We start from the raw sequence: 57,671 nt of genomic DNA, 5'->3' as shown, positions 1-57,671 counted from the left end.
ACTAAGGCTGCAAAACCCATCTGAAGCAGCAATGCACGAGACACGGTTTTCCAATTGATTGAAGAACGGCTCTCTGACAGCAGGAACGCACAACCTAACAGTGCAACAATACCAAATAGACTAAATAGAACACTCATGAATCGGACCTACTGAACGTTGAAAAAGAAAGGAACGCCAAAAGCATTGGCAGAAGAAAGGGACAACGCATCGAGTGACCATGCACTCGCAGATCCAGATTGGAGGAAGAACGGATAGTTCGACATCTTATTTTTACCTTATACAAGCAATTGAACGTAGCTGGTCCGGTCCGTGGGGTCATTCACTGCTAGAGAGTTCGTAACTCATCTCGCTCCATGTGACGGCTTGTATGGGTAAGGGTCCTGAACAACGAACCCTAATTCCCGCTTAAACGGGTCGCAAGTATAGCCATAAAAACGAGAGTTTCATCACATTTATTTACGCAAACGTTCAAGCGTTCATAATTTAAGCAAAGATGCCTTTTTATGGTCATACTTGTAGGGAAAATAGGGGTATTAGGAGGGAAAGATAGGATGAAATGGCTAAAAATGAACAATAAATGTTCAGTTGAACACCAAAGACCAAAAATGAGCAATTTTGCTCTCGCCAATCTATGGATTTTGGATATACAATTTGGAACGCTTCATTCAGAAGCCTCTGTGTATTCAGAGCATCATGATGCCGAGATGGTGAAATTGGTAGACACGCTAGCATGAGGTGCTAGTGCCTTAGGTGTGAGGGTTCGAGTCCCTCTCTCGGCACCATTCCTTTCTTTCAAAGAATTTAGAGTGTAATGCAAAGTTCTAAACAGGCAAAACAATCCGCTGACGCTAACCAACTACTTAGCGAACTCGCGGTGCACGCCTTATTACACCTGCACTTCAAAATCCACGCATCATCGCGAATGCTTCCCCTTAAAGAACGTAACGATCTATTGCAAAAGTGGCTTAAGCCTAAGCTCAAAAGCAATCGCTACAAACTGATTAAAAAGCCATTAAAGTCTCTGACTCAACAGGCAAAAGGGGAAAATGGCAATTTAGAAGCCTTACTCGAACGTTGTGTAGGTGCCGATAAACCAGGAAACCCACAGCCTCACCTCGACAGTTACCTACTGTTGATCAATGAAGTTGAGAAAAAACTGGGTACGACTGTACTACTTTCTCGTCCGGAAGATGTGGATCTATCCCATGACCAACATGGCTGCTTGCTGTGTGTGTTGTCAGAGAATTTAAACCAACATTTCGACGATAATAACGCCCTAATCGCACCTATTTCGATGCTTTTCCGTGGCCCTATGAGTCAACGCTCTCTGTTCCTGGGTAGTATATACGCGAGCAACACCTTCAATTACGAAGTGCTGTACCAAGACGAGCAGTTTGTGCGAATCACGTTGGATTTGGCGTAATACGACACTCAGATAAATCAAAAAAAGCCGCGAAGTTCGCGGCTTTTTGCTTAATTAACGTTTATCAATGTCAGTAGCGACCCATAGAGTTATTAATCCAGTTCGCGGAAACGAGCTGTGAAGTGACGAAGTACTGGTGGTTCGTATTCAAACGTCAATCCTTTTAGTTCATGAGCACGATTCTTCAACTCGATGATCGCATCAGCGATGTAATCCATGTGATCGTTGGTGTACACACGACGTGGAATGGTCAAACGCATCAACTCAAGTTCTGAAGCTTTTTGTTTACCCGTTTCCGGATCTCGACCAAGCAACAGTGAGCCAATCTCTACCGCACGAATGCCTGCCTCTAAATACAAGGCATTACACAGCACCTGCGCAGGGAATTGATCCGCGGGGATATGCGGTAAGATCTTCGCCGCATCAACGAAGACAGCATGACCACCTGTTGGGTATTGAATTGGAATACCCCCTTCGCGTAGACGTTCACCTAAATATTGTACTTGGCTAATGCGGTAGTGAAGATAGTCTTCATCCGCACCTTCATACAACCCGCGAGCCAAGGCTTCCATATCACGACCCGCCATACCACCGTAAGTGACAAAGCCTTCCATCGGTACACATCGTGTTTGAACCGCTTGGAAAAGCTCTTGATGATCGCGAATACAACACATACCACCAATGTTCACCATCGGGTCTTTCTTCGCAGACATAGTGAGCATGTCGCCGTATTGGTACATCTCGCGAATGATTTCCAGAATCGATTTGTTCTCATAACCCGCTTCACGCTGCTTGATAAAGTAAGCGTTCTCACAGTAACGAGCCGAATCAATCACCACAGGGATGTCATACTTGGTTGCGATTTCGTACACGCTGCGCATATTTTCCATCGACACAGGTTGACCACCTGAACTGTTACACGTGACCGTTGTGATGATCGCACAGATATTGTGAGAACCATGTTCTTCAATCGTTGCCACCAGCTTATTGAGGTCAAAGTTACCCTTCCAGTCATATGGCGTTGTCGTATCGAACGCTTCTTCCGTCACTACGTTAATCGCTTTACCGCCATTGAGTTCAATGTGGCCCGCCGTCGTATCGAAGTGGTAGTTAGAGATGAACACTGGAGTCTCACCTCCACGAACCTGACGCATGCGCTCGATCAGAGCTGGGAATAAGATTTGCTCTGCACCACGGCCTTGGTGCGCCGGCACAGTAAGCTTGTAACCAAAGAAGTGCTCTACCGCATCACACAAGTTGTAATAGTTGCGACTCCCCGCGTAGGACTCATCACCCATCATGATGCCTGCCCATTGATTGTCACTCATAGCACCAGTGCCAGAGTCGGTCAGCAGGTCGATGTAAACATCATCACTACGAAGAAGAAATGGGTTAAAACCCGCTTGTTTAAGGGCAATCTCTCTGTCAGCCAATGTCGTCATTTTGATTGGCTCAACCATTTTAATGCGGAACGGTTCTGGGATACGTTTCATTATTAATTTCCTTATACGCATTGCTTTGCGCGAATAAGCGCAATCTGCTTCAATTTCTTGATTTTTATTAGAAAACTAGAAAAGCTCAATGCGGGCGCATTGAGGAAATTAACGCGCAGAAATTTTACTAAGAAGAGACAAGCAGTAGTCTAGGTTGTACCAGAACGACAGCACCAAACGGCTATCGAGAATATCCTTAATTCTCATCGTCTTCGTCCTCCTGATAAAAAGAAAAGCCAGAAACCCCATGTCTCTGACCTTTTCAATATAGTGCAGTTTTCAACCAAATTTCAGTGAACCTTACCTCATTTCACGAAGGTCTCACCCTTTTCATTCTGCGTTTAACGTTGTTCTCTTTCACCATGTAGTCGAACAGCGGTGCGAATAAGTTGGCAAACAAAATCGCTAACATAATGCCTTCCGGATAGGCTGGATTGAGTACGCGAATAAATATCGTCATCACACCAATCAAGATCCCGTAAGCCCACTTGCCACCGTTGGTGAATGCAGCGGATACTGGGTCTGTCGCCATAAAGAAAGTACCAAACGCAACACCACCAATCACAAAGTGCCAATAGAAAGGCATAGAGAACATAGGATTGGTATTCGAACCAATAGCATTAAGCAATAACGACGTCACGGCTAAGCCAACAAAGACACCCGCAACAATCCGCCACGACGCGATCTTCATAAAGATCAGCACCAGACCTGTAAGCGCGATCAGCAGGGTCGAGACTTCTCCCATAGAGCCCGGCAAATTACCGACGAAAGCGTCCATCCAAGAGATTGGCTGGCCTGTCATGTTGTTGGCCAAAGCGCTCTGACCACCTTCGTACCATTGGCTAAGAGGGGTTGCACCAGAGTAACCATCTGCCGCAACCCAAACGGCACCGCCAGACATATTGGCTGGATAAGCGAAGTACAAGAACGCGCGCCCTGCCAACGCGGGGTTTAAGAAGTTACGCCCCGTACCACCGAAGATTTCTTTCGCCACCACGATGCCAAAAGTGATGCCTAATGCGGCTTGCCACAACGGAATGGTGGGCGGGAGAATTAACGCAAACAGAATGGAGCTAACAAAGAAGCCTTCATTTACCTCGTGCTTACGGACGATAGCAAACAGCACTTCCCAAAAGCCGCCAACTACAAAAACAGTCACGTAGACAGGCAAAAAGTAGGTTGCACCGACCAGCATTTTACTCGCCCAACCCGCTTGGCTCGCCGCCTCTACTGAACCCCAAACCCAACTCAGCCCCCAAGAGGCATCAATGGCTTGTTGAGCGGCAGCTTGGTCAAGGCCGTACAGCAAAGCATCGCTGGATTGCTGACCGATGTTATACATCCCCCAAAACATCGCGGGGAATACGGCTAACCACACCATGATCATGATGCGCTTCAAATCGATGCTGTCTCGAACATGGGTTACGCCGTGATTCACTTTACCCGGCGTATAAAAAAGGGTTTCAACAGCCTCGAAGAGTGGGTAGAACTTGTGGTATTGGCCTCCCGGTTCAAACTTTGGTGAGACCTTTTCAAAATAATGCTTCAGACTCATAACGTCTCCTCCTCTAAAGAATGTTACGAGCCGCTATCAAAAGCGATCGTTTTTAGCCTGTTTAACTCCCCCATTACGTATTTATCTGTTGGCACCGAAGACCTTGCTATTATGTAAACCGTGAAAGGCGTGCTTATACTCAATCAATAACAAAACAATGGAGTGGATTATGAAGTTAAGGATGATGTGGACCGCGATGATGTCGTTGGCCACTTTTTCATTTGCAGGTAACGCATTGGCCGTGGACAAGCAAATGTCTCCTGGTCTGAAGAAGAAAATGCAAGCCATCTGCGGCTCGAAAGGTGGTGTCCCTGGAGGTTGGCAAGTGGCGAAAGTGACACCGGATGCCGAGCGCTCGCTAAGCATGATTCTGCATCAAATGAATGCGACAAATAAGTTAAAGCAAATCAATGATGTCAGAACTCAAATCGTCGGCGGTATACACTATGCGATGGAGTTTGAACTCAAAGACGGGCAAGTTTGGAATGCGATTGTTTTGCACAGTGCCCGAGGCGATTACATGATTGAAAGACACGCCAAGAAAGGCGAACTTTGCCCTAAAGGTGGAGAGTCCTAACTGCTCTTCCAAATACAGCAAAGGCGACCGTTTAGTCGCCTTTGTTTTATGTCGAGATGACTTTCTTTACGAACTCGGCTTTAGCATCCGTATATTTTTCGATGGTTATTTCAGCTTGCTCCACCAAAGAAAACTTCAGAGTTAGATACTCGCTTCTAAGCTCAGCATTTCCATTTAGTCTATCTCGAAATTGAATCCAGTCTCGCCACAACTGTCCTTGATACTGAGTGAGGTGCAGATAGTGTGTTTTGACTTGATAAGAATCATCGGTGAACTTCGCAAAGACAATCTCATCTTGCTTTTCCACTTTCAAGCGCAGAAATCCAACACTTTTCAGTGCATCAATCAGTTTTGGAGAAACATGAGGAAAGTGCTCAATACCTAGCACAACATCGATAATAGGTTTGGCAGGCATATTCATAATAGCAGTACTGCCAATATGCTCGATTTGAGTTGGCGGAATCTCCGTCACTAACGCCAGTTCAGATCGGCTGCGTGCAAACTCCTGTCGCCATGCTGGGTCATGTTTAACGACGTCTACTTTGTGATTGGCTAAACCTAGTTTCATCCATCCCTCTCCTGATAAACCCAAGTATCATAAGAAGGAAGTTATCCAACCACCAAAGTAAAAGCCAAACTTCCGGCACACTCGATATTAATAATCCAACAAATAGGGTTCTGGAGTACTTTTAGTTTGGCTTTCTACGGTTAAACCGCCTTGGTTTTCGCCTCTATCTTCTCATTCACCTTATCGCAAATGTATTCCCCAATTGGCATTGCAGATGTCGCTGCAGGAGAGGGGGCATTGCAAACGTGCAGGCTTCTTGCGCTCTCGGCAAACAAGAAGTCATGAACCAAGGTTCCATCGGATAACACTGCTTGTGCGCGAATCCCCGCAGGATATGGTTTGAGATCATCGACCTTGATGCTTGGGCAATATTTGTTGACCAACTTGAGATAGCCCGGCTTCCACCACGAGTTCTTAAACTCATCCAATCCGGTTTTTAGATGCTTTTGTGTCACCTTCCAGAAACCGGAGAAACTGAGCATTTGCATGGTATCTTGCAAGCTGAAATTAACCTTGTCGTACCCTTCTCGCTTCCAGCCTTGCACCGCATTTGGACCAACGGTCACACTGCCATCAATCATGCGAGTTAGGTGGACACCTAAGAATGGCAAATCAGGGTCTGGAATTGGATAAATAAGATGGTTCACCAATTGGTCGTGTTTGCTATCTAAACGGTAGTATTCACCACGATAAGGGATGATTTGGAAATCGGTCGGAATAGACATCATCTTAGTCATGCGATCCGCCATCAAGCCGCTGCAAGTGACCAAGAACTTGGCATTGAGCTGCATAGTTTGACCGTCTGAAATGCAGGTCAGTTGGACTTCTTCATCCTTCTCTTCGGCAGCCACCACTTTGGTTCTCAGGCTAATTTGACCGCCGAGCTTTTGGAACTCTTCCGCCATCTGCTCAGTGACCAAACGATAATCGACAATACTGGTGGTTTTGACATAAATCGCACCCAAGCCAGTGATGTTTGGCTCAGCCAGTTTGAGTTGAACTTCATCGAGTAGCTTTACGTCGATGCCGTTGACATGGCAGCGCTCATAGAGGGCATTCATGCGTTCGACTTCTTGCTCATTGGTCGCAACCAGTAACTTGCCACAGTTCTCCACTGGAATATCGTGCTCAGCACAGAACGAAATGGTTCGCTCTACCCCACGCTTACAAAAATCGGCTTTTAAGCTACCTGGTGCGTAGTACACCCCAGCATGAATCACGCCACTATTGTGTCCGGTTTGATGCTTGGCAAAGCCGGACTCTTTCTCAACCAATAAAATGGATTTTTCTGGATGACGTTGCTGCAGTTGCCATGCCGTCGACACACCAACGATACCGCCACCAACAATGATGTAGTCATAGACTGATTTCATACGACCTCTTATAAAACCGATAGTTGAGATTGTTGCAATTTGAACTTGCGACCACTGTAAATGAACACCGCGACAAATACCGCGCAGCTTGCCACACGAATCAACATTGGAATGTCGTGCCAAACCAGCAATGTACCCACCACTACCAACAAGAGACGCGTCAGAATGTTTAGAGGACCTTCCAAGTAGCCTTCAATCGCACCAATCAATGCATAGGTACCTATGATGGCAAAGAAGCCTACAGTAATCACCGACGTCACATCCCAACTGACCAAGCCTGTGTAGGCAATAAGTAGCGGCACAAGATACAAACCTTTAGCGATTTTCCACGCCATCAAACCGGTACGCATTGGCGGTGTTTTCGCGATGGTTGCTGCCGCAAATGCGGTCAAACACACTGGAGGCGTAACGTTGCTGTCTTGCGATAACCAGAAGATAATGAGGTGAGCAGCCAGCAGTGCTAAGCCTACCGCTTCCATACCCAGACTTTGCTCTAGTAGGGTTTCCATAAAGTCCGCAGGTACTAGCGCTACCATTTCTTTCGCGGTTTCCAGCGCCATTGGTGCATTAAGCAGTTCCAGCTTTTCTGGCGCTGCCAACATAAAGATCGCTTTTGCTTGCTCTGGCAATTGACCCGACACCATCAATTCAAGCAATTGGTTTTCCGCAATCAACTTGTAAAGCGCAGGGGCAGACAGTGTACCCAATACAATATACGCCGCTGTCACAGGTAAACCCATACCCAAAACCAGAGAGGCGAGCGCAATAAGAACGATCATGATGAACAAGTCGCCATTCGCCCAACCGTCGATCATCAATGAGAAGGTGTTGCCGATGCCCGTTGTGCTGATCACGTTGATCACCAAACCAATACCCACCAGCAATACGGCGGTTGTCGCCATGTTTTTCGCACCTTGTGAAAGTGCTTCGATGATCGCTTTTGGTCCCATCTTGTGATCTTTTGAGAACCAAGAAGCCACCACCACAGAAATGATCGACAAGCCAGCAGCGTAAGTTGGCGTAAAGCCTTGAACCAACAAAGTAACCAATACCGCCAGCGGGATAAGGTTGTGCCAACCGCTGATCAGCACTTTCAGTAGAGACTCATCACTGGTCGTGATTTTTTGAACGCCGCTGCGTTTGGCTTCGATACGCACAAAGAACGCCACAGACAAGAAATAGATAAGAGCAGGAATAAAAGACACCGCGATGATATCAACATACGGAATTTGCGTGTAAGACGCCATGATGAAAGCACCCGCCCCCATCACTGGTGGCATCAACTGACCACCTGTCGACGCCGCAGCTTCAACCCCCGCCGCGAAGCGCGAAGGGAAACCTGCTTTTTGCATCAAAGGAATACTGATAACACCGGTTGAAACCGTATTTGCCACACTTGAGCCGGATACTGAGCCCATCAAACCAGAGCCAATCACTGCGATAAAACCGGGACCACCAATGATTTTGCCAGCCGCAGCACGTGCCACATTGATAATGTAATCACCGACACCAGAGCGAACGAGAAACGCCCCAAACAGAATGAACATAAATACGAAAGTCCAACTGATGCGCGAGATAGAGCCAAACATGCCCTCAGAAGAATAGAAGCTGCGGTAGAGCAAGGTTTCCATGCTCAAACCCGGGAAGTGGAAAATACCTGTCGCCCACTTACCCCAAAGCACAACGTAGCTTAAACACACCACAATCAGCACAGGAATAAACCAACCCATGGTGCGTCGGATCAGCTCAATAACAATCAGGATTGCCATGATGGCGAAGACCCAATCGCTGGTCACGAACTTAACACCGCGTTCATATAGCGCATCTTCGGCATAGGGAATGTAGAGCAAACACGCGACAGCGCCCATGGCAATCAACACATCGATGCCGAGTGCAACCTTACTCTGCTTGAGAGAGATATGAGCCGGATACCAAAGCGCACAAATCACCGCAAAGCCAGCAAAGTGGGTCGCGGAAATCCATAACTCTGGTAACGTCGATAAGGTATTAAACCAAATGTGCAAAGCAGACAACACCACGCCAAACACTGTAATTGTGGTGGTTACCCACGGAAAATCAGTGCGCGTGGGCAGCTCAAACTTCTGCAATTCCTTTTCTATTGAGTCGCTCATCTCATACTCCAAGCTCTAGCGGCTTTTTCCATCTTAGAAATCGGTAGGGATAAAATGCCCCGAGCCGAAACTCGGGGCGAAGTAGGCGTTATTTCGCCATTAGGTCTGATGGGATTTCGATGCCCATTTCTTTGTAGTAACGCGCCGCGCCTGGGTGAAGAGGCACTGGCAAGCCAGCGATCGCTTTCTCAATCGCCATTGCTTTTGTTGCTTTGTGGATGCCTTGTAGGAAAGGCAGGTTCTCGTAGATCGCTTTAGTTAGCTGGTAAACGTCTTCTTCCGAGATATCTTCACGAACTGCCAAGAAGTTTGGCTGTGCAATGGTGGTGATCGGCTTATCTAGACCCGGATAAGTGTTCGCTGGGATCTCGTACTTCGTCCATAGGTTATAACTGCCATTCGCCTCTTTAATCTGCTCATCGGTAAACGAAAGAATCGAAATATCTTTGCCTAGCGCAGCAAAAGCTTGAGTTACTGCACCAACTGGCACACCCGCAGGCGTGTTCATGCCGTCAATGGTGCCGTTTTGAAGTGCGCTCGCACTGCCGCCGTAGCCCATGTACGCAAGGTTGAATTTATCAGGGTCGACCTTCAGACCTTTCATGATTTGGCGACCAGAGTTCTCAGTGCCAGAGTTCTTCTTACCGATAGAGAACTTCTTGCCATCTAGGTTGTTCAGATCTGTCATCGTGCCAGTTTTTGCTAAGTCAGAGCGAACAATAAAGTGCTCAACGTTTTGCCACAGCATAGAGACTGAGCGCAGTTGTTCTTGGCGACCGCTCTTCTCATAAGGACCTTCGCCAGACCAAGCCCACGCACCGTAAAGACCTTGTAAAATCGCGAACTGTGCTTCGTTTTCGTTCAGCAGTTTAACGTTTTCACCAGAGCCCGCAGAGCTGATTGCAGAAAGGGAGAAGTGGTGCTTTGGTGCCAATTTCACTTTGCTTAACGTCGCCAACGCTACGCCCACAGGGTAGTAGGTACCACCTGTCGATGCCGTTGCAAGAATGTAACTACGATCTTCTGCCGCAGCGTTAGCAGCAATACCAAAAGAAGTCACAGCGACAGCCAAAGCTTTTACCAGCTTATTCATTTTCATTATTACTCTCCGTGTAGTCGTTTCACGATTGGGGATTTACATCATGTTAAATCTTTATTAACAACACATTCCCTAGAGCAATTGAAATGCCAACTTTTAACCCTTTGTATTTATTGAACTAAGTGCTGAAAGACATCAAAAATGAGCAAAATTCTGCTGATTTGATAGCAAAGTAATGAGCAAAATCTTGCTCATTGAAGAGAAGAAGGTTGCACGCCTAGATCGCAAAAGGTTAATAAAATGTGATCAACACAAAACAAATGCCCGATTGGCTAATAAGCAATATTTTGCCGATGCAATTTTGGATTGAACTGCAACTAATGAGCGTCTTAACAATAAGAAGAAAAAGCGCATCATTCTAAACTGCTCACTTTATCAGCGGAGGTTTATAGCCTAAACGACTACAAATAGCACAAAAATATAGCAAAACAAGCCATGTTACAGAAATGAAAAGTCATTTATTCTAATTTTGGATTTAAAAACCAGTTCGATCCACCAGTTCAGAAACAAACATTGACCGTATCAACTTATTTTCTACTTCGGGGTTGTGCCAATAGCCCTATGTTCGTTAGGGTAACAACACGCCAAGGCAAACGTATTCCTTGGTATTTTTTCGTCATTAAGGATCACCCATGTCAGCAACTGCGCATTTACAATTCGCTTTAAAACGCCCATCTGGCGTTGCTGCTGCGATCCTCCTGCTCTCTCTGAAACTGATCCAGAGCTGACAGGCTATATCTAAACTTTCTGTCAGCTTGAGAAGAAGCTGACGGGAACACCACATACTCCTCCCATTCCTTTCAGTTTCTTCCAAGCGAAACATAAGAGGAATAACAATGTTAAGCGCACGCAATATCGCCGCTTTGGGCTTCATGACTTTCGCCATGTACTTAGGCGCAGGTAACCTGATCTTCCCTCCATTTTTGGGTTATCAAGCAGGTGAAAACTTTCTGAGCGGGATGTCTGGCTTCCTCTTAACGGGCGTAGGTCTGCCTGCAATGGCACTGGTGATGGTCGCTATCGTAAACGGTTCAGACAAATTAACCGCCGCCCTACCTAAACCTTTGGCGACCAGTTTTTGGGTAATGGTATTTATCGTGATTGGTCCTGCATTCGTAATACCACGTGCGATTACCGTGGCTTACCAATTTAGCTTTGCACCAATGTTTGGTGATGCCGCTTTGGTACCTTTCACAATTGCTTTCTGTGTTATCACCATTTTGTTTGCGCTATACCCGGGCAAATTAGTCGACAACCTAGGCAAGATCTTAACCCCGGCATTGATGGCTATTTTAGTGATCATGTCTGTAACCGCTCTGGTTTATCCAGCCGGCGAGCTTACTACTGCAACGGGACCATATGTATCTGGCGCATTTGCTGAAGGCTTAACCCAAGGCTACATGACCATGGACGCGCTAGGTTCTATCGGTTTTGGTTGGATCATCTTCCGAGCGATTCGCAGCATGGGTGTGGATTGTCCGAAAGCCACCGCAAAATACACGCTAATTGCCGCTTTGATGTACGCGGTTGCCATGGCATTTGTTTACATCTCATTGGCTTACATTGGCTCGACAAGCTCGTACTTGGGTTCTGAGTTCAGCAACGGTGGCGACATCTTAACGGCATTCACCTTCAGCCACTTCGGCGCATTTGGTTCACTATTACTTGGTGCCGTGATGGTATTGGCGTGTTTGACTACTGCTATCGGCGTAACCACTGCAGGCAGTGAGTTTTACGACAACACTTTCAGCAAAGTGAACTACAAAGGCTGCGTGATCACGACCATGGTATTGGCTGGTTTGATCGCCAACGTAGGTCTGGAGCAACTATTGGCAATCACATTGCCAGCGGTTGTGGCGCTTCACCCAGTAGCGATTGCATTGATGATCATGGCACCAGTGCGCAACAAGATGCCGCAAATCATGGTCGTCGCGACGGCGTTCACTGCTCTAACGTTTGGTTGTGTTGATGCGTTGCACATCCTAGGTTACATGCCAGAAGCCGCAAACCAATGGTTAGACAGCAACATGCCGCTGTACCACTATTTTGCAAGCTGGATTGTTCCGACCATTGCTATGGTGATTGTGGGTGTAGTGGCGACCAAACCGAAAGCGCAGTTGACGGTTGCAAAATCTACAAATTAAGACATATTTCAGACCGAAGCCCACCAAGTGTGGGCTTGTTCCATTAATCACCAAAAGTATCAGCTATCCAAGACATCTGGCATCAATTGCTCTAGTATAAGTCGTGCCTATATTTAATAAGCGTATGATTTATAAAATGTAAGATGAGCGGCTAGGATGGCGACATGGACAACTTCTCTTTAGATATAAGAACTCTCAACTTCATCATTATTCTTTTCTCTTGTATCTACTCAGTCGGGCTGCTTTTTACCCAATACCAACAGCGCAAAATTCCTGGGTTAACCTGTTTTGCTATCTCATTGTTATTCATTGGGGGTGGGCCTTTACTCCTGAGCTTTCGGGACAGCGCTTCCGACTGGCTCACCGTTGTCGCTTCTAATACTACGTTGCTCATTGGCTTTCTGCTGACACTTTATGGTGTTTGTATCTTCCGCGCTTTTACACTTAGGATCGCTTACGGCTTTACTGCTGTGCTACCCATTGTTGTCGCTCTCATTTACTACTTCACTTTCCATATGCCCTCTATCCGTATCCGTATTCTGGTGATCAGTATTTACTTATCAGCAGTAACGTTAGCAAGTGGCTGGGCGATGATGAAAGGCGACAATCAAGACGATAAATGGCCAATGATCGGCATGGCTGCTTCGCTAATTGGATATGGCGCTTTTATGGCCGTGCGAGTCATTTGGTCTTATTTTGGTTCAGAGTTATCGAGCTTTATGTCTGCAGGACTGATCCATCAGCTCACCTTCCTATTTAGCATCTGCCTTGTCGTCTCAATGAGCTTTTGCATGCTTTGGCTAATCAACGCTCGTTTATTAATTTCGATTGAAAACCTTTCGATTCAGGATGCGCTGACTGGATTACTTAATCGCAGAGCCATGGAAAAGGTTATACCGAAGATGATGCAGCGAGTAATCGACAAACGAGAAAGCTTTAGCATCATCATGACGGACATTGATAACTTTAAACACATTAACGACGCATGCGGGCACTTAGCTGGGGATGAGACGATTGTACGAGTGGCAAACATTATGAGCCGTTATCTTCCTCAACAAGCCCAAGCCATCCGCTTTGGAGGCGACGAATTTATGATTGTTCTTCCAAAACATACAGCCCAACAAGCTGCAGAGTATGCTGAGAAAGTTCGCAGTTGGGTAAGAACAGAGCCATGCTGCGCCGCAAGCAATATACCTGTGACCATGAGTTTTGGTGTCGCTCAGATGAAGCCGGACGAAACACTTCACGATGTAATTTCTCGCTCCGACCACGCGTTGTATCACTCTAAAGAGAATGGTCGCGACCGCGTGACTGTTCTCTCCGAGCAAGGCAAAGAGCTGACGTTTTCTTCCTTCAAAGAGAGCGCATAAAATAGAGCCCGTAGTTGATTCAGTTAGGTGTAATCAGAGCGATTCAAACCAAACTTCTGCATCTTTTGGTTAAGGGTTCGGCGCGGTAAATCTAGCTCAACCATCACATCCGTAATTCGTCCTTGGTGTCGAACTAAGGAATCGTGTAGTACCTTACGTTCAAAGTTGTGTAGCTGAATCGCCAACGGAACCCCCGCTTGTGTCTCTTCGGTTGTAGAAGAGGGTCGACTGGAGAGAATTTCCATTACGGAAACGGTTTCATCCAAGGCAAAACGCATCGCGACATTCCTTAGCTCGCGCACGTTACCGGGCCAAGCGTAAGCAAGAATGGCTTTTCTATCAGCTTCACTCAGTGGACGACTCTCAGGGTTACTTTTCAGAGCAAAGTGTTCGAACAAGATCAACGCATCTTCTTCTCGCTCACGTAGTGGTGGCAAATAGATCTGCGCTACATTGAGTCGATAATACAAATCCTGACGAAACTCATCATGATCATTGAGATCTTCTTTCGCGGCGGCGATCACTCTCAAATCAACTGAGATCTGTTGATTGCCTCCAACGCGCTCAACCGTATGTTCCTGTAATGAACGCAACACTTTCACCTGCATAGACAGCGGCATACTCTCGATTTCATCAAAAAATAAGGTACCTTTATCCGCGTATTCCAATTTACCAATGCGCTTTTTAGCCGCTCCGGTAAATGCCCCTGCTTCATGCCCAAACAGCTCACTTTCAAACAGATTCTCAGGAATGGCGCCACAGTTTATTGGCACAAAATGATGGGTTCTGCGTTGGCTTTCATTATGCAAACTGGTCGCTACCAACTCTTTACCACAACCTGTTTCACCGTAAATGATCACGTTAGTATCAATGCGTGCTAACTTGGCAACTTGTTCTCTAAGCTGTTGCATCACTCGGCTTCGCCCAATCAACACTTCTTCTAAGCCGCTAACGCTAGATAGGTACTCTTGGCGATCTTGAGTAGACGTTTGCGCGCGATAACTCTCGACGGCTTCGGTCACACGTTGAGATAAACGCTCAGGTTGGAAAGGTTTCTCGATAAAATCGAACGCACCGTTTTGTAACGCCCCTACAGCCATATCAACGTCACCATGTCCGGTGATCAAGATAACTGGCGTTGGAATGTGATTGGCAATCAGACTTTCTAGTATCGACAAACCATCGGTGTCTGGCAGGCGAACATCACTGACAATCGCATCAAATTCTTGGCTCAGAATGGCCGCTTTGCCCTCTTCGCCTAAACTGAATGCGGTCACGTCAAACCCCGCCAGTTGCAGCCATTGGCTGGTAGCCTGACGAACAATGTCATCGTCTTCGATAAGTGCAATTTTAGGGATGTCGTCAAAAGCCATGAGTTACTGCCTGCTTTATGGGGTGGGAAAGAAATCGCTCTTTATTAACGGTAGCAAAAACCACTGAGGAGAAAAGGAGCTAGATCTCACTTCTTGCTTACAAGTCTTTAACATCCAACCAGTTAGGCGCACTCTTTAATGACTGTTGGTGAGAACGCACTAGCTGAATGGAGTTGGTATGCAGCGCAAAAGGAATGGCAAAACATGGCTTGTGGTCGCAATTGCGGCAGTGCTGATGTTGTCTTGCTATAGCGCCAGCAGAGAGGTAGCCCGTCAGTGGTTGAGTGTACAAACTCAAACCGAAGCTCAACAAAAACTGCTCGACTATATTGGTGAAGTTCGCCGTGCACTTAAACGCTTCTATCATCTGCCTTACCTCGTTACCAACAATCCAGAAACCATCGCATTTGTGAAAGGGAATCTGACTTATTACGAGCCATTGCAAACCCTGCTGACTCAGCTAGATAAAGCCGCCAATACGGAAGGTTGGCTAATCCTGTCTAACTCTGGCGAAGTATTGGTCTCGAGTTTAATCGAAGAGCGCTTTAGCCTGTCTGACCGAAAAGCCATTGTGGAACAAATCCACAATCAAGGCGGCGGTGTTTCCTTAGTAAACAAAACCAAAGGTTCGAGCCCGTTGTATTATCTTGCAGCGCCTATCTACGATGGTTTGGATATCGCAGGCATTGTGGTGGTACAAATCAACCTTAGCCTATTGACCGAACAGACCATTACCAGCCAAGACATCATTACGTTGCAAAATCGCCAGCAACGCTTTTTTCTATCGAGTAGCTCGCTCTATAACGCAGACTGGTTTAACGAACCAAGCAACACCGTTCAGTTAGAAACGCAGCGCTTATACGACAACACCAACATCAGCGTGTGGACGCTCAACCAACAACGCTATTTTGCGCACACCGTAAAATTGGATGATTTGAATTGGTACGTCAGCTACCTCACCCCTTCTAAGCCGATTCAACAAACCATCAACGTGATTGGTTGGAGCGTAGCGACGCTGCTCTTGTTGGTTGTATTACTCGTCATCATTGGTCTACAACGTCGCCAAAAACACATCAACCAACAACGAATTCAAGCCTTGTTGGAAGAGTCCCAACGCCGCTTGAAACAGATGATCAATAAGACCCACGTTGGTTTGCTATTGATTGATGAACAAGGGCAACTGTTCGATCTCAACCCAATGGCGAAGCGTTTGTTCTGTTTACCAGAAAGCGTCAATCGACATGCTTTTGCTTGGGAGTTATTCGATGCAGGCAATCCTAATTCCACCACACTTAAGTTGCTCAAGGACTTACCTAAACATAAAGAGCTCGCAGAGATCAGTACGGTCGAAACCATTGCCAGACGAAGTGACGGTAGCGTCTTCCCTGTCTTGTTCTCGCTGACCAGCTTCCCTTGGCATGGCGAGCAGTATTTCCTTGCGACGATCATCGACATCAGCAAACGGAAAAAAGCCGAGCAGTCACTGCAACAGGTCAACCAAGAACTGGCGCAACGGGTAGAAGAGCGAACTCAAGCGCTAAAAGAAGCGCAAAGTCAGTTGATTGAATCAAGCAAAATGGCCGCCTTGGGTCGCATGTCGAGCGCAATTACTCATGAACTTAATCAGCCACTGACAGGTTTGCGTACCCTGCTCACCACAAACGAACTGTTGGCAGAACGTGGCGAAACGGAGATGATGAAAGCCAACAATGTTTTGGTACAGAAGCTGATTGATCGCATGGCAAGCATGACCAGTCAGCTAAAGACGTTCGCCTATAACAAACCAGAAAGCCTACAAGCGATTTCTCTTACCTCCGCACTCGAAGAGACCTTGCGCGTTTATCAATCCCAATTAGACAAGGTGGATGTGCGTGTTCGAGTTCCTCACGATTTACCTAACATCATGGGTGAAGAACAACGACTGCTTCAGGTGCTCGGCAATCTTGTCTCGAACGCATTGGATGCGATGGGCAACACCACTAATCCTCAGCTCAACTTGATCGTCAACCCAACGGCAAATCAGGTAGAACTAACGGTGAGTGACAATGGCTGCGGCGTCTCAAATGAGATGCTCGAATCGATGTTTGAACCCTTCCAAACCTCAAAGAAAATTGGGGAAGGATTGGGGCTAGGTTTAGCAATTACGGCCAACAATATGCGTGATATGAATGGACAAATTAGCGTGCATAAGAATGAACAAAATGGGCTGACTTTCACTTTGTTGTTCAAATCAGCCTAGGTTGATATTGATTACAAAATCATCATTAGAACTAGGCATCCCCGCTGTTTGAGAAAAACACGATCTCGATACAAGAATCCCTCCTTGACCTACACTATTCTCAAGCAAATAAAACGAATAACTTCCGAACGATAAAGAGTGAGAAACATGATTAAGTTTCCTGAACATTTTCTTTGGGGCGGTGCCATTGCTGCAAACCAAGTAGAAGGGTCGTACAACCTTGGGGGTAAAGGGTTATCGACATCAGACATGCTGCCAAACGGTATTTTGAGTCCGCATCAAACCCGTGAAGAACGTACGCCGGGTATAAAAGACGTGGCGATCGACTTCTACAATCGCTACCCAGAAGACATTGCGCTATTCAAAGAGATGGGCTTTAACTGTCTGCGCCTATCTTTAGCATGGAGCCGCATCTTCCCGAACGGTGACGAGCTAGAACCTAACGAAGAAGGTTTGGCGTTCTACGATAAAATTTTTGACGAACTTGCCGAGCATAACATCCAACCTTTCGTGACCTTATCTCACTACGAAATGCCTTACGCACTGGTCGAGAACTATGGCGGTTGGGGCGATCGTCGCGTCATCGAATTCTTCGAACGCTATGCTCGCACTGTGCTGGAACGCTACAAAGACAAAGTGAAGCTGTGGTTAACGTTCAACGAAATCAACATGTCACTGCACGCACCATTTACTGGTGTTGGTTTGCAAGAAGACGCCAGTGAACAAGAGATTTACCAAGCGATTCACCACCAGCTAGTCGCAAACGCAAAAGCGGTAAAACTGTGTCAGCAAATCGTACCAAACGGCAAGATTGGTAACATGCTGCTTGGCGCAATCAACTACCCATACACCTGTAATCCTGATGACGTGCTTGCTGCAATGCATGAAAACAACAAGTGGTTGTTCTTCGGTGATGTACAAACACGTGGTCAGTACCCTGGCTACATGAAGCGTTACTTCCGTGAAAATGGCATTGAAATTCAGATGGAAGCAGGCGACTTAGAAGAAATTGCATCGGCAAGTGTCGATTTCATCTCATTCAGCTACTACGCAAGCGGCTGTGCAAGTGCGGATCCGAAACAGAAAGAGGTGGGTAACATCGTCGATAGCGTACCAAACCCATACCTTGAAAAGAGCCAATGGGGTTGGTTGATCGATCCAAAAGGCCTGCGTGTTCTGCTGAACTTCCTTCACGATCGCTACCAAAAGCCACTGTTCGTCGTAGAAAACGGCTTAGGTGCACGTGATGAAATCGATGAAAACGGTGAGATTCAAGATGATTACCGCATCGCTTACTTGAACGACCATCTTGTACAAGCACATGAAGCAATTTTGGATGGCGTTGAGCTGATGGGCTTCACCAGTTGGGGACCAATCGATTTGGTCGCGAACTCAACCGCTGAAATGAGCAAACGTTACGGTTACATCTACGTTGATCGCCACAACGATGGTCAAGGTACGTTAGAACGTAAACGTAAGAAGAGCTTCTTCTGGTATCAAGATGTGATTCGCACTGCGGGCGGCTCGCTCAAAAACTAAGTTACTTGTCTAGATATAAAGTGCATGTGTATTTAGATAGAAAACAACAAAGCCCTGCAAACGCAGGGCTTTTCTTATTCCCGATTTTCAGTTGTATGACCTATTGGTTAAACACCAATTTCACCACCGTCTTCACGGCGAATAACCACCGTTGCTGCACGTGGACGCAGTGTCATCCCCGCAGGTGTTTCTTCTGCTGCATTGTCGCTGTAAGGCCAGTTGCCTGGGTGCTGAATGTTTACGAACAGAGACTTGTAATCTGGGCTAATGGTAAAGCCCGTCACTTCACAGCCGTTAGGACCAACAAAGAAACGTTTCAACTCAGCTTGGTTTTCTGCACCGATCACTTCTTGTGTGCCGTTTTCATCCGTCAGCTTAGACGGTACAACCGCAAGCATTTGGTCATTGGTGTAAGACGTCACTTCATCTGCACCGTTGTCCGTTTGAATCCACAGAATGCCGCGAGGATCAAACGCTAAGCCGTCTGGGCTCGCAAACTGGTTAAGCTCGGTCAAGCTCGAACGGTTAGTGTCCGCATCACCGTTTGCAGGAGAGCCAAAGACAAAGATATCCCACGTGAAGTCTGTTGCTGCTTCGCCTTCATCCCAACGGATTACGTGACCAAACTTGTTGTTCAAACGTGGGTTTGCAGGGTTAGTTTCCTCTGTACGCTTGGTGTTGTTCGTTAGCGTCAGGTAAACCGAGCCTGTGAATGGGTCAACAGTACACCACTCTGGGCGATCCATTGGCGTCGCACCAACAAGGTCAGCTGCACCAGCCGTATTCAAGATGATTTCTGCTAGAGAATTGAAGCTGTCTGCAAGTGTGCCACCAGAAACTGTCGTGCTGTCTAGTGTCAGTGGTAACCAAGTACCAGAGCTGTCTTCGTTGAAGCGCGCCACATACAGTGTGCCTTCATCCATGTACTTGTCACCCATCGCCAAGCGGTTATCAGGGTTAGCATCCGCAGGATCCCACGCTGCCGCAGATTCAAATTTGTATAAGTACTCAAAGCGAGAGTCGTGACCAGAGTAGAATACCACTGGTTTGCCTTCTTCAAGCTTGCCGAATGTACAGCCTTCATGGCGGAAACGACCTAATGCAGTACGCTTCTTCGCACGTGAGTTTTGCGTGTAAGGGTCGATTTCAACAATGTAACCATGGCCGTTCGCCTCGTTACGGTAATCGTCCAATGCGCTTGCGCCTGTTGGTTCTACATTGAATCGCGTGAATTCGTCCAAACGCTCTTCGGCATTACCCGCTAACGTTTCCCAAAGGTAACGAGTGCTCGTGTCATCAACACCAATACGATCTTGTTCTTCAGTACGAACACCAGCGTTAACGAAGTAACCCGGCCAGTTCTCTTCACACGTTAGGTAAGTCCCCCAAGGCGTAAAACCATTACCACAGTTGTTCAGTGTACCGCGCGCTTGACTGCCATCTTGTGAGAAGCGAGTTATGGTCAATTCTGTATTCGCGACAGGGCCAGAAAGATCCATGACTGTCGCGCCAGTGTAACGGCGGTTTAGTGGATCGGTATCCACTAACTTCCACATGTTGTCTTCAAGTTGAACGCGAACCACAGACACACCATGTGCGTTAATTTCTTTACGAACTTCATCGACGATAGTACGCACACCGCCCACAGCTGTCGGACCGCTTGGGTGCAGAGCTGCGGTATCAATGTACTCGTGGTTGATACACAATAAGCCGTCCGTGTCGCTGTCGTTTAGCGAGAAAAAGTGCATGCCGTCGTGGTGCATACCCAATGCATTAAGCTGATCGGTACTCGTGTTGCTGCCGTCGTCTTTCCAAGCGTTACCTTGTGCGTTTAGAGGCGTACCCCATGGCACCAATACTTGTGCTACGTAACCTTGCGGAATCGATACTGCGTCCGTCAATGAGCCTGGAATCGAATCAAAATTGAGGACTGCACTTGAAACGCCAGAGCCGCCACCAGCAGAAGTGCCTGAACTAGAAGAGTTGCACCCAGATAGACCAAATGCGCCAAAAGCGGTCATCGCACTGATACCTAGGCCACCTTTCAGGATACTGCGTCGAGATAGGCTCGCTTCCAGTACTTCTTCAAAAGGCTTGTTATTACTCTGGTTGTAACGCGTCGCGTCGAAGGTTTCCTTACTCATGGTGTTGCTTTCCCAGTGTTAGGTTGAATTATAGGTTTGTAAATCATTGAGCGAGGGGAAGTTTGGAAGAGAAAAGTGACAGAACTAGTCTATCTTTATGAACTTTGTGTTTAGAAAATGTTATAAAGCACCCATCTATTCTATGTACTCCCGATTTTACTTGGGCTAAGCCAGATTTGGGGGTATAAGGTGTACTCAAATCATCCACGAGAGATAATCATGAAACTAGATAAAATCGATAACAAAAATCGTCGTCTGCGTAAGAAGCTATTCCTAGGTGAATTCGCGATCCTAGGCTTTGAAATCAGCTGTGAAACAGACATCAACGACTTCGACCGTTACGATGCATTCGTTGATGAGTTTATCGACTACATTGATGGCCTAAACCTATGCTTTGGTGGCGGCGGTCTAGAGCTGTTTGAAGGCTTCCTATGTTCAACAGAGCGTTACGAAAGCGCAACTGAAGAACAAAAAGCACAGGTTCTAGCTTGGCTACAAGCTCGCCCAGAAGTAAGCAGCGCAAAAGCTGGCGAATTGGTTGACGCAAACTACCTGTAATTACAGAATCACTCTGGAATAAACAGAGTTGAGCAAGTAATGAGAAAGCTGGTCTTCGGACTGGCTTTTTTGCATTTAAGGCTATGGTTTTGTGCTGAAATGTTGAATCTAGAAAAAGTGAAGTGTTTGGTTGTTTTGGAAGCTTAGTTTAGGAAAGCAGGAGTCTTGGAGAGTATGGGTGTGCTAGATAATTTTAGAGCTGGCATTTTATGGAAGGTTATCCGTCCATTGCCAGCTCAGTGCCATTGAGTATGGTTTACTATGCTTTTTTAGCAGTCTCAGTCTTTGTGTCTTTCCAGTATTGGATACGAACACGATGTAGCTGAGCTCTTCTCATCTTTTTCATAGCAATCTCCCTCATCTATATAGGTAACGCTCATCTTGAGCTTATTGTCTAAGGTTGTATTCCCCTTCAATCTATCGAGGAACGAATCAATTAACCGTGACTAATTTCACAACATAATGATAAAAGTAGAAGCGTTGCAGTCATTTTTTGACCAGTAAACCTGCTTTTATCTTGTTGATACGGTCAACTTACTCATCACTTATGACAGAAATATGGCAATCAAGTTCCCTATTTAACCTGTCATCGAATCTTAATAACGATTCTTAGATAACCTAGCAAATAATATACCAGTTGCACATAAATTCCAGTTTAGTGCACAACAAAAGTACGCACATGCTCAAACTAAGGTTGGATTCGCTGCTGGTAATGCTGTCGGTAATCTCTCGGAGTCAGCCCCTTGTAGGTCTTGAAATGGCGATTAAACAAAGCTTGATTGCGATAGCCTACTCGTTCAAACACGATTCCTATTGGTAACTCAGTCGATTGCAACAAATCCGCGGCATGGTTGATTCTTAGCTTCATCAAGCGTTGGCTAAACGGCTCTTTAAAGTGCTTTTGAAACAACCGTGTGACCGCACTTTCACTCAACGACAAGTAATTGGCTAAATCGGCCAATGTCACCTTGTTGGCAAAATGCTGCTCAAGATACGCATTCACACTTGCGACGCGCTCTCTTTCTTGTTGCTCGTGTTCACTCATCGAAAGATAAGAATGAGTCATCAAGGTTTTTGCCGCTTCGTCATGGGCGACCAAAGATAGGATATGAATGAATCTCGACAATTGCTCCATCGCGGGCACTTTCATCAACTCTTGCAGAAGATCCACGACTTGCTGTGCCGTTCGCTCCGAGAACACTACTCCCTTATTTGCGGCTTTCAACAACGGGTCTAGCTTGCGTAACTCAGTACAATAGAACATTAGGTTCGCGATCCACTCACGCTTAAACCAAATAACATGAGTCTCGCAGTTGCTTTCTACCGACGTGGAGTGAATAGAGTGAGGCACACCCGGCGCAATTAACAGCATTTGGTTGTGGGTCACCTCTAGCTCGTGATGCCCAATGTGCAAAGTCCCCGTAAAGTGACGGTGGATGACCAACTCAAAAACGTCATCGTGAAAATGAAAATCGTATTCTTTCGCTGGTTCATCAATACGACGGTAGCGCCAAGAAAAACCAGGCCTTTGCGGTACTTTTTCGATGTGCGCCATTTGATACCCCACAAGATAGTATTGTTTCACGCGCAAATAATATCAGTATTACCGACATATTCTTCATCACGCCTCAATAGTATTGATATTGAGCGGCATACTATCAACTGAGCCTCATCACGCTCCTTATTCTTCTCTTGTAAAGACAAGCTAACTAAGGAGCTTTTATGAGTAACTTTAAGACCAAGCTGCGCCAGATCATGCAAAAAACTCGTGATGAGTGGGCTGCGTTTGCGATAAAGGAAATGGGAATTTCATCTAAAGCCATCGCCAAATCTTATGGCTACAAGTCGAGTTGTGATCTTGAGCAAACTCTTAAACAAGACGAAAAAGACGCCGATTCGTACATTCGCTCGTCACCTTGTGCGAGATCTCTCACAAGCGATGTAAGCAAAACGACCATTTTTGACTAAGAACAAATCGAACAATAAACCTAACTAACTGAAAATTAAAAATTATCCTTTTTTAAGCAATATTCGCTGCCAAAGTTTTTTTACCTAGCTGATTGAGAGTAATCAGCAAAACAACAATACTAAGTGTGTCGACAGGATGTTGGCGGGAACAGGAAAAAAGCCTAAAGGATTGGGTATCTTCAGGATGAAGATTTGATAGCTTAGGATGAGTTGTCAGCAAGGATGTAGTTAAGCTCTAGGATAGAGTTCGCCCGTCAGGATGATAGGCAAGAATGGACACCGCTAGGAAGGCGATGAACAAGGAACTCGGTTAAAGGACTTAGCCACAATCAAGGATAGATGCAGGGAGCACCTATTAGTAGCCGGATTGCTGCGAAAAAGAATAAGCCCCGTCTGGGAAACCAGGCGGGGTTTTATTTTGCCTGTCATTTACCATCCTCCTCTGCGTTATTCCACGCATCATGCTATTATTTCTACACTTTCTCTCGAAACGCTTTCTTTAATAAACGCTGAGCAAACAACGTCCTATGCTTAATCCAGTTTGGTTACACACATTCAAAACTCTTGTCGAAGTCGGCCACTTTACTCAGACAGCAGAAAAGCTCTATATGACCCAGCCTGGTGTCAGTCAGCACATCAAAAAGCTAGAGCAAGCTTGTCAGCACCCATTGATTAAGCGCGAGAACAAAAGCTTTGAGCTGACAGAGCAAGGCCGAATGGTGTATGCCTACGCGTTAGAGTTGGAAGAGAAAGAGAAAAACTTGCTGGAAGATCTAAGCTTCGATGACCCCTTTGCAGGTCATTGCAAGTTGGCTTGTTCCGGAGCACTTGCCTTGATGCTGTTTGATCCACTGCTTGAAAAACAAACCCTGCATCGCGGATTGTCGATTCACTTGGAAGCGGCACCGAATCAGTCAATTCTAAATGGGGTTGCTGACGGCCGTATTGATATGGGCATCGTGACTTACTCTCCCAACAAGAGTGTTTTCCAAAGTGAACAAATTGGCAGAGAAGCGCTGTGTCTGATCTTACCAAAGTCCTATCATGGGAAAACGTTAACGCCTGAACTGCTTCGAAGTTGCGGCGTGATTGGTCACCCTGATGCTGAACATTATATGACGTTGTTTTTCGACCAATGTGCAGAACCTTTACTCAAAGAGATCAAGGTCAGTGACATGCCATTATCGGGCTACGTTAACCAACTCAGTCAGATTCTTTTGCCCGTCAGCAAAGGGCTTGGTTTTACCGTTTTGCCCTACAGTGCGGTGGAAAGCTTTCCACTAAGAGAAGAGTTGTATGTGGCTGAGTTAAAACAACCGGTATACGAAGATTTGTTTTTGGTGAGAAAACGCAGCCGCACTCTGCCGCTGCGATACCAGACCATCAAAGAAGTATTATTGGATGTGATTGGCGGTGCAAATCAATAAGAATAGCCACCTAAACGGCTGAACTCTTTCCAAATCACTCTCAATGCCAAGAGAAGTAAGCGCTCAAATGGCCGCTTTTTTCAGTTTTCCTACTTCGAAAAGTGATGAATTTTTGGCTCAATTTTCTTTTTCTCACCCTTGACAGTCGCACGCAGTAAGGTGTGAGAGTTCAATAAATTATTTTTGTCGTGTCGACGATATTTTTTCGTTTTCATCTACTGAGAAAACGCCCTAAGGTTCGCACCTCTGACGACGTGGTTGTCCAACCACAATTCTAAGTCGCTGAAGAGAGTGGATTCTGTCACATCAATTACACCCACTCACTATACTCTATACTTACATTTTTAATTTGGTACTGACTTACTAAGGAATTGCCATGCGTATTGCTATTCTTTCTCGTAATGAGAATCTATATTCAACCATGCGCCTAAAGCAGGCGGGTGAAGAGCGCGGACATCAAGTTGATGTTATCGATACTCTGCACTGTTATATGGATATTACGAGTAACAACCCTAAGATCCGTTACATGGGTGAAGAATTGCCAAAGTACGACGCGGTTATTCCACGCATCGGTGCATCTATCACTTTCTACGGTACAGCGGTTGTACGTCAGTTTGAAATGATGGGCACATTCTGTGTGAACGAGTCAGTAGCAATCAGCCGTTCTCGTGACAAGCTACGCTCTATGCAGCTGCTATCACGTAAAGGCATTGGTCTACCTCGCACAGGTTTTGCTCACCACCCTGACAACATTCAGGACGTGATCAAAAACGTTGGCGGCGCACCATTGGTTATCAAGCTACTTGAAGGTACTCAAGGTATCGGTGTTGTTCTTGCTGAGACTACGAAAGCAGCAGAAAGCGTGATCGAAGCATTCATGGGCCTAAAAGCAAACATCATGGTGCAAGAGTTCATTGAAGAAGCAAACGGCGCAGACATCCGTTGTTTCGTAGTGGGTAACAAAGTTATCGCAGCAATGAAACGCCAAGCAAAAGAAGGCGAGTTCCGCTCTAACCTTCACCGTGGTGGTTCTGCTCAGCTTGTAAAACTAAGCAAAGAAGAGCGCGCAACTGCAATCAACGCAGCGAAAGTGATGGGTCTAAACCTATGTGGTGTTGATATTCTTCAATCGAAGAACGGCCCAGTGGTAATGGAAGTGAACTCTTCTCCAGGCCTTGAAGGTATCGAATCAGCAACTGAAAAAGACGTTGCAGGCATGATCTTCGACTTCATCGAGAAGAACGCAAAACCAAACGCTAACCGTACTCGCGGTAAAGGCTGATAATTGTTTGAGTGAGAGCCTGATAAAGGGCTCTCTTTTAACTCATCGCTAGGATGACACTATGAATCAGAAAATGATCATTGGGAACGCCGAAGCAATTTGCTTACCTGAGTTAGGGATTACTCACCTTGAAGCGCGCATTGATACAGGCGCACAGACTTCTTCTCTGCACGTAGATAACCTAGAGTGCACTGAACAAGACGGTCAGTCATACGTAGAGTTCGATCTACACCCAGATGTTTACCACTTAGAGCAAGTCGTTCGCTGTAAAGCTCCACTGAAGGCGAACCGCAAAGTGAAATCATCAAACGGTACCTTCGAACACCGCTGCGTGATCACAACGATGCTACGCATGGGCGACCAAGAGTGGCCAATCGACATCACGCTAACTAACCGTGAAAAGATGACTTACATGATGTTGTTAGGTCGTCAGGGTATGGCAGACAAAGTTCTGGTAGACCCTAGCCAATCTCACTTATTGGCTCCATAATCCCCGTAGCTTCAGATGAGCGAACTCCGTGGTCGCTCATCTGGCTCTTCTCTGATTTTCTAGCTGCCCTTCTCCTGTCTATCGTTCTTCCTTTTCAGAACAGAACGCATTAATCCTTTCAGTTTTATCTTCGTTACTCGCCAGTGGGTAATGGGTCTAACCGGTGCGGTATTGATGATGTGTTGATACGCGTCTTCATCAAACTCAACCTCTCCCCCATGTGCCGCCAATAAACAGCTTGGTTTCATCTCAAAAACGCGCTTTAACGAACTACGATATTGGTTGGGATGAAAGATAGGAAATGGCGCTATCAGATGGCTTTTTACCTGCACCATTAAATCCGCTACGTACAACACACTCTGTTCGGCGTGATAAACCGATAAATCCCTGTCGGTATGCCCCGGTGTTTCCAATATCTGCCAATCAGCAAAACCGGGAATCACCTCTCCATCCACCAGCTCAATATCTGGCTTTAGTTTTCGCGAATACCATAAGTTGCGCTTGGGTTTGCGCATTCGGTTCGCCATCCAACGCGCCAAAATCAGATCCGTTAGATGCATTAGCCAACCATCAAAGCCCCCATACCAATGTGTATCTCGTTTGGCTGCCAATAGCTGGCAGCCCGTTAGATCTCTTAGTTTGTGCGCCGCACCAGCGTGGTCTGGGTGCATGTGGGTAACGACGACCAGTTTTAGGTCTGTGAACGGGCGATTGAGCTGGTGCTCGATAAAATCTTTGAGGTGAGGAATATCCGCTCGACTTGCGCCATCAAGCAGCATCAATTTGTCTGGATACTCGGCGAGATACATGGTTTGGATGTATCCCTGAATTCTGTGCAGCTGCAAAACATGTCCTTGTTTTGTTGAGTCTTTGTTCTTATTTTTCGTCGACCAATTCCTTACTGGTCAGACCAACTATAACAGCAGAATGGACAGTCTGTTAAATAAATGTTTACACCAACCATCAACAACAGTTCTTAATCGAAAGCACAAATTTTAATCATTAGACTCTGGTTGGGTTTTATCCGTTAATGCGCGCACACGGAGTTCGTGTCAGGGTATGAGGTTAGCGCCTCATGATTTGCTTTTTTGTATTTTATCCTCTATTTCCAATGAGGGCTTAAATACATTTTTGTGAGAATCGAGTTGGAAAAAGCAACTAAATTAGACCGCATCCGCGCGGACTACAACGTTCACTACTGGAGCCAAGGCTTCTACGGAATTGATGACCAAGGCGAGGTATACGTATCTCCTCGTAGTGACCGTGCACACCAAATCCCTTTCAGTGCGATTGTAAATGAACTAGAAGCTAAGCAGTTGAATCTGCCTGTGTTAGTGCGCTTCCCACAAATCGTACACCAACGCGTGCATGGCATTTGCCAAGCTTTCAACCAAGCAATTGAAGAATACCAATATCCAAATAAATACCTGCTGGTATACCCAATTAAAGTAAACCAACAGCGTGAAGTGGTTGATGAGATCTTAGCAAGCCAAGCACAGCTAGAAAATAAACAGCTGGGTCTTGAAGCAGGCAGTAAGCCAGAGCTATTGGCAGTACTTGCACTGGCTCAACAAGGCAGCTCCGTGATCGTGTGTAATGGCTACAAAGACCGTGAATACGTGCGTCTAGCATTGATCGGTGAAAAGCTAGGTCACAAAGTATTTATCGTACTAGAGAAGTTATCTGAGCTTGATCTAGTACTTGAAGAAGCAAAAAGCTTGGGCGTAACACCACGTCTTGGCTTGCGTATCCGCCTTGCATCTCAAGGTGCGGGTAAATGGCAAGCGAGTGGCGGTGAAAAATCGAAGTTTGGTCTATCTGCGTCTCAAGTATTGAGCGTGATTGATCGTCTAAAACGCGAAGACAAACTGGACACCATGCAGTTGGTTCACTTCCACCTTGGCTCACAGATGGCAAACATCCGTGACGTTCGTAATGGTGTAAACGAATCAGCACGTTTCTACTGTGAATTACGCGCCATGGGTGCAAACATTGATTACTTCGATGTTGGCGGCGGTTTAGCAGTAGACTACGACGGCACACGTAGCCAATCTTCGAACTCGATGAACTACGGCCTTGCGGAATACGCACGCAACATCGTGAATACGGTAGGTGATGTGTGTCAGCAGTACGAACAACCGATGCCAGTGATCATCTCTGAATCGGGTCGCTCATTGACTGCACACCACGCGGTGTTGATTTCTAACGTTATTGGTACTGAAACATACCAACCTGAAGAAGTGTTCGAGCCAGCGGTAGACGCTCCATTCTTGCTACAAAACATGTGGCGAAACTGGGAGAACCTGCAAGATGGTACGGATGCGCGTGCATTAATTGAAATTTACAACGATACCCAAAGCGATTTGGCTGAGGTGCACTCACAATTCGCTACTGGCGTACTGAACCTTGAACAACGTGCGTGGGCAGAGCAACTGTCGCTACGCATTTACTTCGAGCTAAGTCGTCAAATGAGTACCAAGAACCGTTTCCACCGTCCTATTTTGGATGAGTTGAGCGAACGTCTTGCAGACAAGTTCTTCGTGAACTTCTCTCTTTTCCAATCCCTGCCAGATGCATGGGGTATTGATCAGGTATTCCCTGTTCTGCCGCTTTCTGGTCTTGGTGATGTGGAAGAGCGTCGTGCGGTGATGTTGGACATCACTTGTGACTCCGATGGTGCAATTGACCATTACGTTGATGGCCAAGGCATTGAGAGCACACTACCAGTACCAGCATGGAGCAACGACAAACCGTACCTAATGGGCTTCTTCCTAGTAGGCGCATACCAAGAGATCCTTGGTGACATGCACAACCTATTTGGTGACACCCACAGTGCAGTAGTCAATGTTGATGAAGAAGGTCAATTTGAGATCAGCTACATCAACGAAGGTGATAGCGTAGAAGACATGATGCGCTACGTTCACATCGACGTAGATGCGATTCGTGACAATTACAAACAATTGGTTTCAGCACGTGTTGAAGCCAGTGAACAAGAACAAATCCTAGCTGAACTAGAACAAGGTTTGGCAGGCTACACCTATTTAGAGGACTTCTGATATGAATGATTTGTTTACTAAAACCGATTATTCGCTTTACTCCAACTCTATGTCGTTTCTACGTCGACCGTACATCAAAAATCCAGTATCGGCAGACGCAGACGTTGTAGTGCTAGGGGTTCCTCTGGACATGGCGACTTCTGGTCGTCCTGGTGCACGTATGGGTCCAGATGCGATCCGTCGTGCGTCAGTAAACCTTGCTTGGGAAGGCAAGAAGTTCCCTTGGGACTTCAACGTATTTGATAAATTGAAAGTGATCGACGCGGGTGACCTTGTGTTCGATTGTGGTGATGCTGAAGATTTCACATACCGCCTAGAAGCGGCAACAAGTGAGATTCTAAAGAGCGGTAAGACAATGCTAGGCTTAGGTGGTGATCACTTCATCACGCTACCAATCCTACGTGCATACGCAAAACACCATGGTCAAATGGCACTGATTCACTTCGATGCGCACACAGACACATACGCGAACGGCAGTTCTTACGACCACGGTACTATGTTCTACCATGCGCCAAAAGAAGGTCTGATTTCTGCGAAGAACTCAGTCCAAATTGGTATTCGTACTGAATATGACCAACAAGATCACGGCTTCAATGTGATCAACGCGATGCAAGCGAACGACATGTCGGTAGAAGAGATTCTGGCAGAGATTCGTCGCACGGTTGCGGATAAGCCTGTGTATGTCACTTTTGACATCGACTGTCTGGATCCGGCGTTTGCACCGGGTACAGGTACACCAGTTTGTGGCGGCCTGAACTCAGATAAAATTCTGAAGATCATCCGTGGTTTCGCTGGCATGAACATCGTAGGTATGGACGTGGTGGAAGTCTCACCTCCTTACGACCACAGCGATGTAACGGCCTTGGCTGGCGCAACTATCGCACTTGAGTTGCTTTACGCCTATGCTTCAGGTCGCGAATAACGAAAGTTGTTCTAAATGAGCGCAGTATTTCAAGGGGAGCTTCGGCTCCCTTTTTCGTTTTCAACACTCAACAAAAATAGATTAGATTTTCTAATCCAAATCATAGATTTTTATCTTGCTCAACTTCACACTTTTTGATTGCTAAGTCAGCACTCAAGCTCTAATATCTCGCGCCTAGATTCCCTAATCACTTTGTTTATTTGGCTCTCCTATATGGAGCGCTAAGGCTTTTTACGTCTTAAATTTCTGGAGAGATACGCAAATGTCCGCCTCGTTTCCATTAGCGAAACTTACCTTTTTAATCGCAATTCTGACTGCCGTAGGTCAAATGACTCAAACGATGTACGTGCCTTCTATTGGTCATATGGCGGGTGAGTTCTTGGTATCAGCGTCGTCACTTCAAGCTGTGATGGCGTGTTACCTGATCCCTTACGGTCTGTCGCAGTTTGTGTACGGCACACTGTCTGATCGCCTTGGTCGCAAACCAATCATCGTTGCGGGTTTAATCATCTACATTCTTGGTACTTTGGTGGCGCTATTTGCTCATGAGTACGAATGGTTCCTAGCCGGTAGCTTTATCCAAGGTTTGGGTATCGGTTGTGGCGGTGCGATGTCTCGCACACTGACTCGTGACTGTTTTGAAGGCGCAGAACTGCACCGTGCAAACAGCTTGATCAGCATGTGTGTAATTTTCTCGCCATTGATGGCCCCTGTACTAGGCGGTTACCTAACTGAAGCTTTCGGTTGGCGCTCTAGCTACTTATTCCTTGCTCTGTTTGGTATCGCAGTAGTGATCACCATGATGACAAGCATGATGGAAACTTTGCCGAAAGAACGTCGCAAACATGAATCTGTGGCGAAGAGCTACAAGTTCGTACTGTCAGACAAACGCTTCCAAGGTTTCTTGCTGGTATTGGTGGCAACGTTCGCAGGCGTGGCAGTATTTGAAGCAGCAGCGGGTGTACTACTAGGTGGCGTACTTGGTTTACCAGCAACCACAGTAAGCTTATTGTTTGTCTTACCGATTCCGGGTTACTTGGTCGGTGCAGGTTTATCAAGTTACATCGCACAGCGTCGCTCTGAGCGCCGTGCTTTGAATGTTGGTCTAGTGGCTATCTTAGTTGGCTCAGCAGTAGTATTGATTCCGGGTCTGTTTGGTCTAACAACGGCGTTGACTCTGATTGGCGGTGCAACCATTTACTTCTTGGGTGCAGGTATTTTGTTCCCAGCGGCAACAACAGGTGCACTTTCACCGTTCCCATACCACGCGGGCACTGGCGGTGCGATTTTAGGTGGCATGCAAAACCTAGGTGCGGGTATCGCGACGCTGTTCGCTTCGTTCTTCCCGGCACAAGACCAAATGCCGCTAGGTTGTTTGATGATGGCAATGTCGATCATTGCTATGCTTGGTTTGCGTTGGGTTAATCGCAAGCACGACCATTCAAACGAAATGCCACTGGCGATCTAAAATCTGATTCTCATCCCCACCAAGATAAAGAAAAGGGACATGCTGAAAAGTGTGTCCCTTTTTTGTTGCACATATCTTACCCTTTAGCTCTCATCCACCAGCAATTGCATTTAACATCCCATCCAATCTTTGCTAAAAAGAACAGTTGCTTATACAGAAGTTATTCGTTGGCCATTCGATATAAATACATTCACTGGAAGAACACAAACGTACTTTTACTCACACTATAAATGAATGGCGAAGCAACACGAGAAGAGTACACAATAAGGATACACAGATGCGTTTCACTTTAACCACGTTGGCCGTATCGGTCGCGCTAGTCGTCGGATGCAGCAATCAAGGATTACCAACCATGAACCATTACTCCCAATCGCAACTCGTTGCTCAACAAACCCAAGCACCCGTTGCTAAAAAAGTCCCTCATGCAATGAATATTCATGGTGATACACGAATCGATAATTACTACTGGATGCGTGATGATGAGCGCCAAGACCCAGAAATCTTGCAACACCTTGAGCAAGAGAATCAATACGCAGAAACCGTTTTAAAACACACCGAAGCAATGCAAGAACAGCTGTTTGAAGAGATCAAAGGTCGTATTGCGAAAGATGACAATTCTGTTCCAGTTCGAAAAGGCAGTTACTACTACTCGAATGAAGTGACAGGCGATAACGAATACGAAGTACACCTACGTGCAAAAGACTTTGCAGGTAAAGATAAGCAAGTCATCTTAGATGTTAACGAGCTGGCAAAAGAACATGAGTTTTTCAGTATTGGCGGCTTAACGATCAGCCCAAATGAAAACTTGTTGGCTTATGGCGAAGATACCCTGAGTCGCCGTATTTACACCATCAAGATCAAAGACCTCACGACGGGCGAATATCTCAAAGATGAAATTGAAGGCGCATCAAGCGCAATCGCGTGGCAAAACGACAACCAAGCTTTCTACTACATCAAGAAAGACCCGCAAACACTTTTAGGTTATCAGGTTTACCGCCATGTATTGGGCACGCCTCAAACAAGCGATGAGCTAATATACGAAGAAACCGACAGCGCTTACTACACCTTCTTGAGTAAGAGTAAAGACGGTGAGCAAGTTTACATTTGGCACTCAAGTACAGAAACAAGTGGCGTGTCTGTGATTGATGCCAATAACCCGAACGCCAAAGCCGAAGCTTTCTACCCTAGAGTGACTGGTATTGAGTACAGCATCGCTAAATTGGGTGATTGGTACTACATCTACACCAACTATCAAGCCGTAAACTTCCGTTTAATGAAAGTGAAAGCTGAAGAGATGCATGACCGCTCTAAATGGGTCGATGTCATTCCTGCTAACGACAATTCTCAGCTAGTTGATTTCGACTTGTTTGACGATCATCTTGTTTATGAGCAACGTACGAATGGCTTGTCGACCGTGAAGGTTCGTCAATTATCAACAGGCAAAGAGTTTCCACTCGAATTCAACGATACGGCTTTTGCAGCTTACCTCACGGGTAACCTTGAACTAGACAATTCAAAAGTTCGCATCTATTACAGCAGCCTGACGACACCGGGGACTTACTACGATTTCGACCTAAATACAGGTGAATCTGAAATCATGAAGCAAACACCGGTACTTGGTGATTTTGATGCCGATAACTACCAGTCAGAGCGAATCATGGTGACAGCTCGTGATGGCAAACAAGTGCCAGTTTCATTGGTTTACCGCAAAGACCTCTTCAAGAAAGACGGTACTAACCCAATCTATCAGTACGGCTACGGCTCATACGGCTCCACTATCGAGCCAACATTCCGTTCAACTCGTTTGAGCTTACTTGATCGCGGATTCGTGTACGCAATCGCGCATATTCGTGGTTCAGAAATGCTTGGGCGTCCTTGGTATGAAGATGGCAAAAAGCTGACTAAGCAAAATACCTTCAATGACTTCATCGACGTAACCAAAGGACTTGTTGAAGAAGGCTACGGTGCCAAAGATAAAGTGTTTGCTGTTGGTGGCTCTGCGGGCGGCCTACTGATGGGCGCTATTATCAACCAAGCACCAGAACTCTACCGCGGTATTGGCGCGCATGTTCCTTTTGTTGACGTAGTGACGACCATGTTGGATGAGTCGATTCCTCTCACGACCAACGAATACGATGAATGGGGTAACCCGAATGATAAAACCTACTACGACTACATGCTGAGCTACTCACCGTACGACAACGTGAAAGCTCAGAATTACCCGAACATGTTAGTGACAACGGGTTTGCACGATTCACAAGTTCAATACTTTGAGCCAATGAAGTGGGTAGCCAAACTTCGTGAAATGAAGACTGATGATAATGTCTTGCTGTTCAAAACCGATATGGAAGCAGGCCATGGCGGCGCTTCTGGTCGATTCAAACGATTAAAAGAAGACGCGCTTGAGTACGCTTTCTTCCTAGATCTGTTGGAGACAAAATAAGCTTTAGTCGTCATTCATTATAAGTCACCGAAAACAATGCCCGCTTTTACGCGGGCATTTTTCAATCTAGATACTCGGTGACATAACTCAGATGAGTTAAACAGAAAGAAAAACGCCTACTCACGGCGAGTAGGCGTTAACACAATAAATGTGTTTAGGCAGTAGAAACTGTCCTATTTATTAGAAGTAGTAACGAGCACCTAGAGTCCAGTAGTCGTTTTCTTCGTTGTTGTAGTCGTTACCTAGGTCAAACTGGTAAGCAGCAAACGTGTAGAAAGATGGCGTCACTGCGTACTCAGCTTGTAGAGCCGTTTCGCTAGTGATTGTTTTGCTGTCTTTATCGTTTTCTACACCTTCGTAGTTAATACTGAACGTCCAATCGTTAACGCCGTAAGCCAATAGACCTTCAAGTTGGCTAGTCTCTTCTAGGCCGCGGTAAAAGTATTCATTCATACCATATACAAGTGCTGCGTATAGACCCGCACCATATTTACCATAGTTTGCTGAGAATACATGCGATGTTGCTGATTCAGATTTGCCACCAAAATCAACATCACCACCGCTATATACATAGCCTAAACCAAAGCCTGCTAGCTCAGTGCTTAAAGCAATTTGTCCACGATCATCAAAGTCACCATTTTGACCTTGCCAACCTAGACCTAGGTTTAAGCCAAAGCCTTCACCAAATTCAAAACCTTTACGGTAACTTACCATTTTCTCTGCACGAGAAGAGCCAAGCTCGTAGTAACCAGGGGCGTATAAGAAGTCATTGGCAAACGCGATTGGCATATCCGCAACGCCAGCAACGTCGTAGTATGGTGCCCATTGTGTGCCGACTACTAAGCGGCCGTATTGGTCATGCGTCGCTCCGATGTAACCCAGGCGAGTAGAAAAAGAATTGTCGCCACCATTAAGATAGTTTAGAGACCATTCACCTTTAGCGTCGATCGTTACGCCATTACCAATGTCCTTTTTACCGCCAACGTTGATACGTGGAGATACTTGATGAACCTTAACGTCTTCTTCAAAGTACTCACCAACGCCCACAGATACGTGGCCGCCGATAGAAAGAGATGTGCCGTCGCTGTTGTAAACTTCTGCTGCGAAGACTTGAGAACCACCTGCTAGTGCCGCCACTGCAACGGCTAGAGTTTTCATTTTCATTGTTAACATCCATATAGTTGTTTGTACTGGTTCGCCCCGACAACAAAAGCAAAAAGCATCAATCGCAACGAACAGATAACAAAGTAGTAATGAAATATAAATGAAACAAACACTTTCTTATGCAACTAGTGTTATTTGTGGTTGATTTTTGATCTTGATCCCATAAAAAAAGGGAACTTTTCAGTTCCCTTCATAATTTGTGTGGTGTTTTGCGTGTTACAACTGCCAGCGTGCGAGTGGCTTCTCAGTTTTGATACCTTTACTGCCCCATCGGTCAATAACATCAATTTGCAGTATGCGATCCTGTGAAACTAATGAAGTTAACGTTTTTGACGGGCGTTTATCAGTGATCAGCCACAGAGTTTCATCTTCCTCAAATTGAGCTTTTAAAGATAGTTTCTCTGCCTCTGACCATTCCAATTCAGGTTTAAATTGGCGGTCAACAACAAACAATTGATTACCTGATGCGAAATCTTCTAACGATTCACCCAACAATACCACCGAATCGATCTCTTTTTCGAAAATAACGTCTTGTTGCTGATTGATCAGTTCACGCACATCTAGCATTAGAGCTTGTTGGTTCTTCTCTATCTGAGTTTGATACTGAGGATACACTTTTTGCAGATCCTCACCAACGATGGCAGCCATCCGAATCAAGTTCGTCGGGTTCATCCACGCAAATTTAGACGTTTCACCGTTTTCTAGTTTCAACGCTGCAACCCCTTGCGCCCTTGGCGAAATAGCCTGAGAAGCATCAATTTCAATCAAACGTACGTTACCCTGACGAGCGTAAACAAAGGTAGGATCTTGATGCCAAATAGCCCCCAACGTGATCGCCACCGTTGCATCCTGACCCGCTTTAATCACTTGCTGCTGACCTTTACTACCAAACCAGTTAACTAAACGCTCGATGCCATATCGCTTAGGTGGCAAGTAGCTGGTTTCAATCCCTGTGCCTTGCATCAACTGCTCTGACAGCATGTAAGTGACAGGAGTACTGGTGAGAATGTCTTTGGCAACAGTAAGTGGCGTATATGCGCTCGTTGCTATTAAGCCCAACCCGATGATTAGCTTTTTCGTGTTCATATTTAGATACCTGACTAAGCTTTACGTACGATGCGGTACATCGTTGCGATTAAGAAGAAAATGGCAGAAACGATAATGATCGAAGCGCCAGATGGCACCGGAAGTTCCAACTCCATCGGTAAAACCGTCCCCACCAAGCACGCGATGGTCGCGAGTAAGGATGACAGCAACACAAAGCTACCCATTCGCTTAGTGAGTAGACGTGCTGTAGCCCCTGGGATAAGTAGCAACGCGCCTACTAACACGGCACCAATGATCTTCACTGCCGCAATGGTGACAAGCGTGATCATCATAACGAACAGGTAATCATAGAAGCTGGTATTAAAGCCTCGAACACGAGCAATATCTGGGCTGATGCAAGTCAACAAAATGCGGTTAAATGTCGGGATCAGCAGTAATAAAATGATCAAGCAACTCACTGCCAAAATCGTAATATCTCTGTCTGTCACCGTGAGGATTGAGCCAAACAGAACGTTCTCTAACATGTGGATATTGATTTTTCGTGCCACATACATCAGCAAGGCAGCACCAACTGCCAAAGCCAGCGCAAGGAATACCCCGACGAGTGTATCGTATGGAACATTGGTTCGATTTCGCACGAAATGCAGCAATAAAGCGAAGATCATGCAGAAACTAAACAGTCCAATAAATGGATTTTCTGGTGGCTCGCCCAGCAGGACACCAATCGCAATACCAGTCAGAGCTGCGTGACCGACGGCTTCAGAAAAGAACGCCAAACGCTTAGCAATCACCAACGTGCCCAAGCCGCCCAACAAAGGCCCCAGAATTAACGCAGCGACAATCGCATTAACCATAAACGCATAAGCAAAACTGTCGCTTAACCAACCCGCTTCCACACCATGCAGAGCAAGCTCTCTTAACCAATCCATTACGCCGCCTCCACTTTTGCTGTGTAGTGCTTAAACAGCGACTCGATACGTTCTGGACTCAATACTTCTGAGTGGTGCCCTGACGCCACGATTTGACGATTCACGACATGGACCTGAGCATCCAAACGACGTACAGCCGTCACATCATGATGCACTGCGAGCACGGTTTTACCTTCAGCAACCACTTCATGAATCAGACCTTCTAAGTAACGAACCCCTTGCTCATCCATGCCAGTCGTTGGCTCATCAAGCACCAACAAACTTGGATCGTCTAAAAGGGCTTGAGCAAACAACACACGTTGTTGCTCACCACCTGATAATTGTCCCATACGACGGTCACAACGCGCAGCCATCCCCATACGCTCTAACTGAGCCAGTGCTTGTTGAGTTTGCTTAGACTTACGTCGCCAAAACAGCGGAACGCGTGTTTGATTCAGCAATACAAAGTCCATCACTGTCAGTGGCAGACTGGCTTCAAACATGGCCTTTTGAGGTACATAACCAATTTTACCTGCTTGTTGCGTCAGCTTTGGATCTGGCCAATGAACCGAGATATCACCCGTAAAAGGCGTTAGGCCCAAGACTGAACGCAACAGGGACGTCTTACCACCACCGTTAGGGCCCATAATGACGTGGCATTGTCCCGCCTCGAACTGGGTTTGAATACCTTGCAGAATGAGGTTGTCACCATATTTCAGGCCTACCCCGTTAAGAGAAATAGAAGGACCTGGCATCACGCTTTCTCCTGCGCGTGTTTGCTTGCGACGAACTTCATTGCTTCAATAAGCGTTGCGACGTTTTCACGCATTTCAACTTCAACCTTATTGGCTTCGTACTCGCCATGGGTCATATGAGAAAAACGGTAAAGCTGTACACCTGTCGCTTCTTCAATCGTATCGACAAAGCGGTTAGGCATATTGAGTTCGTAAAACAGCACGTCAATACCGGATTGACGAATCTTCTCGATGGTTTCTTGAAGTTGGCTAGCACTTGGCTCAACACCGTGTGCTGGTTCAATCACCGCTGCAACATCGACACCAAACTCTTGCAAGATATAACCGTAAGCATTGTGCGTGGTCGCAACCTTCATGCCTGCCGTATCTAACTGCCCAAGTGACAACATGGCATCACGCTTTAGAAGGCGAAACGCTTTTGCGTACTTTCGCGCATTTTTACGGTAAAAAGCGGCATTTTCTGGGTCAAGTCTGCTCAGTTCACTCGCAATGGTGTAAACCTTTTGAATCGTAGTCGATAGGCCAACAAATGTATGTGGATTCACCGCGCCTTTGCCGACTGATTGCCCCATTGCTGGTAACAGCGGTACTTCTTTGTTTGCTTCTATCACCACTAGGTCATCACGTTGAGCCGCTTGGATCACTTTTAGTGCAAAATCGTCATGGCCAATCCCATTCACGACAATCACATCCATTTGGTTCAAACGCTTAAGATCATTCGGTTGCGGCAAGTAATTATGAGGATTAAAGCCCGCATCGACCAAAGGAATGATCTCCGCTTTATCTCCGACCACCGCTTTGACATAGCTGTAGTATGGTTGAAGCGTAATACCAATATTGAGCTTATCTGCTGCAAAGCTCGATGAAGCTACTGCCAGCAATGCACTAGCCGTTATAATTCGACGTAGAAAAGATCGTTTCATCATAGTTTTTATCGTTAAAATTGAGCTTAATGGGAGTGAGCATTTGAAGACGTAGCAGGGACAAGAACTATTTGTTGCCAACCTTGCTTCTGGCGTTCGCTTATTTCCGCAAGAGATAAATCAGACGCCTTTGCTGTGGATTGAATAAACCAAATGTCAGCGTGTTCATTCCGACTATCGAGAAGCATGGAAGCCGCGCCTTTTTCATCTTGCCTTACACCGAGATAAATCCCTGCATCTAAGCGTTGCCAATGATGAGAGCCTTTACGCTGCCAGCTTTGGTCTTTAACAAATGGAGCAACCCAAAACTCTTCCAGCTCACTGATTTCTGGCCATTGACCTTCATCAATATGAAGATCACGGATTTCCTCATGAGCAAGTTTGAGCTCAGCAATCATGGCAAGTTCTTCTTGTTCAAGATCGGTAATCAATACTTGATGTGCGAGTGCTTCAGTGTGCTCTGATTCGGTTTGATGATAAGGCAGCAAAAGCGTTGATATAGCGAGAATGCCAGCAATGGTCAGAGCAACCCATTTGCCTTCACGGCTGCCATTATCTGGGCGAACTTTCTGCGTAATCATTTCTCTTTTAACTCAACCACATCCACTTCTACTGGGTTTTCATGACCAGCATCGAAGACAAGGTAGAAGTCCGTTTGAGGATGAGTAAATTCAGCAATCGAACGCTTGTCTGTGGTTACTTTGGCAATCAAGTTGTCATCGTAATCGTACATCTCAACATCGTAATCCACTGCAGTTGAACCATCAGAGTAGCCCGCTTCGCAGATCACTTTTTCTTGCTCTAGATGGCAACTCATCAATGGAAAATGCGCTGCTGCTTGAAAGGAAATAAAACCAGCAAAAATAGCTGAAACTTTAAGAATTGAAAGGTTTTTCATGGTGTATCCAAAATGGCTCAGTGTGTCACTGAGCCAAGCTTTGATTAGTTAAGTTGCGTTTCAAAAGTCAGATGAACATTCGCACTGGCTTTGTCTGCTAGTGGGTCATTTTTCAGCTCACCTTTGTAGTTGGCTTTCATCAGGTAACGGCCCGCCACTTCTGGCGTGAATGTAATTTTGCCGTCTTTATCACTCACTACGTCGATTTGCTCTTGATGGTTGCGGTAAAGCGTACCTTCACGAGTAATCTCTGCAGTCACACCTTGTTGAGGTTCCCCATTGAAGAAAAATTGGAAGATCACTTCTTCACCTTCAATGATGTCTGATGGGTGCGTAAGCGGCTTCATCTCAAGCAACTTACCTTCAATCTCAAGTGCTTTTTCTGTTGGCATGCCCACTGTTACGTAGCTTTCTGCGCGGGTGTAGCTTAGCTGAGTCACCACATCGCGTGCTTTTTCCGGAATAACGCTCGCACGGTCAGCTTTACTCGCTTTTGCCCATTTAACCGTGTCACGACGGCCTGCTTTATACTGGGTGTAATAGCTAGGTTGATTGTTGATCGCGACCTTGTGTGTGCCTTCCTCTTCGAAATAGAAGTCAAACATCGAGCGGCGTTTGCCACGCACAACAAAGTTAGGACGCTCAGAACGGCCATCGGGCATAATCACAAACGCTTGCTCACTGCCTGCTGGTTTATCAAAAACAAACGTCCCGTGAGATGCGGTTACATCGAACGACAGCCAATCACCGCCTTCTTTTGATACCGTGAAATGAGAAGGAAGAACCCAACGAGGGTGCGCTTGTGCCGTTGTCGCCGCGGCTAAACCCATCGCCATTACGCTTGCTAGTGCCACCGCTTTCATTTTGGTTTTCATTATTATTCCTTCTCTATCACTTAACTTGGTAATTGACGGTGATTACGCCCGTCTCTTCCGTTGGTTTGATTTGGTAGCGTGCTTCTTTGTCCGCTAACTGAATTTTTTGACGCAGGTAGTTGCGACCACCATGCTCACGCACCACTTCCACATGGAGCGTGTAATCACCTTGCTCAAGGCGCTGACCATCGTCGTTGGTACCATCCCAAACAAAGCGATATTGACCTGCCGGGCGAGTTGCTGATGTCACCGCATCAACCAGTTCACGATCGTAACGACCTACTTTGCGCCACCAGCTACGAAGATCTTTCAGCCATTCATCTTTACCGACCCAAAGCTGGATGGTTTTCACTGGTTTGCGTTTCTCATCCTCAATCCAAAGTGCCACATAAGGGCGTGCATACATTGAGGTATCAATTTTGGGTAACTCAAACTCAAAATCGACTTTTGCGCTGTCAGGTAAAGGCGCAGCCAATAGAGGCAAAGGAGCTAAAGCTGCAATCAAAGCCATTTTGCAAAAGGAGTGGTGACAAAAAGATCGGCCTTTTTTTAACATCGGGTTTTCTCTGAATAGGCCGCTATGGCACAGCAGCAAAATAAATAATAAGTGACAACACAGTGCCAAAAGACATCCACTGCATTGAGGTTCTAAAAGTCTTTTTCTTTGGAAGTAGCAGACACACACCAGTCAAAACAAAAAAGACCATCAGCAAGGCAGTGATATCAATAAACCACTTCCAAACATCTCCGCTATTGCGACCTTTATGTAGGTCGTTTAATAGTGCGACAATGCCGTAATTGGTGGTTTCAACCTCAGCTTCACCGGTCGTCATATCAACGAATACCGTCGCGTTGTAACCTGGGCCTTTGAAATCCAAAGAAAGCTCACCAATGAGCAGCTCACCGTCCTCAATCTCGGTATACACATCGAGTGCTGATGGTGTGCCTCGTAGGTCTGTTTCTTGTGTTAAGAAACTCAACAGGGCAGAACGATTGGGTTGGAAGCTTCCTTCATTCGCAAATAGTTGCTCGGAAGGAACTGTGAGTGTGTGTTGCTGAATGATGGGTTCACTGCGCTCAAACAATTCTGGGCGGTTCAACGTAATACCAGTTAACGCAAAAAACAGCGTCACCAATAAAAGAGCCATAGAAATATAAATGTGCAGACGGCGTGCCCAAGTCTGGACGCCTTTGCTTTTGAGCAACATAGAAAACAATCATCACCAGTAAATGAGGGAGTAATTTAGGTGATAATCATTCGTATTGGCATTTAATTTACATTGTTTACGTTTGGTCAAAAAGCATTGCTCCCGTCGATACTGACAGGAGCAAATAAGAGGGGGCGTTATCGAGCGAGAATGGGATAAGTAAAGAAAACCAAGTGACAGAAATTAAACACGAAGTGAGCAAGCGCAGCGCACCATAAACGGCCAGTAAAATGGAAGACCAAACCGTACCCAACCCCTGCAAGAGCGGCAAATACCATTAATAGTGGGCCACCAGCAAAATGAGCCAAGCCAAACAAAAGACTCGCTACTACCAAGCCTACTCGCCAATCAAAGCGGCGGGACAGCGACTGCTGTATAAATCCACGAAATAGTGCTTCTTCTGCCACACAAGTCAGCACTAAGTTATTCAAAGCAAATAACCACCACCAAGGTGGCAAACTCAGCTCCGGCTTTAATGCACCAAGCATAGCGGCAATAGGCAGCAGCGAAAGTAACGGAATCATCACCAGCAATGCAGGTTTTACTCTGCCTTTAGCCTCACTCCCCAGCAAAAAAGGATAAGCGAGAAAGAGAGCAAAAAGAGCCAGTGGCTTATCTAAATTCAGATACATCGAGAAAGGTACGCTCAGTGGGCCTGCCGTCACTTTGTTGAGAACTTGCAGATTATTGAAGCCCGGAATGAGGTGCACAAAGAGCATCACACACCAAATGATCACAACGCTCCAGCCCAAATAATAAACGAGCTTCATTTTTTGGTTCGACGCCAACATGGGCAATCGATACGCAACACCCAAAACCACCAAAGTACTTGTGAATGCGATCAACTCTATCCGACCGATAAACAGTGCACTCAGCAACGTGAGTCCAAGTAAAGCCAGAGCAACCGCCCTTTGCCGCAAAAATATCGCACCTATCGCGAGAATAAGTGGTAACCATAGCCAGATAGCAGAATCGAGAATCATAGTATTGTCCTTATAAGAAAAACTGACGTTCCAGTCTTAACGCTGGATGAAGGTAATATAACGTTATGATATTTAAAAAGAGATCGAACCAGACTCAATATTTACAAACAAAAAGACCCGAGAGTTACCCCGGGTCTTTCGAGCATTAACACATGGCCTGTTTGCAATTGAGCTTAGCTATTCTGGCTCGTTTTTGCTTTGCGTAGTTGAGACAAGTATTTCACCCAGCTCTCGGCTTGAGTTGATGGTTCAATCTCGTTTGCACGTTTGGCATTCGCTAGTGCATCTTCTAGGCGTTTCAGCTTGTAGTAAGCGCGAGTCTTAACTAATGCCACATCGGCTTTACGCCCAGAAACCTTATCCAAAACAACCAGCGCGTCTTTGTATTGACCTTCTTGAACAAGCAGTTGAGACAAATTCCAGTAGTATTGACGATCCAACTTTGCAGCCACTCGCCAACTTGCTATCGACTTATCCCACTCCTTAGCCATCTGCCAAAAAGTCGCTTGTTGAGCTTTCAGTTTGCTATCTGAGTTAATGTCATCGAGCTCGCCCAACACTTTCGCAGCTCGCTCTGGGATGCCGCGCTTGCCATAAAGCTGAGCAAGAAGTCTTAAGTCATCTTGGTTCAACGCGACGCCTTGTAATTTAGCAAGAGCGAGAGAATCCAGCGCACGCTTGTCATCATCAACACGTAAATACAGAGCAACAAGCTGACGCCACCATTCCACACGCTCAGGCTCAATCGCAATCAAGCGTTTGATCGTGCCAGTTGCAGGCCCCCACTTTTTCAGTTCAAGCTCTGCAGACAATTTGATTGACAACGGAGCCATCTCATCTGGCTGGCCCAATTTCTCGTATCGAGCCATAGCAGAAAGCACTTTGTTCCATTGACTTAACTGGTAATGAGACTGTGCGATACGTAACCAAATATCGTGTGCTTTTTGCGTTTTAGGTACTGCTTTACTCAAGTCGTAGTAATGAGGCAGAGCTTTAGAAAATTGCTGCTCGTTGAGCAACATATCCGCCAACATCTTACGTGTTTGCCAAGCTTGCTCGTCTTTCAAAAGACCGCTATTCACAGCGATCTCCAGTTGTTTGATGGCAGGCTTAACTTGCTCATTTTGCCAGTAGAAAATACCCAGCATACGAGCAACAAACGCTTGATCATACTCACGAGATAAGTCGAGACCTTCGAGCGTGGAGATGGCTTCTTGCAGCTTTTCTTCTTGCGCCAGGTTGTGAGCACGCTGAACACGAGTCGCCGTGTACTGACTCAGTTCATTCGCGACAGTGGTAAAAGCACTCAGGCTTAACACCGCTCCGATAAAGAATTGCTTCATCATTTGGGTAACTTGAACTCCACTCTTCTGGTTTGCCCAAAGCGCTCCACCGCGACACCGTTTTCGACTTTAGGTTGGTACTTCGACTTCTTCAATGCACGAATAGCGTCTTTCTCGAACACTCTCTTAGGTTTAGCATCAATCACTTCAACGTCTTTAGGTCGGCCTGTCGCATCAATGGTAAAGCGCATCACTACATAACCTTCCATTTTACGTTTTAGGGCTTTGCTTGGATAACGAGGCTCTGGGCTGTAAAGCATTATCGCCTGTTGGTTGCCCATGGTGCCTTTTAAGTTCGGCGCACTGATCGCGATACCATCCAGCGCAGTATTCAAACCCAATGCGCTGATTGGCGTTACTTGGCTCATTGGCTCTACTTGGGTTTCCGCTTGAGACAGATCCATCGGCTCTGGCGATTTTGGTGGTTCAGGCTGCTCAGGTACAGAGCGTTGACGACGTTGAACATCAGCATCATTCTCTACCATCACCATATCAAAGCGCACCGCCTCCGAAGGTTTAGGTGCACGTTGATTGCCCTTATCGACCATCCACGCCATAAAGCTAAACAAGCTCACCGCAATCAAAATTGACGCTGGTAGCGCGAGTAGTAGCCTGCCCATTAAGGTTTCTCCGCTGCCAACGCGATGTTCTTCACACCAGCACCTTTCGCCGCATCCATCACCTTCACAACCGTTCCGTTGTATGCATGTTCATCCGCTTGAATGACAAGTGATGCCTCTGGTTGCTCAAGTAACAAGTGCTCAATGGTCGCTTCTACACGTTCGATATCCACCAAACGTTTATCGATGTACACATCGTTCGCTGCTGTTACCGCAATAAAAATGCCTGCGTCTTTTTGGCTAACCACGTTCGATGCTTGTGGTCGGTTAACTTCTACACCTGACTCACGTACAAATGAACTGGTCACGATGAAGAAGATCAGCATGATGAACACGATATCCAGCATCGATGTTAGATCGATTTGCGCTTCATCTTGTTGATTATTTCTACGTCCGAGTCTCACTTCTGACTCCTTAAAGATTGTTCTAACTGGAGGGCTTTACGCTCACACACTTTGCTCAAACGCGCATGGACAAACATGCCTGCAAGTGCCGCAACCATACCTGCCATAGTTGGCAGTGTTGCAAGTGAAATGCCTGAAGCCATCAATTTTGGATTGCTGCTACCTTGTGTGGCCATCACATCAAAAACCGTAATCATACCTGTTACCGTTCCTAATAGACCTAGCATTGGACAAATGGCCACAAGAACTTTAATCGTTGATAGATTTTGACGCAGTTCAATGTGCGCTTTGGCAATCCATCCTTCGCGGATTTGATGCGCGTACCAAGAGTGATGATCAGCTCTTGCCGACCACTGCGCACAAAGCTGTTTCTTCACCTTTGGAAATTCCGTTGTTAGGTAAAGAACACGCTCCATAACCAGTAACCAGCACACCGCAACAACGACTGCCAACCACCATAGGATTTGGCCACCTTGCTGCATAAAACGCATCAAGGTTGAGGCCCAATCCTCACTGATCAAACCCAATGTGTTGAGTAGGATCTGCTCCATTACGCTGCGTTCTCCGCTACAGTATTCGGTGCTTTTTGACCTTTTGGCATATCACGCTCAGCTTGCTCTGCCACAAGGCCAATACCTTGCTTTTCAAGGATATTGCGAATGTTCTCTGCTTGAGAGCTCAATACGTTGTGAGCAAGAAGCAATGGCATTGCCGCAACGAGACCAAGTACAGTGGTAACAAGTGCCATTGAGATACCGCCAGCCATCACTTTCGGGTCACCGTTACCAAACTGAGTGATTACTTGGAAAGTTTCGATCATGCCTGTTACTGTGCCCAGCAGACCTAGCATCGGTGCCAGCGCCGCAAGCAGTTTCAGCATTGATAGACCCTTCTCAAGGTGAGTCTGCTCATCCACGACCGCTTCTAGTAGACGAAGCTCAAGCGCTTCTACACTGCGGTGCTTGTCTTTTTGGTAAACCGCTAAGATACGACCTAGTGGGTTATCTTCTGGTTGAGCTGGGTTCTTAAGCTGTTTGGCGATTTTCTGACGAGCAATCATTAGTGACACACCACGAACCAACGCAATGATCAAACCAATCGCTAACAAGCCAAGAATGATCTTACCAACCACACCACCTGCGTTCAGGCGATCAGCCATTGTTGGTGAGTTTGCTAGTTGCTCAAGCAGAATGCCACGAGACGGGTCAATCACTACAGCATCAATTTCACCAGCCTTTACGCTGCTTGCCGTTGGACCATTTTCTGGTTGGCGCAGGTAATTAACCGCATCACCGCGCTGACCATTCCACTTCACGTAACCTGCGTCGTCCAACAGTGCCATTGAGCCAAGACGAACACCATCAACCGTTTGCTCACGACCTTCACCATCGAGCAATGAAAATGATACGTTCGCCAGCTCACCGCTTGCTTTAACTTGCTCTTCCATACTGCGCCACATCGCTTCAAGCTGCAGCAACGTTGGTAGTGATTTAGCGGCAACGATATCATCGATATTTTGCTGGTATGAGTTTGCGTCTACACCGGTAACAGAATGCTTAAGTTCTGCTTCCAGCTCTTTTGCGTTTTGACGTACAACGCCAAACAACTCACCTAAGCTGCCAGTTTCAAGGCGTAGTTTTTCTTCTAGCTGAGCCAGTTCAGCTTCATTTTCACTGAATGTCACACCGAGGGTGTCAGCTTCTGCTTGCAGTGCCGCTCGCTCTGCCACAAGCTTGTTTTTCATTGCTTGCAGCTCTTGTTGGGTTTGCTTAAAGCCAGACTCACGAGCCACATTGTGTGACTGTTGTTGGTGGTTTTCTTGCTGTGCTTTCTGCAGCAAAGTATCGCTTGCAAATGCAGTGTGTGGTAGAAACGCAGCGCTAGAAATCAATGCGACTGATAGCCATTTCTTCATCATTTATTTGCCCTCCGCAACGTTTAGAGACACAGGCAAAGTAAGCATGCTCGGTGCTATCTGTTTGTTCGCCATAGCAAATGCGTTATCGAGTTCTGCTTTCTGTTCCGTTCCAACGGCTTGCCATGCTTTTTGTTGCTGAGACCAACTCCAGAAATGCTCACCAGACAGGCTACGCGCAATAAGTGACACACGGCCTAAGTAGAGAATATCGGCTTCAACTTGGTCGTTGCTGTCCAAAGCGATCTTACCTTGGTAAACGCCAATCTTAGTGCCGTAGTCCATTTCAATTTGGTACGCTTCTAGAATTCGACGGAATTTTTCAGCATCCGCAACGTCAGCTCGGGTCATCATGGCATCAAGTTTTTCAATGCGCTCTTCACGTTGTGCTTTGCGGATAGGTTTATCATTCGCCACAATCGTTTTAAGGCCATCAAGCATGTGATACATCAAAGGCACTACGCCTTGACGAGTCTGAGCAATCTGCTCAATCTGCTCGTTCAAACTTGCGACTTCGTCATTTTGGCTATCGACAAGATTTGACAGGTGATCGCGATAAATCTTCAAGTTGCTGACTTCTTCTTGCAGCTGCTCAATTTCAGCTTCTAGAGACAAAGATTTCTCTGCACTTGCATCAATGCGCTTTTGGCTCACTGCCGACGCTTGGTTGGTTTTACCCTGCACTGCTTGTGCATCGTTAAGATTTTCCGCCTGAACGGGAATCAAAACCGATGAGATCAACAGAGCGATACTTGATTTCATTAGATTCATACGAGTTATATTTCTGTTTTCCAAAAACGACTAAAGGGGAAGACCACTCTTCCCCTTTAAAAATCAGATTGTTATCAGTACTTGAACTGGATAGTGGCCATGTAGTTTCGGCCTTCGCCAATCACTACGCCGCTCGCTCCATCTTGCTTACTGTTAGTGCTACCGCCACCTGCTAGGTAATCAGTATCAAACAGGTTCTCAACATTGAATCGAGTTACGATATCCAAGTTCTCATCATACTTGTGTGTGTACGACACGCCCATATCAATACGTGCATACCCATCTTTCTTAAATGTGTTCGCCGCGTCACCGTAGCGCTCACCTTCATAAATCAAACCTAGGTTCACGTTGGTGTTGTTCTGAACTTTGTAGCTAGACCAAACACTTGCTGAAAACTCAGGAACGTCTGCCGGACGGTTGCCTTTGTAATCTGCGCTTTCAGTGATTTCAGCATCTAGGTACATTGCAGAAGCCGTTAGTGAAAGCTCCTCAGTTACAAAGCCCTGCGCTAGGATTTCTGCACCACGGTGCACTTGTTCACCATCTTGTGTCTTCTTGTACATCACATCGCCGCCAGCATTAACACCGTCTTCTACATCTAGCGCGATGTTTTCAAGGGTGATATCGAATAGCGCACCCGTAACGTATAGACGCTCATCAAATAGCTCCCACTTGGTACCCACTTCGTACGAGATACCGCGTTCTGCATCTAGCTCTTCACCATCGTTAGTGTAGTCCGTGCTATTTACTGTGCCTTGAGGCATAAAGCTCTCAGAGTATTGAACGTAAATCGAGCCGTTACTTGCTGGGTGGAAAATCACACCTAGCTTCGGTGAAACCTGACTTTCTGTCAGTTCATCACTGCGTTTCTCATCATAACGAACACCAGCAAGTACCTGCCAGTAATCGTTAATTGTCATCATGTTTTGCGCGTAAATACCCCAAGTGTCGTATTCGCTAGTCGGCCATTTTTTAGAGCTCGTTGGCTGAGGCTTCGCGACCGTTTCACCCGCAGGAACATACTCACCGTCATGGAAAGCCATAAAACGGTCGTAACTGTAGTCTAGGTAGTTTGCGCCGACTAAGAAGGTGTTGTCTGTACCAAACAAAGAGAAATCTGTCGTCACATCTACGTAAGCAGTATCAAATACCCAGTGGTCTGAACGCTCGTTACCCTTGTGCTTGATCGTACCGTCTTCTTCGTACATATCGAATTTCGGGTAAGATTCCACATCAAAGCGCTTAAAGTCTTGACGGTTATAGCCAGCTTTCACATTTACGCTATCTGTCACTTGTGCATTGATATCGATGCCGTAGTTTTCTACATCGTTGTCAATGTTTGACCATTGTGCATCCCAGATGTACTTGTCACCACGGACTGGTTTACCGTCCACAATGTAGGCACCTGAATCAACACTACCGTCATCTTTAGTACGGTCGTAGTGAGCCGACACCATAATATCTTCCGTGATGTCATATTCCACAACCAGACCACCTACTACGCGGTCAGTCTGTGGCTCAGTGCCATCACCGTATTCACGCCATGAGCCGTAGCTCTCTTTGGCAAGAATCGCACGCGCACGCAGCGTTTCTTCTTCATTCAGGGCACCACTCACATCTAATACTGTGCGTGAGTGATCATTTGAACCAATATCTTGGCTCAAGCTTGCTTGTGTTTCTGTTGTTGGCTTCTTCGAAACCATGTTCACAAGGCCACCCGGCTCAGACTTACCGTAAAGTAGGCCTGAAGGTCCTTTAAGAACTTCAACTCGCTCTAAAAGCTCAATTGGTTGACGGTAGTGAGACCAGTGCTGACGACCATCGCGTAGGAAGCCATCTGAGCTGCTTAGTTCAAAACCACGTAGTGAGAAGCGCTCACGGTTACGGCTTGTACCGCCCGCACTAACACTCGCGTCATTTTGTAGAACCTCACCTAGTGTACTTGCACGCTGCTCATCGATGACTGCTTCATCGATCACAGCAACCTGCCCCGGAGTTTCCAGCTGCGTCATTTCCATACGCATTGCTGTGCTGTTGGTATCCGCTTTGTAACCAAACTCACGGCCTTCTACTACTAGGTGTTCATCTGTTGTTTGAACTTCTGCCACTGCAGGCGCTGCTAACACCGCACCGATCACTAATGCCAATTGGCTCTTAGTAAACATATCCTTTCACTCCGACTATTTTCGGGTCGCACACTCTATGATGTGATTCCCTTGTATTTATTTCGGCAGTGAATATAAATGACAACTATTACCATTTGCATTAAATTTACATTCTTTGCATTCGTAAAGATTTGTAAAGAGGCCGTGTTCAATTTGATTCATGAACTAGATGCGAGTCACATTATTACTCGTGAGCGTGATTTCGCTTACTGCCGAAACAGCAAAGTAACGGCAAGTCCACCTTCAGGTCGATTTGATGCGACAGCCTTGCCCCCCATCATTCTCATCGACTCTTTGACTATCGCTAGCCCTAGACCATAGCCCCCTAACTTCTTGTCACGAGAGGCATCTAAGCGAGTGAATGGGTCGAATATATCTGACAACTTATTTTGTGGAATACCCGGACCGTTGTCAGAAATCGTTACCGCCAAGTAACTCTGTGTATCAGAAACTTTATTCGATAAGCGAACATCTATTTGAGCAGAGTCCCCTGCATACTTAATCGCATTACCAATCAGATTGTTTAAGCATCGCACCACTAGAGTATCATCACATTGAGCCTTAGCCCTTGTCGCGTCCGAAACAAATGAAAGGCTTTGGCGAGCTTTTAAATCTATCTTGCATCGTTCCACTTGAGGGCCCAGCAAGACCTCGAGATCACTGCGCTTTAGCTCTGTGTCGTAACGAGCATTCTCTAATCGGCTGAATTCCAGAATCTCACCAATCAAGTGGTTAAGTTCATTGGCTTCTTCTTCCATTCGATTCACTAAGCTCTGTTCACTGTCACCGACACGCTTTCGCAATAGATGCAGTACGAGATTTTGCCGAGCAAGAGGCGTACGCAATTCATGGGAAACATCACGAATTAACCGGCGCTGCTTCTCCGCCAATGAATGGATCTCTTTAGTCATGTGGTCAAAATCTCGTGCGAGTTCATTAAATTCTCGCGTATTCGATTTCAACTCGTCTACCACACTGACATTGAAGTCACCATTAGAAAGCTTCTTGCTCGCCTCTCTCAAGCGGTCCAAAGGCTGCTGTAGATTACGCGCCATCAGCAATGAGAACAGTGCCAATATCACTCCAGCAATCACAACCTTTAGAATAGAAAAATAAAGAATGAAATCATGTGCCGGGTGTAATTGGTGTGGCAATTGGATCATCAAGCTATTATTGCCAACCAAAGGGATGCTAAATATTGGGCGACTTACTCGGCCTTCTAGTTGCTCGTCCAAGCTTCTTTTGAATTTTAATTTGAACTCAAAGTGAGGGTGCATCATGCGGTGCGTCAACGGATGTTGGTTTTCGTCGAGCACGAATAGATAGAAGTGTTGTGCATTTGCCCAGTCAGCCAGTTCATCCATGTCGCCTTCCTCAATGAGGATATTTGCCTGATGAGCGAGCTCTAGCATTTCAACTTTTACACTTGCTGGCACTTTAAGCATGGCTTTCACCAAAGCTTGTTCAGCAACCGCTTGAACAGCCAAAATGCTAATGACAATAGCCGTCATATAACTAAAGAGCTGAAACGCAAGACTGTCTCTGCGCTTAGCGATGTAGGATGGGCAAACGAACTTCATTAACTCGTTACCGCTTCAAGGTAGCTGTAGCCTTTCCCACGAAACGTTTTTATATGCTGTTTGGACAAGCCAGCTTCCACTAATTTTCGACGAATATTGCTGATGTGCATATCTAGATTGCGATCAAAAGGGCTGAGCTCTTTCTTCAAAACTTGGGTCTGTAGTTCAGCTTTAGAGATGACAACACCTTGGTTTTTCACCAAGTAGCAAAGTAGTTCCGCTTCCGTGCCAGTCAGAGGCAAGCTGTTCAACTGGCTGCTGATACTTTGAACCGTATTACACATCGCTTGCCTCTGGCGCTCTAACCCTACGCGGCGAAGAATTGCTTTTATACGCATCATCAGCTCTGCAACGTTAAATGGCTTACCGATGTACTGGTCAGCTCCCGCTTGATAACCATCTAACATTGAGTTCTCATCATTTAGCGCGGTGAGCATCAGAATCGGAGTGGCAAAGCGTTGACAAATACGACGAGCAACTTGCATACCATTTAGGTTTGGCAGCATCACATCAAGAAGAACCAAGTCAACTGGTGTTTTTTCCATATACTGCAACGCACTTTCACCGCAATGCACAGAAGAAACGGTATAACCCTCTTCTTGCAATACTGCCTCTAACAATTCACACAACGGAACGTCGTCATCTACGATCAAAACTCGAGACATGTTCAATTACCACTCAAATAAAAATGGTTCGCATTCTATTACTCATTTACATATTAAACAACCATAGTTTTTGTGGTTTTTATTTCGAAAAACGGCACAAAAAAAGCCCACTTTTCAGTGAGCTAATTCAAGTTTTGTTCGTTATATATAATATCTGCTAAATCAGCACTTTAGACCTGTCACTTTAGCGACATCTTCAACGATACCGCGCAAGTTGCTACCAATGGAATGCAAGGTTTCCAATTCTTCTTCAGAAAATGGATGAGTAAGCACTGACTCCGCTCCTTTTTTGCCAACGATTGTAGGTAAACTGATCACGACACCTTCAACGCCATATTGCCCCGACATCATGGTACCGACAGGGAGAACTGAGCGCTCATTAATTTTGATAGCCTGAATGATGCGGAATACACTTGCTGCGATACCATGAACCGTATTTTGCTTACGACGGAAAATCTCATATCCTGCCTGTTTTACCGCTTCAAGCAGTTCGTCGGCATCAATACGCTCTATATTATTAGCATCACAGTAGAAATCTGCTGGTTGGCCCGCGATGGAAATCAAACTCTTAGGCGTGAAACAGTTACTGCCGTGCTCTCCAAGAACATAACCAAAGATGTTCTTAGGATCTAAATCGACACGATTTGCCACAATACTCATCAAGCGAGCAGTATCAATCACACAACCACTGCTGATCACTTTGTTGTTCTCAAAGCCAGTATTGGTAGCGATAAAGTGGGCCACTATGTCGCACGGGTTAGAGACAACGATAAGCGTAGCATTTGGTGCAACTCGCTCAACTTTACGAGCGATCTCAACACCAATTTTGGCATTGATTTCAGCAATATCGATACGAGTCTGGCCTTGCTTGATCTGCGCACCAGCAGTAATGACGACAATATCCGCTCCTAAAAGATCAAGGTAATCGTCAGTAGGAATGATATGAGTGTTCTTTGAGAAGGTTAGTGCTGCGGTATGTCGAAAATCGAATACCTCACCTTCGGCACGTTCTAAGTTTTGATCTAGTAGAACCAATTCACTCACGCTGCCCATAGTCAGCAGGTAATTACATACCCCGACACCGACAGCTCCAGCACCAATAACACCGATTTTCATTCTTCTCTCCCTGATAATAAAACGAAGCTCTCACTTTGTGTCCACCTTAAAAATAGGGGGCATGAGAGCGCAAAAACCCTATTGCGTAATTTGACTCAGAACACCGGCCCAAACCAGTATTTCTCTGCTTGATGACGTTTGAATGATGAAAAATTCGTCTTTACATATGCATCAATAGGCGCTGTTTTAGATTACCTCATACATTTGCGCTCTATTCTCAGAAAGAAAAAAGAGTACAATTCTGTGCAGTTTCTTATTGAGAATAGACGTATATGACAACGCTATTGATTGGCCACCGAGGTGTGGCAGGTAAGTTCCCCGAAAATACAAAAGTCAGCGTTCAAGCTGCGATCGATTTAGGGCTAAATTGGGTTGAAGTCGACGTACAACCGACCAAAGACAATGTACTGGTAGTTTGCCATGATCATACCGTGAACCGTTGTAGCAACGGTAAAGGTCGAATTGACCAAATGACATTATCTGAGCTCAAAGCACTAGATTTTGGTCGTTGGTTCAGCGATGAATTCGCCAATGAATCCATCATGACATTATCTGAACTCCTAGAGCTTGCTGCAGAAAATGACCTAAACCTTAACATCGAGGTTAAAGTAGATCATCACTCTGCCAATGACGTTGCTCAAATGGTGGCTCAAACTCTTCTAGACGGTCCTTTACCTAAAGAACGCATCCTTTTATCAAGCTTTAGTCACGACGTCATTAGAGCACTACACAAGCATTGTGAAAGTTATCGACTAGGTGTGCTGAGTGAATTCTTTACTCGAAAAGACCGATTGTTGCTCGAAGAAGTTGATGCCTACAGCTGTAACCTCAATATTAACTGGGTTCACTCGCGCCAAATCAATAAGCTACAACAAGCAGGCTATAAGGTGATGTGTTACACAGTGAACAATCCCAACAAACTAAAACATCTGCCAATCTTGGATGGCATCTTTAGTGACCATCCAAGTCGTTTTATGTCGTAGCTCAGATGTCCATATTAGGAGATCCATTACCATTCAATAGTAATTGGAGTTCCCATTTTGACTAACTTGATAAATTCGTCCATTTCTTCGTTGGTAATGGCAATGCAACCGTTAGTCCAATCGAAGCTTTGAATAAATTGAGGTGATTGAGTCTCACCATTTTTAAGACCATGAATTTTGATCTCGCCGCCAGGGGACACACCTCTTCGATGCGCTTCCAAACGGTCAATCGCGTCAGGGTAACTAATATGCACAGAGCGATAAAAAGCAGAATCGTTGATCACGTAATCTAACGTGTAATCACCTTCTGGCGTTCTATTGTCACCCTCTTCTTGCTTGTGCCCTTTTGGATTAGCACCCAATGCGATGCGATACTCTTTAACGACCTCGCCATTCTCCATCAGGTACATCCTACGCTTCGACTTATCAACTTTTACCAAGTCGACCGCTGCGTGAGCACCAGACACAAACGTACAACACAAGATCAAAGACAACCATTTTACTGACATCGCCAGAACGCCTAACTCATCCAATTAAGGGGAACACAAAAAAGAGCAACCATGCTAGTCAGATGGTCACACTAAAGCAAACTTAATGTGTGCAAATTTAACTACTCATTACACTAAAATTGGCTTAATTTATAAGGAGATTACTTTACAAATTCAGCACAAATAGAGAGGGTATTATGCTCAACATTGCTTTTTTCAGTGCAAAATCCTATGACGAAGCGTCTTTTAACAAAATCAAAAATCATCGTGACTTCGAATTCCATTTCCATGATTTTCGATTGACCTCTAAGACTGCCAGAATGGCACAGGGCTGCGAAGTGGTGTGCGCATTTGTAAATGACGATTTATCAGCTCCAGTGCTTAAACAGCTTTCTCTCGGTGGCACTAAGCTGATCGCCATGCGTTGTGCAGGCTTTGATAAGGTAGATTTAAAAGCAGCAAAAGAGTTCGGGCTGCAAGTGGTGCGCGTCCCTGCTTATTCGCCAGAGGCGGTCGCAGAGCACACCGTCGGGATGATGATGTGTTTAAACAGACGCCTACATAAAGCATACCAACGTACTCGTGATGCTAACTTCAACCTAGAAGGTCTAGTCGGCTTTAACTTTTATGGCAAGACTGTTGGTGTCGTAGGGACAGGTAAGATAGGTATCGCCACCATGCGCATCTTTAAAGGGCTGGGGATGGAAGTCTTATGTTACGACCCATATGAAAACCCTCTTGCGTTGGAGATGGGCGCGCGTTACTGCTCTCTTGAAGAGATCTATGCGAACGCAGATGTCATCTCGTTACATTGTCCAATGAGTGAAGAAAACTACCACCTGTTGAATGAGAACGCATTCTCGCAAATGAAAGACGGTGTAATGATCATCAACACTAGCCGCGGCGAACTGCTTGATTCAGTTGCGGCGATTGAGGCGCTAAAACAAGGCAAAATTGGAGCTTTGGGCTTAGATGTATACGACAATGAAAAAGACCTGTTCTTCCAAGACAAATCCAATGATGTGATTGTCGATGACGTGTTCCGCCGCTTGTCTGCATGTCACAACGTACTATTCACTGGACACCAAGCGTTCTTGACTCATGAAGCCCTCAACAACATCGCGTCTGTGACTCTAAGTAACGTAGAAGCCTTCTTTACAAGCACTCCTTCAGATAATGAGCTGATCAACTAAATCGGTAGATCGAGCAGTATAGTAGAGCGTAGAATTTCAGCTATGCTATACTCCTCGACCATTAAAAATTTGAGCCCAATTACCATGAGCATAAAAACTGATATTCAAAAGCTGCACAACCGTTTAGATAATTGCCAACGTAAATTGGATGCGGCGCGCTCTCGTGGTGATCATGAAATGATTACTAAGTTCACGAATGAAGTTGACGACCTAACGAAGAAACTTAACCAACTTAAGCACAAGCAAACATACGAACTGAACAAAGAGCGTAAGAGCCTGCTTGATATGCCATTTTCTCGTGAAATCACAAAAGCTGAGCAAGCAGACATTGGTAAGCTTAAGAAGCGTGTTCGTGGTCTAGTTATCGTTCACCCATTAACAAAAGTGGGTAAAGAATTGCGCCTAGATGTAATGACAGGTTTTGCTCCGAAAGAGTTCTAATCACTCTTTTTAAACAACAGATATTAAAAAGCCCAAGCTGCTTAGCTTGGGCTTTTTTGTGCCCAAAATTCATAAAGTTAAGCTTAGAAAAATCACCATTATAGATATTGAGTGACACTGCAACCTGTTCGTTTTCAAATTCTCGTAATGGCAAAGCTTTAGCTAATTTCCAAATACTAAAAACGACAAAAGCCCCGCTATTTCTAGCGAGACTTCTTAATCGTTCTGAGACCGAGGGCTCGACTGACTAGGGGTTTGATGCAAATCCCGTCTCATTATCAAACGTCAGAAATGACGAAAGCCCGTTGATTTCTCAACGGGCTTTCTGTGTAGTGGCGGAGAGATAGGGATTTGAACCCTAGATACGCTATTAACGTATGCCGGTTTTCAAGACCGGTGCTTTCAACCACTCAGCCATCTCTCCACAAATTGTTACTAAAATTTAGTCTTACTTAAATAATGCTGAATTTCAGTTTTGCCTTTAGATTTATCTAAAAGCGATATTAAAGCCTGGCGATGTCCTACTCTCACATGGGGAAGCCCCACACTACCATCGGCGCTAATTCGTTTCACTTCTGAGTTC

The 57,671-nt window shown here is 45.9% G+C and carries 51 protein-coding genes, 2 tRNA genes and 1 rRNA gene (1 of these 54 running past the window's edge); 19 read left to right on the top strand and 35 right to left on the bottom strand.

What is annotated here, in order from left to right:
* Window positions 1–137: the start of a NupC/NupG family nucleoside CNT transporter gene (locus tag QTO06_RS11525; RefSeq protein WP_005432553.1), read on the bottom strand. The gene continues 1,072 nt to the left of window position 1, outside the view; 137 of the gene's 1,209 nt are visible here — the first part of the coding sequence; the start codon lies at window positions 135–137; the stop codon falls past the left edge of the window.
* Between the two features lie 561 nt (window positions 138–698).
* On the opposite strand from QTO06_RS11525, the gene QTO06_RS11520 reads away from it, so the two are divergent.
* Both QTO06_RS11520 and QTO06_RS11515 read left to right on the top strand, forming a co-directional pair.
* Window positions 699–782 (top strand) — tRNA-Leu (locus tag QTO06_RS11520).
* Between the two features lie 29 nt (window positions 783–811).
* The gene (locus QTO06_RS11515) at window positions 812–1,423 is read left to right on the top strand and encodes a DUF2913 family protein (RefSeq protein WP_331408163.1); all 612 of its coding nucleotides are present in this window, start codon (window positions 812–814) and stop codon (window positions 1,421–1,423) included.
* A 92-nt stretch (window positions 1,424–1,515) separates the two neighbouring features.
* Here the strand turns inward: QTO06_RS11515 and QTO06_RS11510 are convergent, their stop codons facing one another.
* Together QTO06_RS11510 and QTO06_RS11505 are read right to left on the bottom strand one after the other, a co-directional pair.
* The gene (locus tag QTO06_RS11510; RefSeq protein ID WP_331408162.1) at window positions 1,516–2,916 is read right to left on the bottom strand and encodes a tryptophanase; all 1,401 of its coding nucleotides are present in this window, start codon (window positions 2,914–2,916) and stop codon (window positions 1,516–1,518) included.
* Window positions 2,917–3,226: 310 nt separating this feature from the next.
* Window positions 3,227–4,471, bottom strand: coding sequence for an NADH:ubiquinone reductase (Na(+)-transporting) subunit B (locus QTO06_RS11505; protein ID WP_331408161.1), 1,245 nt, complete (start codon window positions 4,469–4,471; stop codon window positions 3,227–3,229).
* Between the two features lie 169 nt (window positions 4,472–4,640).
* Here QTO06_RS11505 and QTO06_RS11500 point away from each other — a divergent pair, with 169 nt between their 5' ends.
* Window positions 4,641–5,048 (top strand): cystatin, encoded by a 408-nt coding sequence (locus tag QTO06_RS11500; protein ID WP_331408160.1) that lies wholly within the window; start codon window positions 4,641–4,643, stop codon window positions 5,046–5,048.
* A 46-nt stretch (window positions 5,049–5,094) separates the two neighbouring features.
* Here the strand turns inward: QTO06_RS11500 and QTO06_RS11495 are convergent, their stop codons facing one another.
* The 4 genes from QTO06_RS11495 to QTO06_RS11480 form a co-directional block, all read right to left on the bottom strand.
* Window positions 5,095–5,616: a GrpB family protein gene (locus QTO06_RS11495; RefSeq protein WP_331408159.1), complete on the bottom strand. Its 522-nt coding sequence runs from the start codon at window positions 5,614–5,616 to the stop codon at window positions 5,095–5,097.
* 140 nt (window positions 5,617–5,756) lie between these two features.
* Window positions 5,757–6,989, bottom strand: a complete 1,233-nt coding sequence (gene lhgO / locus QTO06_RS11490; protein ID WP_331408157.1) for an L-2-hydroxyglutarate oxidase — start codon at window positions 6,987–6,989, stop codon at window positions 5,757–5,759.
* An 8-nt stretch (window positions 6,990–6,997) separates the two neighbouring features.
* The gene (locus QTO06_RS11485; RefSeq protein WP_331408155.1) at window positions 6,998–9,121 is read right to left on the bottom strand and encodes a TRAP transporter permease; all 2,124 of its coding nucleotides are present in this window, start codon (window positions 9,119–9,121) and stop codon (window positions 6,998–7,000) included.
* Between the two features lie 88 nt (window positions 9,122–9,209).
* Window positions 9,210–10,220 carry a TAXI family TRAP transporter solute-binding subunit gene (locus QTO06_RS11480; RefSeq protein WP_331408154.1) on the bottom strand — a complete coding sequence of 337 codons (1,011 nt, stop codon included), beginning with the start codon at window positions 10,218–10,220 and terminating at the stop codon, window positions 9,210–9,212.
* 836 nt (window positions 10,221–11,056) lie between these two features.
* On the opposite strand from QTO06_RS11480, the gene brnQ reads away from it, so the two are divergent.
* Both brnQ and QTO06_RS11470 read left to right on the top strand, forming a co-directional pair.
* Window positions 11,057–12,364 carry a branched-chain amino acid transport system II carrier protein gene (brnQ, locus tag QTO06_RS11475; RefSeq protein ID WP_331408152.1) on the top strand — a complete coding sequence of 436 codons (1,308 nt, stop codon included), beginning with the start codon at window positions 11,057–11,059 and terminating at the stop codon, window positions 12,362–12,364.
* Window positions 12,365–12,528: 164 nt separating this feature from the next.
* Window positions 12,529–13,734, top strand: a complete 1,206-nt coding sequence (locus tag QTO06_RS11470; RefSeq protein ID WP_331408151.1) for a GGDEF domain-containing protein — start codon at window positions 12,529–12,531, stop codon at window positions 13,732–13,734.
* A 23-nt stretch (window positions 13,735–13,757) separates the two neighbouring features.
* Here the strand turns inward: QTO06_RS11470 and QTO06_RS11465 are convergent, their stop codons facing one another.
* On the bottom strand, window positions 13,758–15,107 hold the full coding sequence (locus tag QTO06_RS11465) for a sigma-54-dependent transcriptional regulator (protein ID WP_331408149.1): 1,350 nt from the start codon (window positions 15,105–15,107) through the stop codon (window positions 13,758–13,760).
* 178 nt (window positions 15,108–15,285) lie between these two features.
* Between QTO06_RS11465 and QTO06_RS11460 the strand changes: the two genes are divergently transcribed.
* Together QTO06_RS11460 and QTO06_RS11455 are read left to right on the top strand one after the other, a co-directional pair.
* Window positions 15,286–17,346: a sensor histidine kinase gene (locus QTO06_RS11460; protein WP_331408147.1), complete on the top strand. Its 2,061-nt coding sequence runs from the start codon at window positions 15,286–15,288 to the stop codon at window positions 17,344–17,346.
* 147 nt (window positions 17,347–17,493) lie between these two features.
* Window positions 17,494–18,885: a glycoside hydrolase family 1 protein gene (locus QTO06_RS11455; protein WP_039989596.1), complete on the top strand. Its 1,392-nt coding sequence runs from the start codon at window positions 17,494–17,496 to the stop codon at window positions 18,883–18,885.
* Window positions 18,886–18,992: 107 nt separating this feature from the next.
* Here QTO06_RS11455 and QTO06_RS11450 read toward each other — a convergent pair whose 3' ends face one another.
* The gene (locus QTO06_RS11450) at window positions 18,993–21,029 is read right to left on the bottom strand and encodes a PhoX family protein (protein ID WP_171358518.1); all 2,037 of its coding nucleotides are present in this window, start codon (window positions 21,027–21,029) and stop codon (window positions 18,993–18,995) included.
* Window positions 21,030–21,248: 219 nt separating this feature from the next.
* Between QTO06_RS11450 and QTO06_RS11445 the strand changes: the two genes are divergently transcribed.
* Entirely contained in the window at window positions 21,249–21,587 is a 339-nt protein-coding gene (locus tag QTO06_RS11445; protein WP_005438242.1) for a YggL family protein, read from the top strand.
* Between the two features lie 688 nt (window positions 21,588–22,275).
* On the opposite strand, the gene QTO06_RS11440 is transcribed toward QTO06_RS11445, so the two are convergent.
* Window positions 22,276–23,142, bottom strand: coding sequence for a helix-turn-helix domain-containing protein (locus QTO06_RS11440; protein WP_038896564.1), 867 nt, complete (start codon window positions 23,140–23,142; stop codon window positions 22,276–22,278).
* Window positions 23,143–23,309: 167 nt separating this feature from the next.
* Between QTO06_RS11440 and QTO06_RS11435 the strand changes: the two genes are divergently transcribed.
* From QTO06_RS11435 to QTO06_RS11420, 4 genes are all read left to right on the top strand, one after another.
* Window positions 23,310–23,555 (top strand): hypothetical protein, encoded by a 246-nt coding sequence (locus QTO06_RS11435; RefSeq protein ID WP_186176261.1) that lies wholly within the window; start codon window positions 23,310–23,312, stop codon window positions 23,553–23,555.
* 527 nt (window positions 23,556–24,082) lie between these two features.
* Entirely contained in the window at window positions 24,083–24,982 is a 900-nt protein-coding gene (locus tag QTO06_RS11430; protein ID WP_331408141.1) for a LysR family transcriptional regulator, read from the top strand.
* Between the two features lie 376 nt (window positions 24,983–25,358).
* Window positions 25,359–26,264 (top strand): 30S ribosomal protein S6--L-glutamate ligase, encoded by a 906-nt coding sequence (rimK, locus tag QTO06_RS11425; protein WP_005438260.1) that lies wholly within the window; start codon window positions 25,359–25,361, stop codon window positions 26,262–26,264.
* Window positions 26,265–26,325: 61 nt separating this feature from the next.
* A complete protein-coding gene (locus tag QTO06_RS11420; RefSeq protein WP_005432588.1) occupies window positions 26,326–26,754 on the top strand; it encodes an ATP-dependent zinc protease family protein in 429 nt (142 codons plus the stop codon).
* 59 nt (window positions 26,755–26,813) lie between these two features.
* Here QTO06_RS11420 and QTO06_RS11415 read toward each other — a convergent pair whose 3' ends face one another.
* Window positions 26,814–27,563 carry an MBL fold metallo-hydrolase gene (locus tag QTO06_RS11415; protein WP_171370799.1) on the bottom strand — a complete coding sequence of 250 codons (750 nt, stop codon included), beginning with the start codon at window positions 27,561–27,563 and terminating at the stop codon, window positions 26,814–26,816.
* 336 nt (window positions 27,564–27,899) lie between these two features.
* Between QTO06_RS11415 and speA the strand changes: the two genes are divergently transcribed.
* The 4 genes from speA (at window position 27,900) to QTO06_RS11395 (ending at window position 34,643) form a co-directional block, all read left to right on the top strand.
* Window positions 27,900–29,810, top strand: a complete 1,911-nt coding sequence (gene speA / locus QTO06_RS11410) for an arginine decarboxylase (RefSeq protein ID WP_285382577.1) — start codon at window positions 27,900–27,902, stop codon at window positions 29,808–29,810.
* Between the two features lies 1 nt (window position 29,811).
* Window positions 29,812–30,732 carry an agmatinase gene (speB, locus tag QTO06_RS11405; protein ID WP_005432598.1) on the top strand — a complete coding sequence of 307 codons (921 nt, stop codon included), beginning with the start codon at window positions 29,812–29,814 and terminating at the stop codon, window positions 30,730–30,732.
* Window positions 30,733–30,994: 262 nt separating this feature from the next.
* On the top strand, window positions 30,995–32,200 hold the full coding sequence (gene emrD / locus QTO06_RS11400) for a multidrug efflux MFS transporter EmrD (protein WP_331408138.1): 1,206 nt from the start codon (window positions 30,995–30,997) through the stop codon (window positions 32,198–32,200).
* 277 nt (window positions 32,201–32,477) lie between these two features.
* Window positions 32,478–34,643, top strand: a complete 2,166-nt coding sequence (locus QTO06_RS11395; RefSeq protein WP_331408136.1) for a S9 family peptidase — start codon at window positions 32,478–32,480, stop codon at window positions 34,641–34,643.
* A gap of 180 nt (window positions 34,644–34,823) precedes the next feature.
* Here QTO06_RS11395 and QTO06_RS11390 read toward each other — a convergent pair whose 3' ends face one another.
* The 21 genes from QTO06_RS11390 to QTO06_RS11290 all read right to left on the bottom strand — a co-directional run bounded on the left by QTO06_RS11390 (window position 34,824) and on the right by QTO06_RS11290 (window position 53,983).
* A complete protein-coding gene (locus QTO06_RS11390; protein WP_331408135.1) occupies window positions 34,824–35,807 on the bottom strand; it encodes a porin in 984 nt (327 codons plus the stop codon).
* Window positions 35,808–36,023: 216 nt separating this feature from the next.
* A complete protein-coding gene (locus QTO06_RS11385; protein ID WP_331408134.1) occupies window positions 36,024–36,893 on the bottom strand; it encodes an ABC transporter substrate-binding protein in 870 nt (289 codons plus the stop codon).
* 14 nt (window positions 36,894–36,907) lie between these two features.
* Window positions 36,908–37,783: a metal ABC transporter permease gene (locus QTO06_RS11380; protein ID WP_050909150.1), complete on the bottom strand. Its 876-nt coding sequence runs from the start codon at window positions 37,781–37,783 to the stop codon at window positions 36,908–36,910.
* Window positions 37,783–38,517 (bottom strand): metal ABC transporter ATP-binding protein, encoded by a 735-nt coding sequence (locus QTO06_RS11375; RefSeq protein ID WP_331408130.1) that lies wholly within the window; start codon window positions 38,515–38,517, stop codon window positions 37,783–37,785. The genes QTO06_RS11380 and QTO06_RS11375 overlap by 1 nt, the downstream gene beginning before the upstream one ends.
* The gene (locus tag QTO06_RS11370) at window positions 38,517–39,443 is read right to left on the bottom strand and encodes a metal ABC transporter solute-binding protein, Zn/Mn family (protein ID WP_331408128.1); all 927 of its coding nucleotides are present in this window, start codon (window positions 39,441–39,443) and stop codon (window positions 38,517–38,519) included. The genes QTO06_RS11375 and QTO06_RS11370 overlap by 1 nt, the downstream gene beginning before the upstream one ends.
* A gap of 23 nt (window positions 39,444–39,466) precedes the next feature.
* Window positions 39,467–40,021, bottom strand: a complete 555-nt coding sequence (locus QTO06_RS11365; protein WP_331408126.1) for a DUF6162 family protein — start codon at window positions 40,019–40,021, stop codon at window positions 39,467–39,469.
* Complete coding sequence (locus tag QTO06_RS11360; RefSeq protein WP_005432620.1) at window positions 40,018–40,338, bottom strand: hypothetical protein; 321 nt, start codon at window positions 40,336–40,338, stop codon at window positions 40,018–40,020. Before QTO06_RS11360 ends, QTO06_RS11365 begins: the two co-directional genes overlap by 4 nt.
* 44 nt (window positions 40,339–40,382) lie before the next feature.
* Window positions 40,383–41,213 (bottom strand): DUF4198 domain-containing protein, encoded by an 831-nt coding sequence (locus QTO06_RS11355; protein WP_045375067.1) that lies wholly within the window; start codon window positions 41,211–41,213, stop codon window positions 40,383–40,385.
* 16 nt (window positions 41,214–41,229) lie between these two features.
* Window positions 41,230–41,769, bottom strand: a complete 540-nt coding sequence (locus QTO06_RS11350) for a DUF2271 domain-containing protein (protein ID WP_086370325.1) — start codon at window positions 41,767–41,769, stop codon at window positions 41,230–41,232.
* A 22-nt stretch (window positions 41,770–41,791) separates the two neighbouring features.
* On the bottom strand, window positions 41,792–42,421 hold the full coding sequence (locus QTO06_RS11345) for a PepSY-associated TM helix domain-containing protein (protein WP_331408122.1): 630 nt from the start codon (window positions 42,419–42,421) through the stop codon (window positions 41,792–41,794).
* Between the two features lie 137 nt (window positions 42,422–42,558).
* The gene (locus tag QTO06_RS11340; protein ID WP_331408120.1) at window positions 42,559–43,404 is read right to left on the bottom strand and encodes a CPBP family intramembrane glutamic endopeptidase; all 846 of its coding nucleotides are present in this window, start codon (window positions 43,402–43,404) and stop codon (window positions 42,559–42,561) included.
* A 173-nt stretch (window positions 43,405–43,577) separates the two neighbouring features.
* Window positions 43,578–44,750, bottom strand: a complete 1,173-nt coding sequence (locus QTO06_RS11335) for a tetratricopeptide repeat protein (RefSeq protein ID WP_045396788.1) — start codon at window positions 44,748–44,750, stop codon at window positions 43,578–43,580.
* A complete protein-coding gene (locus tag QTO06_RS11330; protein WP_331408117.1) occupies window positions 44,747–45,367 on the bottom strand; it encodes an energy transducer TonB in 621 nt (206 codons plus the stop codon). Before QTO06_RS11330 ends, QTO06_RS11335 begins: the two co-directional genes overlap by 4 nt.
* Complete coding sequence (locus tag QTO06_RS11325) at window positions 45,367–45,771, bottom strand: ExbD/TolR family protein (protein ID WP_005438299.1); 405 nt, start codon at window positions 45,769–45,771, stop codon at window positions 45,367–45,369. Before QTO06_RS11325 ends, QTO06_RS11330 begins: the two co-directional genes overlap by 1 nt.
* Window positions 45,768–46,322 carry a MotA/TolQ/ExbB proton channel family protein gene (locus QTO06_RS11320; protein WP_077263464.1) on the bottom strand — a complete coding sequence of 185 codons (555 nt, stop codon included), beginning with the start codon at window positions 46,320–46,322 and terminating at the stop codon, window positions 45,768–45,770. Before QTO06_RS11320 ends, QTO06_RS11325 begins: the two co-directional genes overlap by 4 nt.
* Window positions 46,322–47,689, bottom strand: a complete 1,368-nt coding sequence (locus tag QTO06_RS11315) for a MotA/TolQ/ExbB proton channel family protein (RefSeq protein WP_331408113.1) — start codon at window positions 47,687–47,689, stop codon at window positions 46,322–46,324. Before QTO06_RS11315 ends, QTO06_RS11320 begins: the two co-directional genes overlap by 1 nt.
* Window positions 47,690–48,457 carry a DUF3450 domain-containing protein gene (locus tag QTO06_RS11310; RefSeq protein ID WP_043883510.1) on the bottom strand — a complete coding sequence of 256 codons (768 nt, stop codon included), beginning with the start codon at window positions 48,455–48,457 and terminating at the stop codon, window positions 47,690–47,692.
* Between the two features lie 74 nt (window positions 48,458–48,531).
* The gene (locus QTO06_RS11305; RefSeq protein ID WP_005432640.1) at window positions 48,532–50,622 is read right to left on the bottom strand and encodes a TonB-dependent siderophore receptor; all 2,091 of its coding nucleotides are present in this window, start codon (window positions 50,620–50,622) and stop codon (window positions 48,532–48,534) included.
* 206 nt (window positions 50,623–50,828) lie between these two features.
* Window positions 50,829–52,202 (bottom strand): sensor histidine kinase, encoded by a 1,374-nt coding sequence (locus QTO06_RS11300; protein ID WP_079401971.1) that lies wholly within the window; start codon window positions 52,200–52,202, stop codon window positions 50,829–50,831.
* Window positions 52,202–52,867: a response regulator transcription factor gene (locus QTO06_RS11295; protein ID WP_331408107.1), complete on the bottom strand. Its 666-nt coding sequence runs from the start codon at window positions 52,865–52,867 to the stop codon at window positions 52,202–52,204. Before QTO06_RS11295 ends, QTO06_RS11300 begins: the two co-directional genes overlap by 1 nt.
* A 162-nt stretch (window positions 52,868–53,029) precedes the next feature.
* Complete coding sequence (locus tag QTO06_RS11290; RefSeq protein ID WP_331408105.1) at window positions 53,030–53,983, bottom strand: lactate/malate family dehydrogenase; 954 nt, start codon at window positions 53,981–53,983, stop codon at window positions 53,030–53,032.
* A gap of 272 nt (window positions 53,984–54,255) precedes the next feature.
* Between QTO06_RS11290 and QTO06_RS11285 the strand changes: the two genes are divergently transcribed.
* On the top strand, window positions 54,256–54,966 hold the full coding sequence (locus QTO06_RS11285) for a glycerophosphodiester phosphodiesterase family protein (protein WP_331408103.1): 711 nt from the start codon (window positions 54,256–54,258) through the stop codon (window positions 54,964–54,966).
* Window positions 54,967–54,992: 26 nt separating this feature from the next.
* Here the strand turns inward: QTO06_RS11285 and QTO06_RS11280 are convergent, their stop codons facing one another.
* A complete protein-coding gene (locus QTO06_RS11280) occupies window positions 54,993–55,475 on the bottom strand; it encodes a L,D-transpeptidase family protein (protein WP_020196825.1) in 483 nt (160 codons plus the stop codon).
* Between the two features lie 176 nt (window positions 55,476–55,651).
* On the opposite strand from QTO06_RS11280, the gene QTO06_RS11275 reads away from it, so the two are divergent.
* Together QTO06_RS11275 and QTO06_RS11270 are read left to right on the top strand one after the other, a co-directional pair.
* A complete protein-coding gene (locus QTO06_RS11275; protein WP_331408101.1) occupies window positions 55,652–56,647 on the top strand; it encodes a 2-hydroxyacid dehydrogenase in 996 nt (331 codons plus the stop codon).
* Window positions 56,648–56,731: 84 nt separating this feature from the next.
* Window positions 56,732–57,088 carry a YibL family ribosome-associated protein gene (locus tag QTO06_RS11270; RefSeq protein ID WP_005438317.1) on the top strand — a complete coding sequence of 119 codons (357 nt, stop codon included), beginning with the start codon at window positions 56,732–56,734 and terminating at the stop codon, window positions 57,086–57,088.
* Window positions 57,089–57,421: 333 nt separating this feature from the next.
* Here the strand turns inward: QTO06_RS11270 and QTO06_RS11265 are convergent.
* Window positions 57,422–57,512, bottom strand: a tRNA-Ser gene (locus QTO06_RS11265).
* Window positions 57,513–57,596: 84 nt separating this feature from the next.
* Window positions 57,597–57,671: ribosomal RNA gene (rrf, locus tag QTO06_RS25540) — 5S ribosomal RNA — on the bottom strand; the annotation flags it as partial.

It is taken from the genome of Vibrio sp. M260121 (assembly GCF_036533715.1).
In the GTDB taxonomy this organism is placed as follows: domain Bacteria; phylum Pseudomonadota; class Gammaproteobacteria; order Enterobacterales; family Vibrionaceae; genus Vibrio.
Note: the sequence above shows the minus strand (reverse complement) of the source record. Positions and strands in the feature narration are given on the sequence as shown.

What these genes read in the sequence shown, in the direction of transcription:
- QTO06_RS11275 (WP_331408101.1), top strand. Translation starts at nt 55,652, where the DNA reads ATGCTCAACATTGCTTTTTTCAGTGCAAAATCCTATGACGAAGCGTCT.
- speB (WP_005432598.1), top strand. Translation starts at nt 29,812, where the DNA reads ATGAATGATTTGTTTACTAAAACCGATTATTCGCTTTACTCCAACTCT.
- QTO06_RS11390 (WP_331408135.1), bottom strand. Translation starts at nt 35,807, where the DNA reads ATGAAAATGAAAACTCTAGCCGTTGCAGTGGCGGCACTAGCAGGTGGT.
- QTO06_RS11355 (WP_045375067.1), bottom strand. Translation starts at nt 41,213, where the DNA reads ATGAAAACCAAAATGAAAGCGGTGGCACTAGCAAGCGTAATGGCGATG.
- QTO06_RS11270 (WP_005438317.1), top strand. Translation starts at nt 56,732, where the DNA reads ATGAGCATAAAAACTGATATTCAAAAGCTGCACAACCGTTTAGATAAT.
- QTO06_RS11470 (WP_331408151.1), top strand. Translation starts at nt 12,529, where the DNA reads ATGGACAACTTCTCTTTAGATATAAGAACTCTCAACTTCATCATTATT.
- QTO06_RS11415 (WP_171370799.1), bottom strand. Translation starts at nt 27,563, where the DNA reads ATGTATCTCGCCGAGTATCCAGACAAATTGATGCTGCTTGATGGCGCA.
- QTO06_RS11280 (WP_020196825.1), bottom strand. Translation starts at nt 55,475, where the DNA reads ATGTCAGTAAAATGGTTGTCTTTGATCTTGTGTTGTACGTTTGTGTCT.
- QTO06_RS11510 (WP_331408162.1), bottom strand. Translation starts at nt 2,916, where the DNA reads ATGAAACGTATCCCAGAACCGTTCCGCATTAAAATGGTTGAGCCAATC.
- QTO06_RS11450 (WP_171358518.1), bottom strand. Translation starts at nt 21,029, where the DNA reads ATGAGTAAGGAAACCTTCGACGCGACGCGTTACAACCAGAGTAATAAC.
- lhgO (WP_331408157.1), bottom strand. Translation starts at nt 6,989, where the DNA reads ATGAAATCAGTCTATGACTACATCATTGTTGGTGGCGGTATCGTTGGT.
- emrD (WP_331408138.1), top strand. Translation starts at nt 30,995, where the DNA reads ATGTCCGCCTCGTTTCCATTAGCGAAACTTACCTTTTTAATCGCAATT.
- QTO06_RS11350 (WP_086370325.1), bottom strand. Translation starts at nt 41,769, where the DNA reads ATGTTAAAAAAAGGCCGATCTTTTTGTCACCACTCCTTTTGCAAAATG.
- QTO06_RS11455 (WP_039989596.1), top strand. Translation starts at nt 17,494, where the DNA reads ATGATTAAGTTTCCTGAACATTTTCTTTGGGGCGGTGCCATTGCTGCA.
- QTO06_RS11440 (WP_038896564.1), bottom strand. Translation starts at nt 23,142, where the DNA reads ATGGCGCACATCGAAAAAGTACCGCAAAGGCCTGGTTTTTCTTGGCGC.
- brnQ (WP_331408152.1), top strand. Translation starts at nt 11,057, where the DNA reads ATGTTAAGCGCACGCAATATCGCCGCTTTGGGCTTCATGACTTTCGCC.
- QTO06_RS11435 (WP_186176261.1), top strand. Translation starts at nt 23,310, where the DNA reads ATGAGTAACTTTAAGACCAAGCTGCGCCAGATCATGCAAAAAACTCGT.
- QTO06_RS11305 (WP_005432640.1), bottom strand. Translation starts at nt 50,622, where the DNA reads ATGTTTACTAAGAGCCAATTGGCATTAGTGATCGGTGCGGTGTTAGCA.
- QTO06_RS11335 (WP_045396788.1), bottom strand. Translation starts at nt 44,750, where the DNA reads ATGATGAAGCAATTCTTTATCGGAGCGGTGTTAAGCCTGAGTGCTTTT.
- QTO06_RS11515 (WP_331408163.1), top strand. Translation starts at nt 812, where the DNA reads ATGCAAAGTTCTAAACAGGCAAAACAATCCGCTGACGCTAACCAACTA.
- QTO06_RS11315 (WP_331408113.1), bottom strand. Translation starts at nt 47,689, where the DNA reads ATGATGAAGAAATGGCTATCAGTCGCATTGATTTCTAGCGCTGCGTTT.
- QTO06_RS11375 (WP_331408130.1), bottom strand. Translation starts at nt 38,517, where the DNA reads ATGCCAGGTCCTTCTATTTCTCTTAACGGGGTAGGCCTGAAATATGGT.
- QTO06_RS11320 (WP_077263464.1), bottom strand. Translation starts at nt 46,322, where the DNA reads ATGGAGCAGATCCTACTCAACACATTGGGTTTGATCAGTGAGGATTGG.
- QTO06_RS11380 (WP_050909150.1), bottom strand. Translation starts at nt 37,783, where the DNA reads ATGGATTGGTTAAGAGAGCTTGCTCTGCATGGTGTGGAAGCGGGTTGG.
- QTO06_RS11485 (WP_331408155.1), bottom strand. Translation starts at nt 9,121, where the DNA reads ATGAGCGACTCAATAGAAAAGGAATTGCAGAAGTTTGAGCTGCCCACG.
- QTO06_RS11430 (WP_331408141.1), top strand. Translation starts at nt 24,083, where the DNA reads ATGCTTAATCCAGTTTGGTTACACACATTCAAAACTCTTGTCGAAGTC.
- QTO06_RS11395 (WP_331408136.1), top strand. Translation starts at nt 32,478, where the DNA reads ATGCGTTTCACTTTAACCACGTTGGCCGTATCGGTCGCGCTAGTCGTC.
- QTO06_RS11495 (WP_331408159.1), bottom strand. Translation starts at nt 5,616, where the DNA reads ATGAAACTAGGTTTAGCCAATCACAAAGTAGACGTCGTTAAACATGAC.
- QTO06_RS11505 (WP_331408161.1), bottom strand. Translation starts at nt 4,471, where the DNA reads ATGAGTCTGAAGCATTATTTTGAAAAGGTCTCACCAAAGTTTGAACCG.
- QTO06_RS11290 (WP_331408105.1), bottom strand. Translation starts at nt 53,983, where the DNA reads ATGAAAATCGGTGTTATTGGTGCTGGAGCTGTCGGTGTCGGGGTATGT.
- QTO06_RS11385 (WP_331408134.1), bottom strand. Translation starts at nt 36,893, where the DNA reads ATGAACACGAAAAAGCTAATCATCGGGTTGGGCTTAATAGCAACGAGC.
- QTO06_RS11295 (WP_331408107.1), bottom strand. Translation starts at nt 52,867, where the DNA reads ATGTCTCGAGTTTTGATCGTAGATGACGACGTTCCGTTGTGTGAATTG.
- QTO06_RS11465 (WP_331408149.1), bottom strand. Translation starts at nt 15,107, where the DNA reads ATGGCTTTTGACGACATCCCTAAAATTGCACTTATCGAAGACGATGAC.
- QTO06_RS11330 (WP_331408117.1), bottom strand. Translation starts at nt 45,367, where the DNA reads ATGGGCAGGCTACTACTCGCGCTACCAGCGTCAATTTTGATTGCGGTG.
- QTO06_RS11480 (WP_331408154.1), bottom strand. Translation starts at nt 10,220, where the DNA reads ATGAAAATGAATAAGCTGGTAAAAGCTTTGGCTGTCGCTGTGACTTCT.
- QTO06_RS11365 (WP_331408126.1), bottom strand. Translation starts at nt 40,021, where the DNA reads ATGATTACGCAGAAAGTTCGCCCAGATAATGGCAGCCGTGAAGGCAAA.
- QTO06_RS11370 (WP_331408128.1), bottom strand. Translation starts at nt 39,443, where the DNA reads ATGATGAAACGATCTTTTCTACGTCGAATTATAACGGCTAGTGCATTG.
- QTO06_RS11300 (WP_079401971.1), bottom strand. Translation starts at nt 52,202, where the DNA reads ATGAAGTTCGTTTGCCCATCCTACATCGCTAAGCGCAGAGACAGTCTT.
- QTO06_RS11500 (WP_331408160.1), top strand. Translation starts at nt 4,641, where the DNA reads ATGAAGTTAAGGATGATGTGGACCGCGATGATGTCGTTGGCCACTTTT.
- QTO06_RS11420 (WP_005432588.1), top strand. Translation starts at nt 26,326, where the DNA reads ATGAATCAGAAAATGATCATTGGGAACGCCGAAGCAATTTGCTTACCT.
- QTO06_RS11360 (WP_005432620.1), bottom strand. Translation starts at nt 40,338, where the DNA reads ATGAAAAACCTTTCAATTCTTAAAGTTTCAGCTATTTTTGCTGGTTTT.
- QTO06_RS11345 (WP_331408122.1), bottom strand. Translation starts at nt 42,421, where the DNA reads ATGTTGCTCAAAAGCAAAGGCGTCCAGACTTGGGCACGCCGTCTGCAC.
- QTO06_RS11445 (WP_005438242.1), top strand. Translation starts at nt 21,249, where the DNA reads ATGAAACTAGATAAAATCGATAACAAAAATCGTCGTCTGCGTAAGAAG.
- QTO06_RS11340 (WP_331408120.1), bottom strand. Translation starts at nt 43,404, where the DNA reads ATGATTCTCGATTCTGCTATCTGGCTATGGTTACCACTTATTCTCGCG.
- QTO06_RS11285 (WP_331408103.1), top strand. Translation starts at nt 54,256, where the DNA reads ATGACAACGCTATTGATTGGCCACCGAGGTGTGGCAGGTAAGTTCCCC.
- QTO06_RS11310 (WP_043883510.1), bottom strand. Translation starts at nt 48,457, where the DNA reads ATGAATCTAATGAAATCAAGTATCGCTCTGTTGATCTCATCGGTTTTG.
- rimK (WP_005438260.1), top strand. Translation starts at nt 25,359, where the DNA reads ATGCGTATTGCTATTCTTTCTCGTAATGAGAATCTATATTCAACCATG.
- QTO06_RS11460 (WP_331408147.1), top strand. Translation starts at nt 15,286, where the DNA reads ATGCAGCGCAAAAGGAATGGCAAAACATGGCTTGTGGTCGCAATTGCG.